Origin of the sequence: Pseudomonas sp. 20P_3.2_Bac5 (assembly GCF_025466035.1) — a bacterium.
GTDB lineage: Bacteria > Pseudomonadota > Gammaproteobacteria > Pseudomonadales > Pseudomonadaceae > Aquipseudomonas.
On the sequence record NZ_JANLOA010000131.1, the window covers coordinates 1 to 55,980 of the forward strand.

The following is a 55,980-nucleotide window of genomic DNA, read 5'->3' on the forward strand; positions in this document are numbered from 1 at the left end:
AGGGCCAGGCCCCGGTTTTCTGTCAGCGTTCGGCTCAAGCCTTCGGCGTGACCCGATCGGCGGTCATCGCGGCTTGCGCGTCACCGTTTTCGATCATCAGTTGCTTCAGACCCTGCGGGAAACCAGGGAATGGCGCGTCGAAGCGGAACTTGGAATGGCTCATCAAGCCACCCGCCTTCTCTACCGCCGCCTGACTCCAGCTCACCTGATAAGCGCTACCAGCGATCGACTCCAGGTCAATGTTGACCAGGAACAGCGCATGCATCGGAGTAATGCCGGCGTAGTCGGCCGCATCGAGGTCAGCGCCCGCGGCAACCAACCCGTCGATGAACTGCGGGTTCTTCTTCATGCAGTAGTGCAACGCGGTCTTGCCCTGGTAGTCCTTGGCGTTGACGTCCTGATTAGCGGCAAGGCTCAGCAGGCGCTCATCGGCACTCGTGTTTTCGCGGAAGCCCATGAACTTGGCCGAACGGCACAGCAGGTGCAGCGGGGTGTTGCCGTACAGATCGACCTGCTTGCCCGCCGGCTCGGCGGCCAGGCGCAGGACGTGGTCGGCGGAGCAGCTCAGTTCATTGGTCATGCAGCGCATCAGGCGGTTCTGGCCGTTGAACGACTGCTTGGAGGCATCGGCGCCCAGCTTGATCATCAGCTCGTAGGCGTTTTCCGCGACACGGTGAATCGGCCGGTTGCCGTACTGATCAAGGGGTGCGTTGATATCGACCTTGCTGTTGGTCAGCAGGTATTCCAGGCCCTGCAGGTCCGCCACCTCGTTGGCGTAACCCTGTTGCCGGCCTTCAAGCATCTTCGCCAGTTGGTAGTTCTCGCCGTCGTTCAAGCTGCGCTCGTAGACGTTGGCCTTGCCGTAGGTGAAGGTGGTCAGGGTCTTTTCGCTGTCGTTGACGATGTCCTGACGCTCTTTGACCGTGCCTTCCGGGAACGGCGCGCGGAAGTAACTAAGCTGCTCGCCATCGCGCTTGCCATTAACGTAGTTGTTCACCTTGGCAAGACGCGAAGTACCGTCTTCGAGTTGGTAATACTCTTCGCTGCGACCGCTGAGTTCGCCGGCCTTGTAGGCCTTGCGCACGCCGATGACACCGGAAGGGAAATACACCTCGCTGATGCCCTCGAGCTTGCCGCTGCCGTCGGTGGCGTAACGCTCGACGCCGCGCAGCACTTGCTTGCCCTCGACGATTTGCCAGGCCTTCTGCTCGCCAACGGTCTTGCGGTGGTTCGGCGTACCCGGATCATCGATCTTCGCGGTCTCGCGCAGGCTGAAGCCGGTGGCGCAGTCGAAGGTGGTGTCGGTGCGCACACCGCTTTTCACCACAATGGTCATGGACGGCTTCTTCTCGTCGCCCTTGCTGGTGCAGTACACGGTCGACGAACCGGTGAATTCGCCGGCGCGCAGTTCCAGGTCCTGGGTCAGGTTGCCCTGCTCGTCGTGAGCCACCCACTTGCCATCGGCGCGACCGTCCTTGACGCTGAATTCCAGAGTCTTCACGCCGTTTTCGGTACGGGTCACCGAACCGTTGGCCGGCTTGCCGCCATCACGCTCGGCGTAGCGGGAGCCCGGGTTGAAACGGTCACCGTCGGACGACTTGAGGTCCTTGGCGTCATAGCCACCGCAACCGGTGAGGATCAGGCCAATGGCGGCGGGCAACAGAAGTTTGCGCATGCGTTTCTCTCCGTGAATGAGCACAGTCATTTGACGCGAACCAAGGTGACGTTGAGCAGGTTGCCCTCGCCAACCACTTGCAGGCGGTTGCCGCCGTCGAGCACGCGGGCGTGGATGATTGCCTGGCCGTCCTTGTCACGGGCGGTGACCATGCCGTCGGCCTGTTCCCACTCGTCGACCACGTACTTGTCGCCTTCGATGACGATGCTGTCGGACTTGAGTACGGCCTGGCCGCCGTTGATCTGCATACCCATGACGCTGCTCTGGACCTGGAAGGTGCCTTCGATGGCGTCATTGCCGCAACCAGTCAACAGCGTGGCGGCGCACAGCAGGGAGAGAAATTTGAGTTTCACGAGGAAGCTTCCTTGTCGCGGGGTATGGGCCCGACTCAAGGTAGCGTGCCATCCACGAATGGCTGACGTTCGTCCCTGAACCCGGCGTTGGAGAGATAACGCGCCACCCACAATGATGGCTACTCAATATCTTGACGCCATTGACTTGCCACTATCGGGAAAGTTCCGATAAACGGTCAGGAAAGATGAAAAAGTTTTCATTCTGGTGGGAAAATCCGGCCCGCACGTCACCACGTCAGGGCGAGGGGCAGCCCCGAAGACGCGCGAAAAAACCGTCAGGCTTCTTCGGGGTAACTGAACTCGAAGACCCGCACCACTTCGGAGGCATGCCAGGACGCCGCAGCCATACCGTCAGACGGTCCGGAAAAGCGCCCCAGACGCTCGACGCATTCAAAGAAGCCGGTGCGCGGCAAACGGCTGGCACCTTGGCTGATCACCAGCGAGCTGCGCAGCGGCTGCTCGGCACGGGCATCCAGGAGCGCCAGGTGTTCCAGGGCGGCGGTCAGCGTCTGCATCGCCGGGCTGGGCAGTTGCAGACGTTCGAGCAGGGCGCGGTAGGTCAGCAGATGGCGCTGGCGGCGCGCGACATCCAGCTCGCCGAGCAGCCCGTCCCAGTGCTGCCGGCTGATCCGCACGGCGCTCATGACGGATCGCTCCAGCCCGGCAACCCCAGCTCCCAGGCCAGGCTGCGGCGAATCGCCGAGTCGGGCAGGCGCTCACCGCTTTCGATCATGGCCAGGTAGTGCGGGCTGATGCCAACGCTCCGGGCCAGTTGCTCCGCCGCCAGGCCCTTGGCCTGACGCAATACGGCCAGCTCGCTCAACAAAGGCAGGCTGGCCGGTTCGGAGGGTGCTTCAATGGCGGTCTGCGCGGCCGGAGATACGGCCTCCGGCTGACCCGCCGCCTTGAGTAACGCCTGATAGTGGTCCCAGGGAACAACCGCGTACTCGGGTTGACCGTCTCGGCTAATAACCTGAATAGCCATCACAACCCCCTTGTCGGACTTCTCGCATGTAATCTGTAGGCATAATCGTTATGCCAATAATATTACCAGCCAACGGGGGAATTGCAGCAGCCCGGTTTTACTCAGTGCCGGTTCTGCTCCAGGCGCAGGGCTTCCGGGGTGTCTGGCAGGCGTTCGACCACCCGCAGTTTTTCCGGAGTTTGACGCTCGCGCCAGGCACGGAAAGCGTCCAGTTCATCACTCACGGTCTTGAGCACCCAGCCCAGCACGGCAATGTCGTCGAGCAGGCCGACGCCGAGCAGCCAGTCAGGAATGGCGTCCAGCGGGCTGACGAAATACAGCAGGCCCGCCACGATGGTCACCAGCGCCTTTGGACTGATGGCCCGGTATTCTCCGCGCCACCAGGCCACGCAGAGCGCCTGGAGCAGCCGTACATCGTCCTTGAGCTGGCCCAGCCGCGGGCCTTTGCGGGCGACGGCGAACAGCAGCGCCGGCAAACGGCCGCGACTGAGCAGGCGTTCGGCCAGGGGCAGGAAGCGAGCGAAATTCCACGGTGCTTTCATGTGACCTCCAACGGCAATGCCGGAAGGTTATCCACATTAATTGTGGATAACCTTGTGAACAGAGCCTCTTTTTAGGCCCGCGAATCCCGGTGGGCAAGGCCCGGGGTTAAATCGGGCGTTTTTTACACACTTGTTTCAATGCGCAATCGTTTTGCGAAGGGCTTCACAGTCCGGCCGCAACCGCCCTTCCCGTCCCGCACAAACGACAACGCCCCGTCATGACGGGGCGTTGGACAACAGCAGCGGCCGAATTACTTGGCAGGTGCTTCCGCTGGTGCTTGCGCAGGAGCTTCTGGTGCTTCCGGAGCATCCAGCTTGGCCTGATCCTTGATGCCCAGCAGTTCCAGGTCGAAGACCAGAACCGAGTTGGCCGGGATCATCGGGCTCGGGCTCTGTGCGCCGTAGGCCAGGTCAGCCGGGATGAACAGCTTGACCTTCTCGCCAACGTGCATCAGTTGCAGGCCTTCAACCCAGCCCGGGATCACGCCGCTGACCGGCAGATCGATCGGGCTGCCGCGCTCGACGGAGCTGTCGAACACCTTGCCATCGATCAGTTTGCCTTCGTAGTGAACAGTCACCACGTCGGTCGGCTTGGGCTGGACGCCGTCGGCCTTCTCGACGATTTCGTACTGCAGGCCCGAAGCGGTGGTAACGACACCGGTCTTCTTGCCGTTCTCTTCGAGGAATTTCTTGCCAGCCGCGGCGGACTCTTCGCTCATCTTGGTCAGGCGCTCTTCAGCGCGCTTCTGCAAGGCGGCGAAGGCTTCGATCAGCTCTTCGTCCTTGAGACGCTGCTCTTTCTTGCCTACGGCGTCTTCGATGCCCTGGGCAACAGCCTTGGAATCGAGGTCGTCCATGCCTTCCTGAGCCAGGCTCTTGCCCATGTTCAGGCCGATACCGTAGGAGGCTTTCTGTGCCGGGGTTTTCAGCTCGACGCTGGTCTGCGAATCGCAACCCGCCAGGACCAGGCTAACCAGGGCAACCGCAGCCGCCAACCGATGCTGTTTCATGCTATTTCCTTGTTCATGCGCCAAAGGGGCAATCGGGTAAAGCCGCGAGAATATCAGGCGGCCACGACCAATGGCTACCGGCAATAGGAACGAGAAAAGTCCTAGAAGTTCAGCAAGATGAACAGGTCTTCATGCAAGCATCCGGCACAGGGCCAGTATGGAAGGTCCGCCCCGGGCAAATGTGCCTTTGCCGGGCTTTACGGATAGTCGCCGTCGCGGTATTGCGCTGCAACTTCACGCAACACTTCGCACAGCCATTGGGCCGGCAACGGCAGCGGCAAGGCCGCGTTGCTGCAGATCCCCACCGAGCCGCCCGGCTCGCTGACGCCCAGGTCCAGCTCGCACAACTCGCCACGGTCCAGATCGACCCGCACGGCGTCGCGCGGCGCCACCCAGATCGCATCGCTGCCCTGCACATAACGCCGGCTCAGGGCCGGTGACAGGGTTTCCAAACGCTGGCGCGGCTGCTCGATGGCGCATTGCACGAACAGGCTGTCGGCATGCTTGCGAATGGTGGTGCCGGCCAGCGGCAGCACCAAGGGATAGTCGCCGAGCTGGCTGCGCTCGATCGGCAGGCGCGCCAGCAATGGATGGCCGGGGCGCACCACCAGCGACATCGATTCGCTGTACAGGTGCTCGAACAACAGGCCCTGGATTTGCGGGCTGTCGGTCATGCGACCGATCACCAGGTCCAACTCACCGACATGCAATTGCGCCAGCAGGTGCGCGCTCGGCCCCGTGGCGACACTGACCACCAGCGCGGCATGCCGCTGGTGCAGGCGGCAGAGGGCTTCCGGCATCAGCAGGCTTTCCACGGTGGAAAGCACGCCGACCCGCACCTGCGGCGGCGCGTGTTCTTCGCCGCGCAAGGTGCTGACCCCTTCACGCAGCGCCTGCACGCAAGGCCCGGCGTAGCGCATGAAACGGACCCCGGCCGGGGTCAATTCGACGCCCTGGCGACCGCGTTCGAACAGGCGGGTCTGGAGCAGGTCTTCCAGTTCCTTGAGGGTCTTGGAAATCGCCGGCTGGGTGATCGCCACGGCGTCAGCGGCCTTGGCGAAACTGCCCTGGCGGGCAATTTCGAGAAAGCACAGGAGGTGGCGGAATTTGATTCGGGTGTCGAGGTTCATGGGTGGGGAGTTTATCGGCTTCCGAGCCTCAAGTTGCAAGCTTCAAGCCGTAAGAAACAGCGGCTGGCGTCGCCGCTGCTTTCCCCTTGCACCTTGTAGCTTGCGGCTTGCAACTGCGATCAAGCGCCAATCTCCACCCGCCCCTCATTCACCCGCACCGCCCAGACGCGCAACGCCTGCCCGTCATCCTCCAGGCAGCGCCCGTCGCGTAGAGAGAAATGCTGCTTGTACAACGGCGACGCCACCACCAGTTCGCCCTTCAGGCTGCCGATCAGGCCACGCCCGATCACATTGGCGCCAGAGCGCGGGTCATGGTTGTCCAGCGCATGCACTTCGGTCTCGGCACCTGGCACATAGAACAACGCCACCTGCGCGCCCTCATGCCATACCACCACCCCCGACTGGGCCACCAGGTCGGTTTCGGCGCACACCGGGGTCCATTGGGTTGGCGTTTGCACAGCTACGTTCGACAGGCTCATCAGAGCACCTCCTCGGTGGTCGGGATCAAATGGAGTTCAGCCGCAGCAATCGGCCGGCGCTGGCCGCGCTCGCGGACGAAATGCACGCCCGGATCGGCGCGGTGGTCGTTGACGAAGGTGCGGAAGCGCTTGAGCTTTTCCGGGTCTTTCAGGGCGTTGGCCCACTCGCATTCGTAGCGGTCGACCACATGCTGCATCTGCGCTTCCAGCTCGGCGGCAAGGCCCAGGCTGTCGTCGAGGACTACTTGCTTGAGGTAGTCCAGCCCACCCTCCAGGCTTTCGCGCCAGACCGAGGTGCGCTGCAACTTGTCGGCGGTGCGGATGTAGAACATCAGCACGCGGTCGATGAGGCGCACCAGGCTGTCGTCGTCGAGGTCGGTGGCGAACAGTTCGGCATGCCGCGGGCGCATGCCGCCGTTGCCGCAGACGTACAGGTTCCAGCCCTTCTCGGTGGCGATCACGCCGATGTCCTTGCTCTGCGCCTCGGCGCACTCGCGGGTGCAGCCGGACACCGCGAACTTGAGCTTGTGCGGCGAACGCAGGCCCTTGTAACGATCCTCCAGCAGCAGCGCCATTTTCACGCTGTCCTGTACGCCGTAACGGCACCAGGTGCTGCCGACGCAGGACTTCACCGTGCGGGTCGATTTGCCGTAGGCGTGGCCGGTCTCGAAACCGGCAGCGATCAGCTCTTCCCAGATCAGCGGCAACTCATGCAACTGGGCGCCGAACAGGTCGATGCGCTGGCCGCCGGTGATCTTGGTGTAGAGGTCGTATTTCTTCGCCACTTCGCCGATCACGATCAGCTTGTCCGGGGTGATTTCGCCGCCGGGAATCCGCGGCACCACCGAGTAGGTGCCGTTCTTCTGCATGTTGGCCATGAAGGTGTCGTTGGTGTCCTGCAACGGCACCAGCGCCGGGTCCATGATCGGCTGATTCCAGCACGACGCGAGGATCGAGCCTACGGTGGGCTTGCAGATATCGCAGCCGACGTGACCCTTGCCGTGACGTTCCAGCAGTTCGGCGAAGGTGCGAATTCCCTCGACCCGCACCATGCCGTACAGCTCCTGGCGGGTGTAGGAAAAGTGTTCGCAGAGGCTCTTGTCCACGGTGACGCCGCGGGCAGTCAGTTCATGTTCGAACACCTGCTTGAGCAGCGCCGCGCAGCCGCCGCAACCGGTGGCAGCCTTGGTGCAGCCCTTGACCGCGGCGAGGTCGCCGCAGCCGCTGTCGATGGCGGCGCAGACCGCGCCTTTGCTGACGTTGTGGCAGGAGCAGATGGTCGCCGTATCCGGCAGCGCGTCGGCGCCGAGGGCCGGGGCGCCGGCCGATTGCGGCAGGATCAGCGACGACGGATCGGCCGGCACCGCGATGCCGTTCTGCACGTATTGCAGCAGGGTGTCGTAATAGCTGTTGTCGCCCACCAGCACCGCACCGATCACCCGCTTGCCGCTGGGGTCCAGCACCAGCCGGCGGTAAGCGCTGCCGGCCTCGTCGATAAAGCGATAGCTGCGCGCACCGGGCGTGGCGCCGTGGGCGTCGCCGATGGAGCCGACGTCCACGCCGAGCAGCTTGAGCTTGGTGGACATGTCGGCGCCCTCGAAGGCGCTGAACGACTGCCCCGCCAGTGCCGCCGCGAGGTTGCGGGCCATGTTGTAGCCGGGCGCCACCAGACCAAAGACGCTGCCGTTCCAGGACGCGCATTCGCCAATGGCGTAGATGCGCGGGTCGCTGGAGCGGCATTCGCCGTCGATGACCACGCCGCCGCGCGGCGCGATCTCCAGGCCGCAACCACGGGCCAGAGCGTCCTGCGGCCGGATGCCGGCGGAGAACACGATCAGGTCGGTCTCAAGGCTCTCGCCGCCGTCGAAGTTCATGCGGTAGCGGTAGTCCTGGCCCTCGACGATCGCCTGGGTCGCCCGCGAGGTGTGCACGCCGACGCCCAGCGCCTCGATCTGCGCACGCAGGGCCGCGCCGCCTTCGCTGTCCAATTGCACCGGCATCAGCCGCGGCGCGAATTCCACCACATGGGCTTCCAGGCCGAGGGACTTGAGCGCGTTGGCCGCCTCCAGCCCGAGCAGGCCCCCGCCCACCACCACGCCGCGCCGGGCGTTGGTGGCGGCGTCGCGGATGGCGTCAAGGTCATCGAGGGTCCGGTAGACCAGGCGCGCTGCGCCTTCCGAACCCTGGATCGGCGGCACGAAGGGATAGGAGCCGGTGGCCAGGATCAGCCGGTCGTAGGGGTAACGGCCCTCGGCCGTCACCACCTCGCGGCGCTCACGGTCCAGTTCCAGCACCGTCTCGCCCAGGTGCAGTGCAATGCCATGCTCGGCGTACAACCCCGCCTCGCCCAGCGCCAGCGCCTCGGCGTCGCTGCCACTGAAATACTCCGACAGGTGCACCCGGTCGTAGGCGCGCTGACGCTCTTCGCCAAACACCCGCACCTCGAAACGGGCCAGGGCGCCGCGCTCGATCAGTTGTTCGACGCAATGGTGGCCCACCATGCCGTTGCCGACGATGACCAGCTTTTCTCGTTGTTCGATGGACGCGATGGCGTTCATGTCCGGATCCTCACGGTGCGGGGCGTACCCCGAAAAAAACACAAAAAAAGGCGCCTGGAGCCGAAGCTCCAGGCGCCTTTGCCTGGTCTTGAATCGTTATGTAGTCCGTAGCGGTGATCGACGTTGACCACCCGGGACGTTGTGGAGTTGTAAAAGCAGGGAGTGTGCCAAGTAGGGAAATCAGGGAAATTGCAGAGAAACCGTGGGGAAATCGAACCACGCTGGTGCAATTCATTCCAGAGGTGAACCCTAATGGGGCTGCTTCGCGAGCAAGCTCGCTCCTACCGAGTTGGCCCGGTTGGCCTCAATAGACATCCCGCAGATAACGCTTGTCCCGCCCCATCTGCGCGACATAGAGCGCAGCATCCTCGGCACTCATCCCACCCTGCACGGCGATCACCTCTTTCAGCGCGGCATCCACATCCTTGGCCATTCGCGCCCCATCGCCACACACATAGAAGCAGGCGCCCTCTTCCAGCCATTGCCACAACAGCGCGCCCTGTTCACGCATGCGCTGTTGCACGTAGATCTTTTCCGCTTGATCCCGCGAAAACGCCGTATCCAGTCGAGTCAGAACACCGCTCTCACACCACGCCATCAGCTCATCGCGGTAGTAAAAATCACAGGCCTCCCGCTGCTCACCGAAGAACAGCCAGTTACGCCCCTTGGCCTGCCGCGCCTCCCGCTCCTGCAGAAACGCGCGAAACGGCGCAATCCCGGTGCCGGGGCCGACCATGATCACCGGCACGCCATCATCCGCCGGCAACCGAAAACTCGCCGACGGCTGCGGGAAAATCTGCACCCTCACGTTATCGGCGCGATCCGCGAGGTAGCTGGAGCAAACGCCTTTGCGCTGACCAAAGCGCACGGCGGACATGGTCAGGTGCACCTGCGTCGGGTGCAGCTTCGGGCTGGAACTGATGGAGTACAGCCGCGGCTGCAACGGTTTGAGCAGCGCCAGACACTCTGTCTGGGAAAGGTTCAAGGGAAATTCTGCGAGCAGATCGACCAACTGCCGTCCCCAGAGCCAGTCATTCAACGCGGCCTTGTCACCGGGCAGCCCGGACACTTTGGCCAACACCTGCGGCGTGATGCGGGTGATATCCAGGTGCTCGCCCAGCGCGACAGCCAGCGGCATCGGTTCCTTGAGATTGACCACCGCATCACCGTCCAGCCCGCTGCAACGCAGGAACTCCTCCACCAGTTGCGGACAGTTGCGCGGCCAGACACCCAGCGCATCGCCCGCCTGGTAACTCAGCCCGCTGTCGCCAAGGTCAAAGACGATCTGCCGGGTTTCCTTGCTCGCCCCCGGCCCATTGAGCACGCGGTTTTCCAGCAGTTGCGCGGGCAGCGGATGGCTTTTGCCGAACGCCGGCTTTGCCACCTCGGCGACCGGCACCGGCGCTTCGGCGAGTTTTGCCGTCAGCGCCTGCAGCCAACTGGCGAAGGGCTCATCGAAATCCGGCTCGCAATCGACCCGTTCCAGCAGGCGCTCGCCACCCAGTTCAGTCAGACGCTGATCAAGTTTTCGCCCGAAACCGCAGAACTGGTCGTAGCTGGAATCGCCCAGGGCCAGCACTGCATAAGGTCGCTTCGCCCAGGCGGCGTCATCCTGCAGCGCCTGCCAGAAGGTGGTGGCGCTGTCGGGCGCTTCGCCATCGCCGAAGGTGCTGGTGATCAACAATAAGCTGGCGGCTTCGCCGACCTGCGCCGGCTTCGCCGCTTCCATGCAGTCCAGGTGCACGCTCAGCCCCGCCTCCCGCAGGTGGCTGGCGCAACGTTCGGCGAGGGTCTGGCTGTTGCCGGTCTGGGAGGCCCAGAGCACCAGGTGCGAGGGCTTTTGCTCAATCGCCGCGAGCTCGCTGCGCCCGCTGCTGGCCGGCGCCTCACCGCGGGAATACATCCCGGCCAGCAGCCCATCGACAAACAGGCGCCGCGCCGGGGCGAGGGGTGCATTGGCGGGCAGTACCGGCACTCCACCGGGCGTCGCCGCGCCGAGTCCGAGCAGGAAGCCATGCAAATACTGTTGTTCGCTTTCGGCCAGGGCCAACGCGGGGGGCGCACCCAGGCCCAGGACCTGGCGCAAGGTGTCGGTCGGCATTAGCCCGGCCTCCTTGGTAATGACGGGATTCAGTTGAAGTGCATCGATGCGCTCGCCGCTGACCCGGGTCAGCGCCACCGCACAGTGCTTGAACGCCGGTTGCAGGGAAATCGGGTCCACGGCATCGCAGGTCACAGCGTTGATCGCCAGTTGCTCGCCGTACAGGTCATTCCAGTGAAACGGCGCAAAGCAGTTGCCCGCCAGGACCCGCGCGCTGAGCCGCGCTGGCAGCACGGCCTGGCCGCGACGGGAACTGACCTGCACCTGGTCCTTGTCGGCGATGCCCAGCGCGGCGGCGTCTTCGGGGTTGATTTCGAGGAACGGCCCAGGCTCGAGCTTGTTCAGGCTGGCGACCTTGCCGGTCTTGGTCAGGGTGTGCCACTGGTGCTGGACACGGCCGGTATTGAGCACCAGCGGGTAGGACTCATCCGGTAATTCGGAAGGCGGCAGCCAGGGCCGGGCGAAGAATCGGGCCTTGCCGCTGGCGGTAGCAAAAACGATGGCCGGGCGTTGACCATCGACACCGTCGCGTGGCGTCTGGCTCAGGCCGTCATTGAGGTAGCGCAGCGGACTGCGGCTGTCGGCCCGCCCCGGCTCGCACGGCCATTGCCGCGGGCCGTCTCGCAGTTGCTGATAATCGAGGCCGCGCAGGTCGTAGCCGGTCGCCGGGTTCCAGGCATGGCCGATTTCCTCGAATACCGCTTCGGCGCTGGCATAGCTGAAACCCTCGGCGTAACCCATGGCACAGGCTACCCGGGCAATGATCTGCCAGTCCGGCAGACTATCGCCGGGGGCATCCACCGCTTTGGCGGTAAGGGTCAGGTTGCGTTCGGAATTGATCATCACGCCTTCGGATTCGGCCCACAGCGCGGCGGGAAGAAGGATGTCGGCGTAGCGATTGGTTTCGGTGTCGAGAAAAGCGTCCTGGCTGATCACCAGTTCCGCCGCGCGCAGGCCGTCGATCACCCGCTGGCGATTGGCGACGCTGGCCACCGGGTTGCTGCAGATGATCCAGCAGGCTTTCACCTCGCCCGCCGCCATCTGCTCGAACAGGCCGATGGTGCCCTCGCCGCCTTCAGCGCGCAGACTGCCCGGCGCAATGTTCCAGAGGCCTTCGACGAACTGACGATCGGCCTCGACCAGCGCCGAACGCTGCCCGGGAAGGCCGGGGCCCATGTAGCCCATTTCCCTTCCGCCCATGGCATTGGGCTGACCGGTCAGCGAGAACGGTCCGCTGCCAGGACGGCAAATCGTTCCGGTTGCCAGGTGCAGATTGCACAGCGCATTGGTGTGCCAAGTGCCGTGGATGCTCTGGTTAAGGCCCATGGTCCAGCAGCTCATCCAGTCCTTCGCCGCACCGATCCAGGCGGCGGCCTGGCGGATATCGGCTTCAGCCAAACCGGTGATTTCAGCAACCCGCGCCGGCGTGTAATCGCCGAGGAAAGCCGGCATCTCGTCCCAGCCCTCGGTGTAGCGGGCGATGAAGTCGTTATCGGTATGGCCGTTTTCGTGCAGCAGGTGCAGCAGGCCGTTGATCAGGGCGAGGTCGGTGCCGGGACGAATCTGCAAAAACAGGTTGGCCTTGTCGGCAGTGGCGCTGCGCCGCGGATCGACGACGATCAGCCGCGCGCCAGCCTTGAGCCGGTCGAGCAGGCGCAAGAAAAGGATCGGATGACAGTCGGCCATATTGGCGCCGATGACGAAGAACACCTCGGCGTGTTCAAAGTCCTGATAGCTGCCCGGCGGGCCGTCCGCGCCTAGCGACAACTTGTAGCCGCTGCCAGCGCTGGCCATGCACAGGCGCGAGTTGGATTCGATATGCCGGCTGCGGATAAAGCCCTTCACCAGCTTGTTAGCCAGGTACTGGGCCTCCAGCGACATCTGCCCGGACACATACAACGCCACGGCGTCCGGCCCGTCGCGGTCGATGATTGCGCGCAGGCGGCGGGCGGTCTGCTCGATGGCCTGATCGATGCCCAGACGCACCGGGTCGCGCTGACGCTGATCGCGCAGAAAAGCCCATTCCATGCGCCCGGACTCGCGCAGCGGCTGATGGCAGCTCAGCCCTTTGGTGCAGAGCCGGCCGAAATTGCTCGGATGCTGCTTGTCCCCGCTGACCTTGGTCACCCGGTTGTCGGTCACACTCATGACGATGCCGCAACCGACACCGCAATACGGACAGACACTGCGCACCGTCGTGCTGGTCATGGCCCTGACTCCCCTGCCTTGCGCAAAAACAAAAAGGCGCCCTGCCGCTCCGCCCTGAAAACAGGGGAAGCAGCACGGCGCCTTTGTCGTGAACGGGGCAATCGACGTTGATTGCCTGATAGGCAGTTGAAAGCAAAGGACGCGCCAGAGTGCCCGAGGCCCTGATTCATGGGGCTCGGCGGTCTGTCGTGAGGAAATGGCTGCACCGTGATGGTGAGCTGTGCACCAAGGCGCGGCATGGTGTGCGGGAGAAATCGCAGGCACAAAAAAAGCGACCCTAAGGTCGCTTTCTTTGTAACTTCCGGGTGTTCAGTGGGCCCTGGAAGTTGAATATGGCGCAGCGGACGGGACTCGAACCCGCGACCCCCGGCGTGACAGGCCGGTATTCTAACCGACTGAACTACCGCTGCGCTTAACACTGAGTGGTGGGTGATGACGGGATCGAACCGCCGACCCTCTGCTTGTAAGGCAGATGCTCTCCCGGCTGAGCTAATCACCCTTCGTCTCGGTGTGGCGCGCATTCTACGGAGCACCCCAAGGTCTGTAAAGCACTTTTTGAAAAAAATTTTTCAGGCGTTCCAACGACTTAGCGGGGTTGGCCTCAGCGGGTCCGTCGGAGAATAATGCCCCCCTTATATAGAGAGGAGTGATCCGCCCCATGTGGTTCAAAAACCTGCTGAGCTACCGCCTGACCCAGGACATCCCGCTCGATGCCGAAGCACTGGAAACTGCACTGGCCACCAAGCCCGCTCGCCCATGCGCCAGCCAGGAGTTGACCACCTACGGTTTTGTCGCCCCCTTCGGCAAAGGCGAAGACGCGCCGCTGGTGCATGTCAGTGGTGACTTCCTGCTGATCGCCGCGCGCAAGGAAGAGCGCATCCTGCCCGGCAGCGTCGTGCGCGATGCGGTCAAGGAGAAGGTCGAAGAGATCGAGGCCGAGCAAATGCGCAAGGTCTACAAGAAGGAACGCGACCAGATCAAGGACGAGATCATCCAGGCCTTCCTGCCGCGTGCCTTTATCCGCCGCGCCATGGTCTTCGCCGCCATCGCGCCGAAGCTGGGCCTGGTGCTGGTCAACTCGGCGAGCGCCAAGCGCGCCGAAGACCTGCTGTCGACCCTGCGTGAAGTGATGGGCTCGCTGCCGGTGCGTCCGGTGACCGTGAAGATCGCCCCGACCGCCACCATGACCGACTGGGTGAAAAGCCAGAAAGCCGCTCCGGACTTCTATGTCCTGGACGAATGCGAGCTGCGCGACACCCATGAAGACGGCGGCATCGTCCGTTGCAAACGCCAGGACCTGACCAGCGACGAGATCCAGATGCACCTGGGCACCGGCAAGCAGGTCACTCAGTTGGCCCTGGCCTGGCAGGACAAACTGTCGTTCGTGCTCGACGACAAGATGGTCATCAAGCGCCTGAAGTTCGAAGAACTGCTGCAGGATCAGGCCGAGGAAGACGGTGGCGAGGAGGCCCTGGGCCAGCTCGATGCCAGCTTCACCCTGATGATGCTGACCTTCACCGAGTTCCTGCCGGCGCTGTTCGAAGCGCTGGGCGGTGAAGATATTCCGCAAGGCATCTGATGAAGCGCGGGGCCGCAGTTGCGGCCCCGCCTACATCCTGTTTGCCCTTCGCACCAAGACTGTGCACTATACTGCGCACTGCGAGGACGGCCTCGCGACGCACCGCGTGACCATCCGGGGACGGCCCCATCACCTGATGGAGTAACGAGCATGTCCTGGATCATTCTGTTTTTCGCCGGCCTTTTCGAAGTCGGCTGGGCTGTCGGCCTGAAATACACCGACGGCTTCACCCGCCCCCTGCCCACCGCCCTCACCGTCGCCGCCATGGCGGTAAGCCTTGGCTTGCTCGGTCTTGCCATGAAGGAATTGCCGCTGGGCACTGCCTATGCAATCTGGACCGGTGTCGGCGCCGTGGGCACGGTCATCGCCGGGATCATCCTGTTCGGTGAGTCGATGGCGCTGGTGCGGCTACTCAGCGTTGCGCTGATCGTCGCCGGCCTGATTGGATTGAAGGTCAGCGCAAGCTGACCTTCTTCGGTCACGCCGCTCAGCGAAACTCGCCGCGCAACGCCCCTACCCGTTCGCGCAACAACGCCGGCTCCGCCTGTTCTCCCGCAACAGCGGGGCCGGCCACCAGGGTCACCCGCGACCAGAATCGCCGGAAGAAGCCCTTGCCCGGATCGCGGCTGAAGAAACTCCCCCACAATCCCTGCAACGCCAGTGGAATCACCGGTACCGGCGTGCGCTGCAGAATCAGCTTCATCCCGCCCTTGAACTCATCGATCTCACCGTCGCCGGTCAGCTTGCCTTCCGGGAAGATGCACACCAGCTCACCGTCCTCCAGGTACGCGGCAATCCGCTCGAAGGCTCGCTCGTAGGTGGCGAGGTCTTCACTGCGCCCGGCGATCGGGATGGCGCCGGCGGTGCGGAAGATGAAGTTCAGCACCGGCAGGTTGTAGATCTTGTAGTACATGACAAAGCGCATCGGCCTACGCACCGCACCGGCGATCAGCAACGCATCGACGAACGACACGTGGTTGCACACCAGCAGCGCCGCGCCTTCGTCCGGGATCTGCTCCAGGTCGCGGTGCTTGACCCGGTACATGGAATGGCTCAGCAGCCAGATCATGAAGCGCATGCTGAATTCGGGAACGATGCTGAAGATGTAGGCGTTCACCGCAATATTGAGCAGGGACACCACCAGGAACAGCTCGGGAATCTCCAGCCCGGCCACACCCAACAGAGCCATGGTGACAATGGCTGAGACCACCATGAACAGCGCATTGAGGATGTTGTTCGCGGCGATGACCCGGGCCCGTTGGTCTTCCGGGGTGCGCGCCTGGATCAGCGCATACAGCGGCACGATATAGAAGCCGCCGAACACGCCGAGGCCGACAATCGACAGCAGGACCCACCAGGCCTTGGCCATGCCCAGCAGCGCCAGCCAGTCATACGGCGCGATGCCGGCCGGGATATCGCCGGAATGCCACCACCAGAGCAGGCCAAACAGGGTCAGGCCAAAGGAACCGAACGGCACCAGGCCGATTTCCACCTTGCGCCCGCTCAAGCGCTCGCAGAGCAGCGAGCCGAGGGCGATGCCCACCGAGAACAGGGTCAGGATCAGGGTGACCACGGTTTCATCGCCGTGCATCCACACCTGGGCATACGCCGGAATCTGCGTCAGGTAGATCGCCCCGACGAACCAGAACCACGAGTTGCCGACGATCGAACGCGACACCGCCGGGGTCTGCCGCAAGCCCATGCGCAGGGTCGCGCCGGTCTGGGCGACGATATTCCATTGCAGCTTGAGTTCCGGCGACGCCGCGGCAGCCCGGGGAATGGCGCGACTGGCGAGATAACCGAGCACCGCGGTGCCGACGATGCCACTGGCCACCACCGGGGCGTAAGTGCTGTTGGACATCATCACCCCGGCGGCGATGGTGCCGGCGAGGATCGCCAGGAACGTGCCCATCTCCACCAGGCCGTTGCCGCCGACCAGTTCTTCTTCACGCAGGGCCTGGGGCAGGATCGAGTACTTCACCGGGCCGAACAACGCCGAGTGCGTGCCCATGGCGAACAGCGCCAGGAGCATCAGCCACAACTGGTTATAAAGGAAGCCGACCGCGCCGATGCTCATGATCACCACCTCGGCCAGCTTGATCGCGCGGATCAGGGCGTCCTTGGTGTATTTCTCGCCGAATTGCCCGGCCAGCGCCGAGAACAGGAAGAACGGCAGGATGAACAGCAATGCGCAGAGGTTGACCAGCATCGAGCCATCGCCGCCGATGCTGAGCTTGTAGAGGATCGCCAGGATCAACGACTGCTTGTACAGGTTGTCGTTGAATGCCCCCAGCGACTGGGTAATGAAGAAGGGCAAGAAGCGGCGTTTCTTGAGCAAGGCGAACTGCGAGGTGTGGCTCATCGTCCATGTACCTGAGTGGGCTTTGTGATTTGAGGCGCCGAGCGCGAGAAAAGCCACACTTTGCCGGATTGGCCGTCTTTCAATCCAGTGCCGCTTGCCGCGATCGGTCAGCCCTTCTTGCGACCGCAATCGGCAATACACGGCGAAACGAACAACTCGCCCCGCCACGCCCCGCGCACGGTGCGCCAGGCCACCACCGACCACATCCCGATCAACGCCAGCACCAGCACGCCGCCGAGGGTCTGGAAGAATCCGAGCTTGAGCCACACCGCCAGTTTCAGCGTCGCCAGGGCGTACACCCCCAGCGGGAAGGTAAAGCCCCACCAGCCCAGGTTGAACGGCATGCCCTGATGCAGGTGACGCAGGGTGATCAGCACCGCGGTCAGCAACCACCAGAACCCACAGCCCCAGAGCACGATCCCGGCGATCAGGCCCAGGCCGCGGGCGATTTCGCCAAAGCCGGCCAAGCCGTTGGCGGCGAAGATCGCCGGGGCATCACCGCCGAGCAGCAGCATGCCGAGCGCGCCGGTGCCGATCGGGCCGAGCGCCAGCCAGCTCGAGGCGGCCATGTGCGCCGGTGGCAGTTTGTGCAGGGCCATGCGCAGGATAAGGATGGTCAGGATGCTGAACGCCACTGGCAACGACACCGCCCACAGCACATAACTGGTGATCAGCACCTGGAACTGCCGCGCGGCGTCGTCCAGATGAACTGCCAGCAAGCCGCCGCTGGCCGCCGCCACTTCCGCCGCCACCACCGGCAGCAGCCAGACCGCCGTCATCTGGTCGATGCTGTGCTCCTGGCGCGTGAACATCAGAAACGGAATCGCCACGCCACACAGCAGCGCCAGCGCCACATCCAGCCACCACAGCGCTTCGACCCACGGCAGGATGCCGTCGCCAAAACGCGCGAGGCCAAACGCCAGGGCGCCGTTGAGCAAGGTCGCCAGCGCCATGGGAATGGTGCCGAAGAACATCGACACCGTGGAGTGGGCGAAGATGCGCCGCGCTTCATCGAAGAACAGCACCCAGCGCGCGCCATAAAGAACACAGAACAACACGAACAACCCCATGGCCAGCCACCACAGCGCTTCGGCGACGCCCGCCAGTGCCGGCATCGCCTGCGGCAAGGCCAGCGCCAGCACACCGGTGCCCATAACCACGGCGAACCAGTTCGGCGTGAACTGGCGAATCACCTCGCGGGGATGGGCCAACTGGTTGAAAGGGCGTAAGGGATGGGCAGTGGTCTGGCAAGTCATGGCGGTTATCTCCTGTCCTCTGATGAGGTAGGAATGAGCTTACAACTGACAGGAATATCCATATAACGGGTATTTTCTCTATCTGTTATCGACTTAACAGATAACAGAACCCCGCAATTGCGCCACAACCCGTCTGGATCGCCACTTCCCTGCGACACCCCGCCACTGCGACCTTGGTCGGCGCTGACGAAGCGTTGGCGGCATGCCAGACTGATTGATCGAGGCTCGCCGTCTGCCATGCCGGCCAGCTCATTTTTTGTTCGGAGTTGTCATGTCGTTGTCCAGCGGGCTGATCGCGGTGGTCGCCCTGGCCTATATGGCCATCATGTTCGCTATCGCCTTCTACGGTGACCGTCGCAGCACCCCGCTGCCGCCGCGCCTGCGCGCGTGGGTCTACAGCCTGTCGCTGGCGGTGTACTGCACCAGCTGGACGTTCTTCGGCGCGGTCGGCCAGGCCGCCGAACAACTCTGGGCGTTCCTGCCGATCTACCTCGGGCCGGTGCTGCTGATGATCTTCGCGCCCTGGGTGCTGCAGAAGATGGTGGCGATCAGCAAACAGGAAAACATCACCTCCATCGCCGACTTCATCGCCGCCCGCTACGGCAAATCGCAGGCGCTCGCGGTGGTGGTCGCGCTGATCTGCCTGGTCGGCGTGCTGCCCTATATTGCCCTGCAACTGAAAGGCATCGTCCTCGGCGTCAACCTGCTGATCGGCGCCAACGCCGACGCCACCGGCAGCCGGGTGCAAGACACCGCGCTGGTGGTGTCGCTGGTGCTGGCGCTGTTCTCCATCGTCTTCGGCACCCGCAGTCTCGACGTTACCGAGCACCACCGCGGCATGGTCCTGGCCATCGCCTTCGAAGCCATCGTCAAGCTGCTGGCCTTCCTCGCCGTCGGCGCCTTCGTGGTGTTCAACCTGTATGACGGTTTCGACGACCTGTTCAGCCAGGCCAAGGCCTCGCCGGCGCTGGACGCCTACTGGCAAGAGACCATCAACTGGCCGTCGATGGTGGTGCAGACCGGGGTGGCGATGATGGCGATCATCTGCCTGCCCAGGCAGTTCCAGGTCACCGTAGTGGAGAACATCGAGCCGCAGGACATGCGCATGGCCCGCTGGGTGTTTCCGATGTACCTGGTTCTGGCCGCACTGTTCGTGGTGCCGATTGCCCTGGCCGGACAAATGCTGCTGCCCGGCACGGTGATTTCCGACTCCTTCGTCATCAGCCTGCCATTGGCCGAGGCCCATCCGAGCCTGGCCCTGCTGGCGTTTATCGGCGGTGCTTCGGCCGCTACCGGCATGGTCATCGTCGAGGCCGTGGCGCTGTCGACCATGGTGTCCAACGACATGCTGCTGCCCTGGCTGCTGCGCCGCAACAACGCCGAGCGTCCGTTCGAAGCGTTCCGCCACTGGATGCTCACGGTGCGCCGGGTGACCATCGTGGTCATCCTGCTGCTGGCGTATGTCAGCTACCGCTTGCTCGGTTCGACGGCGAGCCTGGCGACCATCGGCCAGATCGCCTTCGCCGCGGTCACCCAACTGACCCCGGCCATGCTCGGCGCGCTGTACTGGAAACAGGCCAACCGGCGCGGCGTGTTCGCCGGTCTCGCCACCGGCACCTTCCTCTGGTTCTACACCCTGGTGCTACCGATCGCCGCCCATAGCCTGGGCTGGTCGCTGGAGCTATTCCCCGGCCTGGCGTGGCTGCACGGCAACCCGCTGGACCTGCCGATCACCCCGCTGACCCAAGGCGTGGTGCTGTCGCTGGCCGGTAACTTCACCGTGTTCGCCTGGGTCTCGGTGCTGTCGCGGACCCGGGTCACCGAGCACTGGCAGGCCGGGCGTTTCATCGGCCAACAAAGCAGCGCGCGGCCGAGCAACCGGTCGCTGCTGGCGGTGCAGATCGATGACCTGCTGCACCTCGCCGCGCGCTTTGTCGGCGAGGAACGTGCACGGCAGAGCTTCATCCGCTTCGCCTACCGCCAGGGCAAAGGCTTCAACCCCAACCAGAATGCCGACGGCGAGTGGATCGAACACACCGAGCGCCTGCTCGCCGGCGTGCTGGGCACGTCCTCGACCCGCGCGGTGGTCAAGGCGGCCATCGAAGGCCGCGACATGCAGCTCGAAGACGTAGTGCGCATCGCCGACGAAGCCTCGGAGGTGCTGCAGTTCAACCGCGCGCTGCTGCAAGGCGCCATCGAGAACATCAGCCAGGGCATCAGCGTGGTCGACCAGTCGTTGCGCCTGGTGGCGTGGAACCGCCGCTATCTTGAGCTGTTCAACTACCCGGACGGGCTGATCAGCGTTGGCCGGCCGATTGCCGACATCATTCGCTACAACGCCGAACGCGGCCTGTGCGGCCCCGGCGAAGCGCAGGTTCACGTTGCCCGGCGCCTGCACTGGATGCGCCAGGGCCGCGCGCATACCTCCGAGCGGCTGTTCCCCAACGGCCGGGTCATCGAGCTGATCGGCAACCCGATGCCGGGCGGCGGTTTCGTCATGAGCTTTACCGACATCACCCCGTTCCGCGAAGCCGAACAAGCGCTCAAGGACTCCAACGAAAGCCTCGAACAACGGGTCGCCGAGCGCACCCGCGAGCTGTCGCAACTGAACCTGGCGCTGACCGAAGCCAAGAGCCACGCCGAGGCGGCGAACAAGTCCAAGACCCGATTCCTCGCTGCGGTCAGCCACGACCTGATGCAGCCGCTGAACGCCGCGCGACTGTTCTCGGCGGCACTGTCGCACCAGGCCGAGGGCCTGTCCGGCGAGGCCCAGCAACTGGTCCTGCACATGGACAGCTCGCTGCGCTCGGCGGAAGAACTGATCAGCGACCTGCTGGATATCTCGCGCCTGGAAAACGGCAAGATCACCCCGGACGCCAAGCCCTTCGCCCTCAGCGAACTGTTCGACACCCTCGGCGCCGAGTTCAAGGTGCTGGCCCGCGAACAGGGCCTGGATTTCCGCCTGCGCGGCAGCCGCCTGCGGGTGAACAGCGACATGAAGCTGCTGCGGCGTATCTTGCAGAATTTCCTCACCAACGCCTTCCGCTACGGCAAGAGCCCGATCCTGCTGGGCGTGCGCCGCCACAAGGACCACCTGTGGCTGGAGGTCTGGGACCGCGGGCCGGGCATCGCTGACGACAAGCTGCAAGTGATCTTCGAAGAATTCAAACGCCTGGACAGCCACCAGACCCGCGCCGAAAAAGGCCTCGGCCTGGGCCTGGCGATCGCCGACGGTCTGTGCAAGGTGCTCGGCCATCCGCTGGAGGTGCAGTCATGGACCGGCAAGGGCAGCGTGTTCCGGGTCAAGGTGCCGCTGGCCAGTGAGCGGGCTATCGAGCCGGTGAAGACGCCGGAACAGGCCGGCCAGCCGCTGGCGGGCCTGCAAGTGCTGTGCGTGGATAACGAAGACAGCATCCTGATCGGCATGAACAGCCTGCTCAGTCGCTGGGGCTGCCAGGTCTCCACCGCGCGCAACCGGGAGGAATGCGCCGCATTGCTGGACAAGGGCCTGCGCCCGCACCTGGCGTTGGTGGACTATCACCTGGACGACGGCGAGGTGGGGACGGAATTGATGGCCTGGCTACGCACCCGCCTCGGCGAGCCGGTGCCCGGCGTGGTGATCAGCGCCGACGGGCACGGCGAGACCGTGGCCAAGGTGCATGCCGCGGGCCTCGACTACCTGAGCAAGCCGGTCAAGCCGGCAGCCTTGCGCGCCCTGCTCAATCGCCATCTGAGCCTGGTGCAGTAAGCAGATCGTTGGCCGGGTTGTCGCCGGCCTGCATGGCTCGCTCCAGCAGGTCGGTCGGCAGGCTCTTGCTGGCCCGGGCGCCGAGCAGCTTGAGCTGCTCGCTGCGGCTGATCAGGTTGCCGCGCCCCTCGCAGAGTTTGTTGCGCGCCGCCGCGTAAGCCTTGTCGACCTGTTGCAAGCGACTGCCGAGTTCGTCCAGGTCCTGGATGAACAGCACGAACTTGTCGTACAGCCAGCCGGCGCGCTCGGCGATTTCCTTGGCGTTCTGGCTCTGCCGCTCCTGTTTCCACAGGCTGTCGATAACCCGCAAAGTGGCCAGCAGCGTGGTCGGGCTGACGACCACGATCTGCCGGTCGAAGGCTTCCTGAAACAGCGTCGGCTCGGCCTGCAACGCCGCCGAAAATGCCGCTTCGATCGGCACGAACAGCAGAACGAAATCCAGGCTGCGCAAACCTTCAAGGCGGCTGTAGTCCTTGCTGGACAAGCCTTTGATGTGGCTGCGCAACGAGTGCACGTGCTGCTTCAATGCGGCTTGGGCGACATCGTCTTCGGTGGCGGCGACGAACTGCTGATAGGCGGTCAGGCTGACCTTGGAGTCCACCACGACCTGCTTGTCGTCCGGCAGGAAAATCAGCACGTCCGGCTGGAAACGCTCGCCATCGGCGCTTTTCAGGCTGACCTGGGTCTGGTACTCGCGGCCCTTCTCCAGGCCGGCATGTTCCAACACCCGCTCCAGAATCAGTTCGCCCCAGTTGCCTTGGGTTTTCTGCCCCTTGAGGGCCTGGGTCAGGTTGGTTGCCTCGTCGCTCAGGCGCAGGTTGAGTTGTTGCAGGCGCTCCAGCTCCTTGCCCAGCGAGAAACGCTCGCGCGCTTCCTGCTGGTAGCTTTCTTCCACCCGTTTTTCGAAGGCCTGGATGCGCTCCTTGAGCGGATCGAGCAACTGCCCGAGGTGCTGCTGGCTGGTCTGGGCGAAACGCTGTTCGCGCTCGTCGAAGATGCGCGTGGCCATTTCCGCGAACTGCGCACGCAATTCGTCCCGCGAGCCTTGCAGGTCATTCAGGCGTTGCTGGTGGCTGTCCTGCTGCTCGCGCAGCTCGGCGTCAAGGGCGGCGCAGCGGGCATCGAGGTGGCGCAGCTCGGCTTCGCGGGCGCTGCGTTCAAGGTTCCAGGCGTGGGCGGCATCGCGCGCGTTGTCGCGGTCGATCTGCAGCAGGTCCAGTTCGCGGGCCTGGGCGGCGAGATTGGCCTGTTTGACCGCGTTGGCCTGGCTGAGGTCGCTGATCTCGTCACGGCTGGCGTCCAATTGCGCCTGCAGGCCTTCCTGGGCCAGTAGCGCGCTATTCAGGCGCTCCTCGTGCAGAATCGCCAGGGCCTGGCGCTCCGTCTGCTGGCGCTGCCAACGCAACAGCAGCAGGCCCGACGGCACCAGGGTCAGCACCACACCCAGCATCACACTGGCCAGATCGATTGCAGCCATCGACAACATGCTCACCCCCGGAAAAAAGTCCCGCAGAGCTTAACAGCACCCGAGCGCGGTGCAGCACTCAGCCGCGCGGCAGTTGCCCCAGCAGGCGGCTGGCTTCTGCCGAGCCCTTGGCCGCGGCCTGTTCAAGCCAGTGACGGGCCTGTTCCGGCTCGTTGACTTCGGGCTGGCTGCAGAGCCGGCCGTACTCCAGTTGCGCCCGTCGGTCACCGGCCCGGGCCGCCTGGCGCAGCAGCTCATGACCGATACGCCGGTCGCGGGCATTGCCGCAATCGCGGCAGAGCATCTGGCCCAAACGGCTTTGCGCCACCACCACGCCTTCGCGGGCCGGCTGCTTGAGCAGGCGACCGGCAAAATGCTTGACCTGGGGTTTGTCACCCAGCCGCGGGCTGTCCAGCAGCCACAGGGCAACCCTCAGCGAGAAACGCCGAGGCTCGGGAACGGACGATGACGAAGGATTGGAGTCTGAGGATTTACCGCGAAACTTCATAAAAACAGGCAAGGCATTTCTTGGGGCGCGCACTCTACCCGATTTTTCCGACGATCGCCCGGCTCATTTCTGAAGTTTTTTTCGATTCCGCTGAAGTTTTTTCTTGACCTTTCTTAGGTGATTTTTTAGCCAGTACTACGCCCAAGGAAAATTGTCGGACAGCTTCCGACAAGCTAGCACGCCCGTCCTAGAGCAACCGCTCGGGACAATCCACAGAAGCTGTGGATAACTCGGTGGACAACCGCCCCTGACACCCCGCAAACCCCGGTGGAATGGGGCTCCCAGTCAAACTGTCGATTTTTTCACCAGCTCAAAAAAGTGTTTTTTTTCATTGACTTGTCCGTTCGAGCAAGTCAATGGCAGGCGTATCTCAGGCTGTTACAGCGTTGTGACACAGGTCGCTCCAAGTGTGTACAAGCGCCCCAAAGCGAGGCGGCTCACTGCACCATCACAGCGATTCGCGTCAAGAAGCGGGGCTTCACAGCGACCAGCAAAGTGGACATAATGCTCGGCTCGCCGGACGAAAGATAAAAAAGCTTGCCAATCCCAGGCGAGCCCGATACTCTTGCCGCCGTTAGTACCAAGCTGAAACTCATTCTGGCAAAAGCGGTCCTTGCAGCATCGCCCACTCTTCAGGGCCATCCTGCTGAAACAGGACCCGCCACTCGAAAGCTCCCCAGGCAAATCCATACCCGCCCTGCCGAGCCAAAAAGCAGATTGAACAGGATCCTCACCCAGAGGCGCAGAACCCTGCCCTGGTGTGTTGCCCGTCTTCTGAAGTACCTACCAGTCAGCCCAGGCGCCACTTTTTATTGCGCTCATCACTGGCTGCCCTGTTCCAGTCAGGTTCTCCGCATCGCCTCATTAAAGGCCAGCGTTACTGGAACGTTTGAAATATATACGGCTCAAACTTGCCGTATCTCATGCAGGAACTTCCAATAATGATGAATCAAAACACCCGTACTCAGGCTGCCATTCGCACCCTATCCCAGGCTTTTGCGCCACTGAACTGCATCATTCTCGCCTCGCGCAAGAACAGCTTCAGCTTCACCCTGGTCGACGAAAACGGTATCGCTCAACACAGCGAGCGCCTGTATCCCGACCAATACACCGGTGCCGAACCGCTGCAAGCGGTCATCGACCGGACCCGTCAGGCGCTCGTCGCCTGATGGACACACGCCCAAGCCCCTCATTCGAGGGGCTTTTGCTATCCGCATAGCCGTTCCGGCACCCTCGAAACACCCCTGTTTTTTAAGTACCTAACGGCATATGACCTATAACGAAAAGCCGGAAATGATTTAAAAACAGCCCTTTACAGCGCAAATATGACACTACACTTCAACTCAAGCGGCCCTGTCCGCTTCCGGCGGGCCTGACCCCCGACCACCTGCTGCCAAGCACCAGCGTCCCGCCGGCCACTTTCCAGTTCGAGGGCATTATGGGTATCGCCGCGAGCGAGTTGAGCCAATACGTGATCCGTCCGACCCTGATCTATCTGGACCGTCACTGCCCCAGCGCCGAAGCCCTGCTACTGGGCGTAGCGGCCAGCCAGTCAGCCCTCGGCGCCGCCCTCCACGATCGTCGCGGCCATGGCCTCTACCGCATCGCCGAACTGCGTCACCAATCCATCTGGGATCACTTTCTCGCCCGCGACCCGGAACTGGCCAGCCTCGTGCGTGGTCTGGCTAGTCAACATGCCTTTCTCAATGGCCCGCACCTGGAACTGACAGTCAACCTCCGTTACGCGACTGCCATTGCCTGGATGCTGATCGAAGAACAGGCGCCTCGATTACCCGATGCCGATGATCTGCTCGGCATGGCGAAAATATGGCGCCAGATATTTCAGCCACAGGGCCGGCTGCGCGACTTCACCCGGGCCTGGCAGGCGTGCATCACGCCATTGGAACGTCAGGCATGTTAGGAAAATAACGACATCAGCAAACGGAAAGAATTGCCAACTATGGTCGGATTGTCCTACAAAACCGCTCTATCTCCGGCGATACAGCCTATAGCGCATGTAGGAAAATGTTGGTAATTTGCGCCCCGGTGATCCCCTGGAGTTTCTAATAATGAAAAAAGTCACACTCATCAAAACCACCCTCAGTCTTGCCGTTGCCCTGGCCTCTTCCAACCTGTTTGCCAGCGGTTTCGCGCTCAACGAACAGAGCATCAGCGGCATGGGCACCGGTTTCGCGGGCCGTTCTTCTTCTGCCGACGACGCCAGCACCGTGTTTGGCAACCCTGCCGGCATGTCGCGCCTGAAACGTGAACAAGTCACCGTTGGCGGCGCCGCCGTCATTGCCAAGACAGATATCAAGCACGCAAGCGGCACCTTCGGTGGCAGCAATGACGGCGACATGGTTCCCGTGGTTGGCGTCCCGATGGGCTACTACGTCAAGCCGATCGACGACCACTGGAGCTTCGGCTTCGGCATGTACGTGCCGTTCGGCCTGCTGACCGACTATGAAAACGGCTTTGCCGGCCGTTACTTCGGGAGCAAGTCCGAAGTGCAAGTCGTCACCCTGCAGCCAACCATCAGCTACGCCTTCAACGACAAGGTCTCGATCGGCTTCGGTCCGACCATCAACCGTATCGAAGGCGCCCTGGAATCTGCTGCGCTGAACCGCGCAACCCTGGGCCGCAACGACGGCAAGGTGAAGATTTCCGGTGACGACACCGCTATCGGCTACAACATCGGCATCCTGGTGCAGGCCACCGACAGCACCCGCGTCGGCCTGACCTACCACTCGATGGTCGACTACAAGCTCGAAGGCGACACCAAGATCCAGGGTTCCGGCTTTGGCCCGCTGAGCGGCTCCAAGTACGACGCCTCGCTGAAGATCAAGACCCCTGAGTCGGTGGACTTCTCGGTTACCCACGAGCTGGACGACCAGTGGACGATCTACGCGGGCAGCACCTGGACCCGCTGGAGCCGCTTGGAAGCCATCACCGTCAACAACGAAGGCGTGCCGGCGGCCCTGGCGCCAACCCTCGGCCAGATCAGCGAAGAGCAGGACTGGCATGACACCTGGGCACACGCCATCGGTGCTTCCTACAAGCTGAACAAGGAATGGGTACTGCGCACCGGCTTCACCGTCGACCAGTCGCCGACCAACAACGTCAACCGCTCGCCGCGCATTCCGACTGGCGATCGCAAGATCTTCAGCCTCGGCGCCGGCTGGAGCCCGAATGACGACATGACCATCGACGTCGCCTACTCCTACCTGTGGGAAGAAGACGCGAAGATCAATCAGACCACGTCGCCGACCGACCCTGCGCACTTCAAGGGCTCGTACCGCGCCACCTACGAAAACAGTGCACACGGCGTGGGCGCGTCCCTGACCTACCGCTTCTGATTTCGCTTCTGGCTGTATGAAGAAACCGCCCTCGTGGCGGTTTTTTCATGGGTGCGATTTGACCTTCCACTCGTCGCCCAGATTCGCCTGAAGAAACGCCTGGAACGCGCGCACTTTCGGCGTCATCGCCAAACGGTCGGTGACGCACAGGTAGATGTCCATCGGCTCGGTCTGGGCGTAGGCCTGCTCACCCCCCTTGTCTTCGAACAACCGCACCAGTTCCCCGCGCTCGATATAAGGCCGGGCGACGAACTCGGCGAGCCGGGTCACGCCGCCGTCGCGGGCAGCCATCTGGGCCAGGACGTCGATATCGTCGCTGATCAGCACATCGCCGAACTCGGCATCGAAGCGCAAACCATCGCGCACGAAGCCCCAGCGCAGGAAGCGCCCATCCACCGGGTAGCGGAACACCAGGCAACGGCGCTGCTTCAGCTCTTCCGGACTTTGCGGCCAGCCCTCGCGCGCCAGGTAGCCAGGGGATGCGCAACAGACAAACGGCACTTGGGCGACGTGTCGCGCCAGCAAGCCGTCTTCAAGCTGCGGGGTGATGCGGATACTCACATCCACACCCTGGCGGGCGTGGTCGACTTTGTTGTCACTCGTAAGCAATTCAATCGAAAGGCGCGGATACAGCGCGCTGAAATTAGGAATCAACCGCCCCAGCACGTGACGGCCGAACGCCGAGGAAGTGGAAATGCACAGGCGGCCTTGAGGCTCGCTATCCACGGTGGTCACGGCCTGTTGTGCTTCTTCGAGGTCGCGTTCGATATGCCGGACTTTCTCGTAATAGAGCGTACCGCTCGCAGTCAGCACCATGCTGCGAGTGGTGCGGGCCAGCAGGCGGACCTGCAGGTGCGCTTCGAGACGGGCGATATTCTGGCTGACCGCGGCCGCACTCAAGCCGAGACTGCGGGCGCCGCCAGCGATGCTACCGGCCTCGACCACCTTGATGAAGCTCTTGATCAGGCCCAGCAGGTTCAAGGGCAATCTCCGGAATTCGTAAGGTTCTCTTTATAAAGACCTAAGACCTGCCCGTCTACTTGCGCCGCGAATGCCTTGTTAACCTGCGCCCACTCAACTGAATCCTTCGAGGAGCATTCATGACTTCATCCGCCGTCACCCGCCGTCCGAAACTCGGCGTTCGCGCCACCCCGTACGTCTTCGCGTTCTATATGTCGTCCATCATGGCCATGCTGATGTGCTTCGTGATCACCGCCGCCAACAGCGGTGTCAACGAGCATTACCTGGGCAATGTGCTGCGGGCCTATCAACTGGCCATGCCGGTCGCGTTCGTCTGCGTGCTGGTAGTCCGGCCAATCGTGATCAAGCTGGTGTCGTGGACTGTTCACCCGCCGAAATGATCCCGCGCCGCATCAGGGCCGGGAGGCGATGGCTTTTTCGATGGCTGCCTTGAAATCCGGATCATCCGGCTTGGTCAGGCTGGAGAAATTGGCCACCACCTTGCCCTGGCGGTCGACCACGTATTTGTAGAAATTCCATTTCGGCGCGCTGCTCTGCTGCGCCAGCTCGCGAAACAGCGGCGTGGCATCGGCGCCGCGCACCCGCTGCGGCTCGGTCATGGTGAAGGTCACGCCGTAGTTGGCGTAGCAGACCTTGGCGGTCTTCTCGCTGTCGGCGTCTTCCTGCTTGAAGTCATTGGACGGCACGCCGAGCATTTCCAGCCCCTGCCCGTGGTACTCCTTGTAGACCGCCTCGAGCCCTTCGAACTGCGGGGCGAAACCGCAATAGCTGGCGGTGTTGACCACCACCAGCGGCTTGCCGGCGAACTGCTCGCACAGATCGATCCGCTCCTTGGCGCGCAGTTTCGGCAATTCGCCCTGGAGCAAGGCCGGGCAGCCATCGGCCAGAGCGAAACCACTGAAGCCGAGCAGGAGTGAGGCAATCAACAGGCGGCGTACGTGCATGAAGGTTCTCCTTTTGGGGTGCGAACCGTCAGCCTACGCCTAACAGACGCCCATGCCCAACTGCATCAACGCCAGGCCGCCGCGCTGCCAGCCCCACCAGGCCAGCGCCAGCAACAGGGTTGCCAGCGACAGCCCGCCCAGCCACAGACCGTAGCGGCTCACGCCGCCCCCGCCGAGGCTTGCAAACGCGCCACCGGGCGCTCGCGCACCGGCCAGTTCAATGCCGCCGCCAGCAGGCTGAGCACAATGGAAATCTGCCAGACCAGATCGTAGTTACCGGTCTGGTCATAGACCACCCCGCCCAGCCAGCCACCCAGGAAGGCACCGAGTTGATGGAAGAGGAAGACGATCCCGCCGAGCATCGACAGGTTGCGCACGCCGAACAGGGTCGCCACGGTGCCGTTGGTCAGTGGCACGGTGGACAGCCACAGCAGGCCCATGGCGATACCGAACAGGTAGGCGCTGAACGTGGTGATCGGCGCCCAGAGGAACAGCACGATGACCACGCTGCGCAGCAGGTACAGCCCGGCCAGCAGGCGCGGCTTGGACATCCGCCCGCCAAGCCAGCCGGCGGTGTAGGTGCCGACGATATTGAACAGCCCGACCAGCGCCAGCACCGTGGTCCCGGTGGTCGCCGGCAGGTGCTGGTCCACCAGGTACGCCGGCAGGTGCACGCCGATGAACACCACCTGGAAACCGCACACGAAGAAGCCCAGCGCCAACAGCCAGAAACCCGTGTGCGAACAGGCTTCGCGCAGGGCCTCGCCGAGGGTCTGTTCATGACCCTGGGCCGGCAACGGACGGTCCTTGAGCATGCTCACCAGCGGCACGATGAACGCCACCATCAGGCCCAGCGCCAGCAACGCCAGCGACCAGCCCAACCAGTTGATCAAACCGAGGGTGCCGGGAAGCATGGCGAACTGGCCGAACGAGCCGGCAGCGCTGGCGATACCCATGGCCATGCTGCGTTTTTCAGGGGGTACGGCGCGACCAACCACACCGAGGATCACCGAGAACGAGGTGCCGGACAGGCCGATACCGATCAGCAAGCCGGCACTGAGGGACAGCGTGACAGGCGAGTCCGACATGCCCATCAGCACCAGGCCACAGGCATAAAGGATGCCGCCGATGACCACCACTTTCGCCGCGCCCAACCGATCAGCCAAAGCTCCGGCGAAAGGCTGGGCCAGGCCCCAGACCAGGTTCTGCAAGGCGATGGCAAAGGCGAAGACGCCGCGGCCCCAGCCGAATTCGGCACTCATCGGCGCCAAGAACAGGCCGAAGCCGTGTCGCACGCCCAGCGACAACGCCAGGATCAGCGCCGCGCCCAGCAACAGCCAGCCACTGGTTCGCCATACGGATGTCATTGTTCTTCTCTCCTGTGCCGGAAATTATTTGCGGGTATATACCCGCTTAAGGTCGTTAAAACTCAGGCCAACTGTTTCAGCAAGCGGACCAGCTCATCGCGCTGCGTTTCACCCAGGGTGTCCACCAGCCGTTCCTGAGCCTGCTCCCACGCGGGTTCGGCGGCCTGCAAGCGGGCCTTGCCCTGTTCGGTGAGCAACACCAGGCGATGGCGCAAGTCATCGCCCTCGGTCATGGCCACCAAACCGTCAGCCTGCAACACCTTGAGGTTGCGGCCCAGGGTGCTGCGGTCCAGGCCCATGGCGTCGGCCAAAGACGAAATACTCGGCTTGTCGAGGCGTTGCAGGTGCCGCAGCAGGGAAAACTGGGCGACATTGATGCCGAAGCCTTCGAGGGCTTCGTCGTAATGCCGGCTCACCCCACGGGCAGCGCGACGCAGATGAGTGCAGATGCAAATACCGGTCAACATGAAAGCGTGTATATACCCGCATCTCGACAAACGCAACAAAACATTTCAGCCGAGCCCCAGGGCAAGGCTCAACAAAACCACCGTTTCCAGCAACTCCAGCAAGGCGCCAGCGGTATCGCCGGTGGTGCCGCCCAGTCGTCGCATCATCGAGCGACGCAAGGCGAAAAAGGCCAGCCCCGCCGCCAGCAATGCCACTGCCGCCGCCCCGCCGCCCATGAGCAGACAACCCGCGCCACTCAGCAACAACATCCAAGTCGCGCCACGACGCGGCAGGTGTTCGGCCAACGCCTGGCCGAGCCCGCCGGGCCGCACATACGGCGTATGGAGAAACAGCGCCAGCATCGCCGCCCGCCCTATCACGGGTGCGAGCAACAGCAGTGCGCCCTGCCCCGTCTCGATCAGGGCCAGCAACGCGCAGAACTTGAGCAGCAGCACCAACACCAGCGTGACCACCGCAATCGGCCCGCTACGCGGGTCCTTCATGATGGTCAGCGTGCGCTCGCGATCGCCGAAACCACCCAGCCAGGCATCGGCGCTATCGGCCAGCCCGTCCAGGTGCAGGCCACCGCTCAAGGCGACCCAGGCACTCAGCAGCAGCGCCGCATGCAACAGCGGCGGGCTGCCGGCCAACACGGTGTTCAAGCCCCAGAGCAGCACACCGAACAACAGCCCCACCAACGGATAGAAGAGCAGCGACCGCCCGTTCTGCTGGGGCGATGGCATGCCCGGCAAGGTCACCGGCAGGCTGCTGAGGAACTGCAAGGCGATCCAGAATGGCAACATCAGCAGATCTCCCGCAACCGGCCACCCGCCTCGACATCCAGCCGATGCAGCGCACCATGGCCGACCTGCACCTGCAACAACTGCTCACGGGGCAACCCACGGGCGCGCGCCAGCAACTGGCGCATGACCCCGCCATGCGTCACCAGCAACACCCGCTGACCGGCATAAGCCAATTGCAACCGCTCCAACGCGGCCAGCACCCGCGTGGAAAACGCGTCCACCGGCTCGCCCCCCGGCGGGGTGAAACCGTAGGGGTCAGCCCAGAACTGGCCCAGCGCCTGTTCGTGGTCCTGCATCAGGTCGAGGGCGCTACGTCCTTCCCAATCACCGAAATGCAGCTCCTGAAGCCCCGGATCCAGCGCCAGCGGCAGGTCCAGACGCTCCGCCAGCACCTCGGCAAACCGCGCGCAGCGCTGCAACGGCGAACTCACCAGTTGATCCCAAGGCCCGGCCTCGGACACCGCAGCGTGCATCTGCGCCCAACCCTGCTCAGTCAAGGCGTCATCAAGGCTGCCGCGAAAGCCGCCGCCCAGTTCGGTTTCGCCGTGCCGCAGGAGGTCGAGGATCATGCCGGACGGTCCGCCACCGCGGCTTCGGCGAATGTCGCCATCTGCCCGTGCAGGTCGCAGGCCAGGCGCAGCAGCGGCACCGCCAGCGCCGCGCCACTGCCCTCGCCCAGGCGCAGGCCCAGTTCCAGCAGCGGCTCGCCGCCCAGCTCCACCAGCACGCGGCGATGGCCCGGCTCGGCACCGCGATGACCAAAGAACAGCCACTCGCGGCAGGACGGATTGATCCGCACCGCCACCAACGCCGCCACGGTGCAGATAAACCCGTCCACCAGCACCGCCACGCCTTCCTGAGCGCAGGCCAGATAAGCGCCGACCAGCGCCGCGATTTCCAGGCCGCCGACATGGAACAGCGCCTGCAACGGATCGCCATTGACCTCGGCATGACGCTTCAGCGCCGCCTCGATCACTGCCGCCTTGTGCCGCACGCCCGCCGCATCCAGGCCGGTGCCCGGCCCGCTCAGTTCGGTCGCCGGGCAACCGAGCAAGGCGCAAGCCAGGGCGCTGGCGGCGGTGGTGTTGCCGATGCCCATTTCTCCACCGATAAACAGCCGCGCACCCGCCTCGACCGCACGCAACGCGCTGTCGCGCCCCGCTTGCAACGCCTGCCGGCCCTGCTCGTCGGTCATCGCCGGCTCGCGGGCGAAGTTGGCAGTGCCGGGGGCGATGCGCAGATGGCGCACGCCAGGCAGATCCAGCGCCAGGTTCACCGTGCCGAGATCGACCACCTCCAGCCGCGCGTCCAGTTGCCGGGCAAGCACGCTGATGGCCGCGCCACCGCTGACGAAATTCAGCAGCATCTGCCCGGTCACTTCCTGCGGATAAGCGGAAATACCTTCGGCCACCACCCCGTGATCGCCAGCGAAAATGCTGATCCAGACCTGTTCCAGCGCCGGCTTCAGCCGCCCCTGCAACGCGGCCAGGCTCACCGCCACCTGCTCCAGCCGGCCGAGGGAGCCGGCCGGTTTGGTCAGTTGTTGCTGACGCGCCAGCGCGGCATCGCGCACCGATTCGTCGGCGGCGCGACAAGGGTTCAGCCACCAGGTTTGACTCATGATTCGGCTCCTTTGAGGAAAAGCGGCAGGCCCGCGACAGTCAGCACCACGCGCTGGCAACGTTCGGCGATGGCTTGATGCAACCAGCCGGCCTCATCGACGTAACGCCGGGTCAGTTCGCCCATGGGCACCACGCCAAGGCCGGTTTCATTGCTGACCAGGATAATCTCGCCCGGCAGCGTCGGCAGGCAGGCCAGCAGCGCGTCGCGCTCGGCGGCCAGGCGCTGCGGGTCTTCGAGCATCAGCAGGTTGGTCAGCCACAGGGTCAGGCAGTCCACCAGCAGGCAACGGTCGCTGGCGGCTTCGGCATGGAGGACCCTGGCCAGGGCCACGGGTTCTTCGATCAGGGCCCATTCGGCGGGGCGGCGCTCGCGGTGCAGTTGCACCCGGGCGTTCATTTCACCGTCGAGCGGTTCGCTGGTAGCGATGTAGGTCACCGCCAGGCCGCTGGCCGCGGCACGCTGTTCGGCCAGGCGGCTCTTGCCCGAGCGGGCGCCACCGAGAATCAGGTTGAGCATGTCAGTCGAGCCCACAGAGTTGACGGAGCCGGGCGCAATCCAGGTGGGCATCCACCAAGTCGGCCAGGCGTTCGATATCGCGTTCGCGCAGGGCGTGATAGTCGACCCGCTGGACCTCCCTCAGCCCGGCCCAGCGCAGCAACGCGGCGCAAGAGTCCGGCGCTTCGAACAGGCCGTGCAGGTAAGTGGCGAGGATCTGCCCGTCGGCGCTGATGGCACCGTCGCGACGGCCATCGGCCAGGTTCACCGCCGGGCGGTCCAGGGCCGCGCCGCGGGTCACGCCGGCATGAATCTCGTAACCGCTGATCGCCGCCTGCTCCAACTCAAGGACGCCGCTGACATTGCGCAGTTGCTTGTGGGTTTCCAGCACCGTGGCGTAGTCCAGCAGGCCCAGGCCCGGACTGCTGCCAGCGGCACCTTCCAGACCCAGCGGATCATGCACCTCGCGCCCGAGCATCTGCAGGCCGCCGCAAATCCCCAGAACCTTGCCGCCGTAGCGCAGGTGCCGGGTGATGGCCTGTTCCCAGCCGCGCTCGCGAAGTTGCGCGAGGTCGCCGCGCACGCTTTTTGAGCCGGGCAGGATAATCAGATCGGCGGGCGGAATCGGCTGGCCGGGGCCGATGAATTGCAGGTCCACCTGCGGGTGCAGGCGCAGCGGATCGAAATCGGTGTGGTTACTGATGCGCGGCAGCACCGGGACGATCACTTTGAGTACCTGCGCGGCTTTTTCGCCCTGGCGCCGGTCGAGGCCGTCCTCGGCTTCCAGGTGCAGGTCGGTGACGTAGGGCAGCACGCCGAGCACCGGTTTGCCGGTGCGCGCCTCCAGCCAGTCCAGGCCCGGCTGCAACAGCGCGATGTCGCCACGGAAGCGGTTGATGACGAAGCCCTGGACCCGCGCCTGCTCGCTCGGCGAAAGCAACTCCAGCGTGCCGACCAGATGGGCGAAGACGCCGCCGCGGTTGATATCGGCGATCAGGATCACCGGGCAGTCCACCGCCTCGGCGAAACCCATGTTGGCGATATCACCCGCGCGCAGGTTGATCTCGGCCGGCGAGCCGGCGCCTTCCACCATCACCACCGGCCAACCGGCGCTGAGCCGCTGGTGCGAGGCCAGCACCGCCTGCATGGCGATGGCCTTGTAGTCGTGATAGGCCACCGCGTTCATGCTGGTGACCGCGCGGCCATGGATGATGACCTGCGCGCCCGTGTCGCTGTTGGGCTTGAGCAGCACCGGGTTCATGTCGGTGTGCGGTTCCAGGCCCGCGGCCTGGGCCTGGACCGCCTGAGCGCGGCCGATCTCGCCGCCGTCGGCGGTCACCGCGCTGTTCAGCGCCATGTTCTGCGGCTTGAACGGCACCACGCCGACGCCCTGGCGTTTCAGCCAGCGGCACAGTGCGGTCACCAGCGTGCTCTTGCCGGCATCGGAGGTGGTGCCTTGCACCATCAGGGTGGTCATGGCGTTTCCTTGCGGTAGTCGTCGAGCGCCACGGCCAGCCGCTGCCAGTCGGCATCCTCGGCGGGCAGGCCGAAGCGCAGGCTCGGCGGATGATCGAACAGGCGCAGGAGAATGCCGCGCCGGGCCATGAAGTCGTGAATCGCGGCGGCCTGGTCATGGCGCAGGTACTGGAACAGGTCGCAGCCGCCGGCGGGCGTGAGTCCGGCGCTGTCCAGCAGCGCGGCGAGACGGGCGCTGGCGGCGGCGCAGCGTTCGGTCTGCTGGCGCTGGCTGGCCAGATCAGTGAAACAGGCCTGGGCCAGCGCCCGGGTCGGGCCGCTGACAGACCACGGCCCCAGCTCTTCGGCCAGCGCCCGCAGCAGCAACGGTTCGGCCAGCACACAGCCGAGGCGCACGCCGGCCAGGCCGAAGAACTTGCCGAACGAACGCAGGACAATCAGCCCCTCGCGCTCGCTGTACGCGGCGATGCTCTGCGCCGGCGTGTTGTCCATGAAGGCTTCGTCCACCAGCAGCCAGCCGCCGTGGCGCGACAAGCGCTGATGCCAGTCGAGCAAGGTGTCCGCCGGCAGCAGGCGGCCCGTGGGATTGTTGGGGTTGACCACCACCAGCACGTCGAGGTGGTCGAGTTGCCCGGCGAGCTGTTCCTCGCTCAGTTCCAGCACGTGATGGCCAGCGCGGCGCCAGCCTTCGGCATGCTCGGCATAGCACGGCGAGAGCACGCCGGCGCTGCCGCGCGGACGCAAGCGCGGCAGCGCCTGGATCGCCGCCTGCGAGCCGGCCACCGGCAGCAGGTGCGAAGCGCCGTAATACTCGGCCGCAGCCTGCTCCAGGCCATCATCGGTTTCAGGCAGTCGCGCCCAGGCCCGCAGCGGAATTTCGGGAATCGGAAAAGACCAGGGCGCGATGCCGCTGGACAGGTCCAGCCAGTTCTCGCGGGCGATGCCGTAGTGCGCGATCGCCCGCAGCAGGCGGCCACCGTGTTCAAGCATAGAATTCGGCTCCCAGGCACAGCAGCAACAACCACAACCAGACGCCCTGGCACACCAGCCGCCAGCCGCGTTCAATGGACCCCGCGTCGGCCGCCGGGCCTTCGCCCAGGCGCGCGCGCTCGTGCAATTCACCGTGGTAGATCGCCGGCCCGCCCAGCTCGACGCCCAGGGCACCCGCCCCCGCCGCCATCACCGGGCCAGCGTTGGGGCTGTCCCAGTGCGGCGCCTGCTGGCGCCAGCACTTGAGCGCCAGGCGGGTCTTGCCCAGCAGCGCGTAGGTCAGCGCCACCAACCGCGCCGGCAGGTAATTGAGCAGATCATCGATGCGCGCCGCGGCCCAGCCGAAGCGCTCGAACCGCTCGTTGCGGTAACCCCACATGGCATCCAGCGTGTTGCTCAGGCGATAGAGCACCACCCCCGGCGCACCCGCGACGACGAACCAGAACAGCGCGGCGAACACCGCGTCGCTGCCATTCTCCAGCACCGATTCAGTGGCGGCGCGGGCCACGGCGGTGTCGTCCAGTTCACTGGTCTGCCGGCTGACCAGATAGCCCACGCGTTTGCGCGCTTCGTCGAGGTCGCCGCCGCGCAGGGCATCGGCCACCGGCTGCACATGCTCGCCGAGGCTGCGCAAGCCGAGGGCGCAGTACAGCGCGAGGATTTCCACCAGCCAGCCGATATACGGCAGCCAGGACAAGGCCGTCGCTAACAGGGTCAACGGCACCACCGCGAGGAACCAGGCGGTAACGCCATGGCTACGCCAGCCGCGGCCGCCGGCGTTGAAACGCTGCTCCAGGCGCCCGGCCATGTTCCCGAACGCCACCAGCGGATGCCAGCGCCGCGGTTCGCCCAGCAGCGCGTCCAGCGCCACCCCGGCCACGGTCAGCAAGGCCACACTCATTCGGTTTCTCCCCATTGGTTTTCAAACAGCATGTCCGCCAGCGGTCGTGGCGTGGTCCAGCCTTCCAGCGCCAGCATTGGCGCCGGATAAAATTCGTGCACCGGGCCCAGGCAAAGAATCGCCAGCGGCTTGGCCCCCGCCGGCATGCCCAGCAGATCGGCCAGTGCCTGCGGATCGAACAGCGACACCCAGCCCATGCCCAAACCCTCGGCGCGGGCCGCCAGCCATAGGTTCTGAATGGCGCACGACAGCGAGGCGAGGTCCATTTCCGGCAAGGTGCGACGACCGAAGATATGCGCCTCGCGTTTGTCCATCAGCGCGGCGACCAGCACTTCGGCGCAGTCGTTGATGCCTTCGACCTTGAGTTTCATGAACTCATCGGAGCGCTGCCCCAGCGCTTCGGCGGTGCGTATCCGCTCGTCCTCCACCAGCGCCTGGATGCGCTGACGCAGGTCGCGGCGGGTAATGCGGATAAACCGCCAGGGCTGCATCAGGCCGACGCTGGGCGCCTGGTGCGCCGCCTCCAGCAAACGGACGAGCAACTCGGGCGCTACCTCGCCGCCGCTGAAATGACGCATGTCGCGGCGCTCACCAATGGCGCGGTAGATCGCCACGCGCTCGGCCTCACTGTAGGCGTGTGCGCTCATGGTGCCAGCAGCGCCGCCGTCGCATCAGGGTTGGACGGGAAGTAGAAATGCACGTACGACGCGGTCAACCGGCCAAGGCGGTACACCGCTTCGGCGCCGCGCCCGCCGTTGGGGCTCTGGCCGCGAGCAATGGGTTCCAGTGCGGTGCTGGTCAGGGAATGGTGGTAGGTGTGCCCGCGCAGGGTGCCTTCCGGCAGCTCCACTGCTTGCAGGGCCAGCGCGGCAAGGCGCTTCTGCATCACCGCTTCGCCGGACAGCAGCCCGGCCAGCTCGGCACGCTCGCCCGCGACATCGGTCAGCGCATCGAGCAGGAAGAGCATGCCGCCGCACTCGGCCAGCAACGGCTTGCCCGCCTGATGGTGGGCGCGGATGGCCGCCAGCATCGGTGCGTTCGCGGCGAGGGTGTGGTGGTGCAGTTCCGGGTAGCCGCCGGGCAGGTACAGGCTGTCGGCCGGCGGGATTTCGCGGTCGTGGACCGGCGAGAAGAAACTCAGCTCAGCGCCCATCGCCCGCAGCAGTTCGAGGTTGGCGCCGTAGGTGAAGGCGAACGCTTCGTCGCGGGCCACGGCAATACGCACGCCCTCAAGACCCCGCTCGATGCTGCGCGGCGCCGGCCCGCTGAACGCCACCGGCGGCGGCAAGGCCGACTGGCAACTGTCGCCCAGCGCCTTGGCGGCGGCATCGAGGCGCAGGTCGAGGTCGGTCAGCTCGCTGGCCTGGACCAGCCCGAGGTGGCGACTCGGCAGTTCGATCCCGGTCTCCCGCGACAGCCCGCCATACCAGCGCAGCCCTTCGGTCAGGCTGCCTTCCAGCAGTTGCGCGTGACGCAGCGAGCCGACCCGGTTGGCCAGCACCCCGGCGAACGGCAGGTCCGGCTGGTAACGCGCCAGGCCGAGGGCCAGAGCACCGAAGGTCTGCGCCATGGCCGTGCCGTCGATCACCGCCAGCACCGGCACGCCGAAATGCCGCGCCAGGTCGGCGCTGGACGGCGTGCCGTCGAACAGCCCCATGACGCCTTCGATCAGGATCAGGTCGGCCTCGGCCGCCGCTTCCCAGAGCAGGCGCCGGCTTTCCTCGGCGCCGACCATCCACAGGTCGAGCTGGTATACCGGCGCGCCGCTGGCACGTTCGAGAATCATCGGGTCGAGGAAATCCGGGCCGCACTTGAACACCCGGACCTTGCGCCCCTGGTTGCGGTGCAGACGGGCCAGGGCCGCGGTGACGGTGGTCTTGCCCTGGCCGGAAGCCGGCGCGGCGATCAGTACCGCCGGGCAATGCCGGGTGTCGCTCATAGTTCGACGCCCTTCTGGGCACGGATGCCGGCCTGGAAAGCGTGTTTGATCATGCCCATCTCGGTGACGGTGTCGGCCAGTTCGATCATTTCGTCCTTGGCGCCGCGGCCGGTCACGATCACGTGCTGCATCGGCGGGCGGGCCTGCAAGTCGGACAGCACCTGTTCGAGGTCGAGGTAGCCGTGCTTGAGGGCGATGTTCAGCTCATCGAGCACCACGAAGCCGATGCTCGGGTCCTGCAGCAGTTGCCGGGACACCGCCCAGGCCGCTTCGGCGGCGGCGATGTCGCGCTGGCGGTCCTGGGTTTCCCAGGTGAAGCCCTCGCCCATCACGTGATAGCGCACCTCTTCAGGGAAGCGGCGGAAAAACAGCTCTTCGCCGGTGGCGTTGCGCCCCTTGATGAACTGCACCACGCCGCACTGCATGCCGTGGCCGAGGGCCCGGGCGAGCATGCCGAAGGCCGAGCTGCTTTTGCCCTTGCCATTGCCGCTGAGTACCAGCAACAGGCCACATTCATTTGGGGAATTGGCGATGCGCTCGTCGATCACCGCCTTTTTGCGCAGCATGCGCGCCAGGTGGCGTTCGTCACGTTCGGTGGATTCGGTCATCGGGATCTCCGCGGGCCACTGTCGGCGCGGCTTGTCCGCTGGCGCGACAAGGCTGGGGGCATCGACAGATGAAGGGGGTAGTGGCACACGGAACGCGCAGGAGCCGGGCGACGAGGCCCGGAAAACCGCGCATCACCCTCCGTGATGCCGTTGACTGTTTGCAGGCCGGTCTCCGGGCTCATGAGCGGATATTCAGATCCTGGCCGGGCGCCTTCCCGGGTGACGACACCCAGTGGCCATGCGCAGCCTTGACTCATTTACCGTTGCGGGGGCAGCGCCGGAATCGCACGTCTGGCGTGCTCACCGGCTTCCCTGTTTCACCCTGTCGGCCGGCGGGCCACAGAGCACCTGAAACAAGCCGCAAAGGTTAGAGGGTTGGACCCGGAGCGTCAATGAAAGGCGCCCGGTACGAGGCGACCGATGGCGTTTCTGTCGTCTTGTGCAACACTCAGTCGAGTGATATCAAAGTGCCACGGTTTTCCGCTGTACTCGTACAACAATTACGAAAGGAGAGCAGCATGCAAGGCCTGATCATCAACAATCCTCGCCTGGAATTCCTGCGCCCGGCGCTGGAGCGTTGGAGCGAATGCATCGAACGCTTCAACCAGACCCTCGGCGACAACGAAGGGCCTTACTGGCAAGGGCTCCAGGGCAACCTCGGGATCCTCTCGGCGGCCATCTGGCAAGCCGAGCTGGTCACCCTTCAGGATTTCCAGAGCAAGAAGCAACGCGACGAGGGCGAGCGGGATGCTCGCTGCGCCTTGCTGATCGCCAGCCGCGAAGAGTCGGCCTACCTGCATGCCGGCCAGCGCTGGCCGAAGGTCGGCCGGCTGGACCTGAGCGCGGCCTTGCAGGACGTCGGCGCCAGCGCGCGCGCGATCGCTTACCCGAGCCAATTGAAGATCGCCGCGCTGTTCGCCAGCCCGTGCAAGCTCGGCCAGCATGTCAGCCCCGAGGAACTGCAGGACCTGGTGGACGACCTGCAAAAGCACAACGCCTGCGCCATTGCCTGGTGTTTCCCGTATGGCTATCGGAAATTGCATGACGAGTTTGGTCAGTACTATCCGGGCGTGGCCTTGTTGCTGAAGCAAGCCTGAAGATTGTCGGGGCCGCCCGCGGCCCCGACAATTGAACCTCCCTTCTCCGATCCACCTCTGACTCCTTATAAGCACCCGTTCCCCGAGGAGTCGCACATGTCTTCACTACGCATTGCAGTTCTACTGGCGATCACTACCGGCCTGACCGCCTGCGGTGACACCGCCCGGCTCCAGGTCACCGACGGCAGCGGCCCGGCGCCGCAACTGCCGGAACCGAACAAGACCCTGATCCCCACCGTGAACATCGCCCCCGCGGTCGGCTGGCCGAAAGGCGCCAAGCCCGCCGCGGCGCCCGGCACCCAGGTGGCGGCCTTCGCCAGCGGCCTGGACCATCCGCGCTGGCTGTACGTGCTGCCCAACGGCGACGTACTGGTGGCGGAAACCAACGCGCCGCCGAAGCCCGAAGACGGCAAGGGCCTCAAGGGCTGGGTGATGAACAAGGTCATGGCCCGCGCTGGCGCCGCCGTACCCAGCGCCAACCGCATCAGCCTGCTGCGCGATACCGACGGCGATGGCGTCGCGGAAACCCGCACGGTCTTTCTGATGAACCTCAACTCCCCGTTCGGCATGACCCTGGTGGGCAACGATCTCTACGTGGCCGACACCGATCGCCTGCTGCGCTTCAAGTACGAGGCCGGCGCCACGGTGATCAACACGCCCGGCGAAGTCGTCGCCGAACTGCCCGGCGGCCCGTTGAACCACCACTGGACCAAGAACGTGATTGCCAGCCGCGACGGCAAGAAGCTCTACGTCACCGTCGGCTCCAACAGCAACGTCGCCGAGAACGGCCTGGACAAGGAAGAAGGCCGCGCGGCGATCTGGGAAATCGACCCGGCCACCGGCAACCACCGAATCTTCGCCTCGGGCCTGCGCAACCCAAACGGCCTGGCCTGGGAACCGCGCAGCGGGCAACTCTGGACGGCGGTGAACGAGCGTGACGAAATCGGCAGCGATCTGGTGCCGGACTACATCACCTCGGTGCGCGACGGCGGTTTCTATGGCTGGCCTTTCAGCTATTACGGCCAGCATGTGGACGTGCGGGTGCAGCCACAGGACCCGAGCCTAGTGGCCAAGGCCATCGCCCCCGACTACGCGGTCGGCCCACACACCGCGTCTCTGGGCCTGACCTTCGCCGAACCCGGCGTCCTCCCGCCGCCGTTCGACCAGGGCGCGTTCATCGGCCAGCACGGCTCCTGGAACCGCAAGCCGCACAGTGGCTACAAAGTGGTGTTCGTGCCGTTCAGTACTGCGGGCAAACCAGCGGGCAAACCGATCGACCTGCTCACCGGCTTCCTTAATGATGACGGCAAGGCCATGGGCCGGCCGGTGGGGGTGATCAACGACCAGCGTGGCGGGCTGCTGGTGGCCGATGACGTGGGCAATGTGATCTGGCGGGTCAGCAAGGCGCCTTGAGAACGTTCAGCGCTTGCGACACAGCGTCAGGCCGTCACCCAGCGGCAGCAGCGACAAATCCACCCGCACATCGTCACGCAGCGCCAGGTTCAAGGCCTGGATGGCGCGGGTGTCGTCGCTGTCCGGCTGCGCCTGCAACACCCGGCCGCTCCACAAGGTGTTGTCGAACAGCACGGCGCCACCCTGGCGCAGCAGCCGCAGGGCCTCTTCGAGGTAGCGTGGGTAATTGGCCTTGTCGGCATCGATGAAGATCAGGTCGAACGCGCCGTCCGCCAGTGTCGCCAAGGTGTCCAGCGCCGGACCTGGGCGCAGGTCGATGCGGCGTTCCACGCCCGCTTCCCGCCAGTAGCGGCGAGCGATGTCGTGGTAGTCGCCCGGAAGGTCGCAGCACAGCAGTTCACCGTCCGCCGGCAAGGCGTCGGCCATGCACAGCGCGCTGTAGCCGGTGAAGGTGCCCACCTCGATCAATCGGCGCGCACCGCTCAAGCGCACCAGCAGCGCCAGCAACTGCCCCTGCTCGGGGGCCACCTGCCAATTGGCATTCGGTCGCGCGGCGGTTTCAGCGCGAAGGCGCGCCAGCAACGGCCTCTCGCGCAGGGAGACGCGCCGGAGGTAATCGTAGAGCGCATCGTCGAGGTAAAGCGTCTGACCGGTCATCGCTCACCTCGGCGCTATCAGGGGTTATGCGCCAGGTGTGCGGCTTGCAACACGCGCTTGGCGTTGAGGTAGGACTTTTGCCAGTAGTTGTTCGACAGATAGTCCAGCCGTACCGTCCCGCCCGTGGACGGCGCATGGACGAAACGCCCCTCGCCGACATAGATGCCCGCATGGTTGACCTGGCTGCCACCGTTGGTGGCGAAGAACACCAGATCACCGGACTGCAAGGCGTCGCGGGACACGTTCGGGGCGCCCATGACGATCATCTCGCGGGTCGAGCGCGGCAAGGCGATGCCAGCGGCGTCACGGTAGACGTAGCCAATCAGGCCGCTGCAATCGAAACCGGCATCCGGCGTGTTGCCACCCCAGCGATAGGGCGTGCCCACCAGGCCAAGCGCGCGAAACAGCACGTCTTCGGCGACGGGAGAGAAATACACCTGAGGAGAAGTGAACGCCGGCTGGACCACCTGGGGCGGGGTCGGGGCGTGGCTGGAACAGGCACTGATCAGTGCCGCCAGGGACAATACCGCTAAGCGCGCCATTATCGACATCGTCAGAACATCCTGTCTGAAGCTGCCCGGCTGGATGCCGGCAAAGTGGTGAGAATCAAGATTAGACGCTTTCTGTAAACACGCACGGCGACGAGCTTTTCAGCATCGTCGCCGTGTCCATGACGCTAGCGAAGGAATCAGTTGCGCGAGAGCGTGGTCGGTGCCATTGCCAGCGCGCGCTTGGCTTCGATGAACGTCTTGCTCCAGTAGCGATCGCCGAGGCTGTCGATACGCACGCCACCGCTGCGACGGCTGCTGGAGTGGATGAACTGGTTGTCGCCGAGGTAGATACCGGCGTGGCTGACGCGACCGCGGCCGTTGGTGCTGAAGAACAGCAGGTCACCCGGCTTGAGGTTGTTGCGCGAGACCAGCGGGGCATCGACGTTGATCATTTCGCGGGTGGAGCGCGGCAGGTTCATGCCAGCTTCTTCGCGGAACAGATAACCGATGAAGCCACTGCAATCGAAGCCCGACTGCTCGGAGGTGCCACCGAAACGGTAGCGGGTTCCGATCAGCGACATGCCACGCTCGAGGATGCTGTCGGCCAGCACGGGCAGTTGGTAAGGCTTGGAGGTGGAGAACTGTTCCAGGTCCTGCTCGGTGGCCAGTTCTTCTTCGAACACCGAAACGTCGGTGGAAGACTGGGTGGCGACCTTTGCAGCGATTGGAGCGTGATCCTGCTGTTGCGAAACCGGGCTGTGGGCAGCGCAGCCGAAAAGCAGCGTCACGAGTGCGAGGGGCACGAGGGGTGCGAAGCGATTTAGCATGGGCACGACCGTGTCTGGAATTCAAAGAAGCCGAGACTATGCCTTCTATCGATTCGATTTGCAAATTCAATCGAAAAAAATGTGACTTTTATGTTCCGAGGCTCTGGGACGGCGTTTACCAGCCCAGCGTCTCCTTCAAAAACGGGATGGTCAGCTTGCGTTGTGCCTGCAGCGACGCCTGATCGAGGCGTTCCAGCAGGTCGAACAGCGCGCTCATGCTGCGGGTACCGCGGGTGAGGATGAAGTGCCCGACCTCGTCGGTCATGTGCAGGCCGCGACGCGAAGCCCGCAATTGCAGGGCGCGCAGCTTGTCTTCGTCGGACAGCGCACGCATCTGGAAAATCAGCGCCATGGTCAGGCGCGACTTGAGGTCGGCGAGTTTGATCGGCAGTTCGCGCGGCGAGCTGGAGGCCGCGATCAACAGGCGCCGGCCACTGTCACGCAGGCGGTTGAACAGGTGGAACATCGCCTCTTCCCACTCCGGCTTGCCGGCGATGGTCTGCAGGTCGTCGATGCAGACCAGTTCGTACTGTTCGAGGTGATCCAGGAGTTCGACGCCACGGTCGAGCAATTGCGCCAGAGGCAAGTAGACCGCCGGCTCGCCCATCTGCTCGAAACGCAAACAGGCCGCCTGCAACAGGTGGGTACGTCCGACACCCTGCTTGCCCCACAGGTAGATCAGGCTCTCGGTCCAGCCGGCGTCGGCTTCGCAGAGTCGCTCGACGTAGCCCAGTGCGGCGGCGTTGGCACCCGGATAGTAGTTGATGAAGGTGGCGTCATCGCGCAGACGCACACCCAGGGGCAACTGGATCGGTTTCATGCTGGCTGGGCGGTTGCGAGGAACCGCAAAGGGCCCTTGGTAAAAGTCTGCAAAGTCTATACCCGTGACGTCGGTCGCACAATGAGCGAAGACCACAAGGAAAATCAAAGGCTTGCGCCGGACACTCAGGCACGGCGCAAGCCTTTAGCCATTACTTAAAGGTCGGGGTCTATTTTCTCGCCATACATGTCCGACCTTTTATAGAAGTCGTGCGCATGACGCAGCAGCACCATGATCACCGCCGCCGCCGGCAACGCCAGCAACACACCGGTGAAACCGAACAACTCGCCGCCGGCGAGGATCGCGAAGATCACCGCCACCGGGTGCAGGCCGATGCGGTCGCCCACCAGCAGCGGCGTGAGCACCATGCCTTCGAGCATCTGGCCGATCATGAATACTGCGGCGATCCCCAGCAGCGGATAGATGTCGCCGCCGAACTGGAACAGCCCCGCGACCATCGCCGCGCCGATACCGATGATGAAACCCATGTACGGCACAATGGCCGCCAGCCCCGCCAACAGGCCGATCAGCAAGCCCAGCTCGAGGCCCACCAGCATCAGCCCCGCCGCGTAGATGACACCCAGCGCCAGCATCACCAGCAACTGGCCGCGGACGAAGGCGCCAAGCACCTCATGGCACTCCCCCGCCAGCCCCACCACCTGCTCCTCGCGCTGACGCGGCAGCAGGCTGCGCAGCTTGGCCATCATCAGGTCCCAGTCGCGCAGCAGGTAGAAGCCCACCACCGGGATCAGCACCAGGTTGGCCAGCCAGCCGAGCAACGCCAGGCCCGACGCCGTCGCCTGAGCCAGCACCGCGCCGACGATATCGGTGGTCTGGCCCATATGCGCGCCGATCGCCGCCTTGACCTTGTCGAACTTCCAGAAGCCATCGGCCAGCCCCAGCTTGGCCTGCACCCACGGCAGCGCCGCATGCTCCAGCCAGTCGAGCATCTGCGGCGTCAGCTCATAGAGGCGCACAAGCTGCTTGGCCAGCATCGGTATCAGCACCAGCAGCATCGCCAGCAGAATCAGGCTGAACAGGGTGAAGACCACCACCACGCCGGCCGTGCGCGACAGCCCCGCGCGTTCCAGGCGATCGACCAGCGGGTCGGCCAGGTAGGCCAGGAGAATCCCGATAAGAAACGGCGACAGAATTCCGTGCAACAAATACAGCAGCACACCGAGCAGAAACACCATGCCGAACCACATCCAGCGGCGTGTATCCATCATCACCACAACTCCTTACCAGCGAAAACGCAGACCGTTGAACGGTGCGGGGGCCGGGGCAGGCGCGGCGCCGGAGGCATCCGCAGGCGCCGCCGGGTTGGTGACCGGTGCGACCGGAGCGGCTTCGGCTGGAACCTCCTGCAAGCGCGCCAGCCCCAGTTGGGCGCGCAACTGATCGGCGGTGGCGGTGGCCTCCCACGTCATGACATCGCCCTGGACTTCGGTGATACGACCGCCGAACGGCTCCAGCACGCGGCCCAGTTCGGCATAACGCTCCAGATTGACACCCTGCACCTGGATCGCCTGCTCGCTGCTGGCGCCAGGACGGGCGACGAAACGCGGCGCCAGTCGTTGGCTCACCGCCAGCATCACGGCATCGGCCAAGGCGGCCTGATCGGCGCCCTCGACCTTGCCCTGCTCGCGCTGCTCGCCCAGCCACAGGCGCCATGTGCCGCTCCATTTACCCTCAGCCTCAGTGGCATGCACGGCCAACAGGGCGTCGGCGCCATAACGCCCGGATGCCGCCTTGAGCGGCGCCGGGTCGGTGCCTTCGAGATTCTTCGCGGTGGCCACGAGCTGTTCGTCGAGGTCACCCAGCGGCAGGCGCAGTGGCAACCCGCGGTGCTGGGCTGCGCGGCGCAGGGGCTCGGCAGCGCCCTGGCCGTCACCGATCAGGTTCGAACCCTCGGTGCCGTCATTCAGCCACCAGCCGAGGATCGCCGGGCGATTGTTGCCCCACAGCGCCAGACCCGCCTTGCGCAGCGCGCGTTCAGTGCTGCCCGGATCGAACTCCACCAGCAACGTCTCCGGCGGCCCGGCCTCGGTGCCGAACTGGCTGATGATCTGTTGCGGGTCCTTGCGCAATTCGGCAAGGCCCGGGTTCTGCGGCGCCTTCGGGTCGCCGGTCAGGCGCAGCACCAGGGTGTCCAGCGCGGCCTGGGTCGCCTGGGCCCGCGCTTCGGCGCCCTGCCCACTGACCGGCTCACGGACCTGATACAGCCCACTGAGGGTCTCGGCCTGGGCGGCGAGGCCGAACAACGCAACACAGCAACCGAACAGATAAGAACGCAAACGCATGAAGGATTCCTGTCCAGATAAAGGAAGAAGTGAAAGGTGACGCGTGAAGCCAAGACCCACGCCACGGCGCAAAATTCACTCATGGGTCGGTGTTTCCCTTCCTATACCTTATACAGGCCGTGACAAGGCAACCACCCGTGCACGGAGAATCGATGTTTTTCACCGGATTCAGGCCCAGCCCGTCGGCCTGAGGATGGCCGCTGCCGGGCAACCCTGATAAAATCGCGCGCCTTCGCAGACCGCCGACGGTCAGGCAGGCGGATCTTTTTCCCGCTCCCTGGCAGGTCACGGTCGATTCCCCCGAATCCCTCCCCCCTAAAGGCCTGGATCATGAGCAAGCAACCCTCCCTGAGCTACAAGGACGCCGGTGTAGACATCGACGCCGGCGAAGCATTGGTCGAACGCATCAAAGGCGTCGCCAAGCGCACCGCGCGCCCCGAAGTCATGGGCGGCCTGGGCGGTTTTGGCGCCCTCTGTGAAATCCCGGCCGGCTACAAACAGCCGGTTCTGGTCTCGGGCACCGACGGTGTCGGCACCAAGCTGCGCCTGGCACTGAACCTGAACAAGCACGACAGCATCGGCCAGGACCTGGTCGCCATGTGCGTCAACGACCTGGTGGTCTGCGGCGCCGAGCCGCTGTTCTTCCTCGACTACTACGCCACCGGCAAGCTGAACGTCGACGTTGCCGCCACCGTGGTCACCGGCATCGGCGCCGGCTGCGAACTGGCTGGCTGCTCGCTGGTCGGCGGTGAAACCGCTGAAATGCCCGGCATGTACGAAGGTGAAGACTACGACCTGGCCGGCTTCTGCGTCGGTGTGGTCGAGAAAGCCGAAATCATCGACGGCTCCAAGGTCGCCACTGGCGACGCGCTGATCGCCCTGCCGTCCTCCGGCCCGCACTCCAACGGCTACTCGCTGATCCGCAAGATCATCGAAGTCTCCGGCGCCGACATCGAGCAGGTCCAACTCGACGGCACCCCGCTGACCGAGCTGCTGATGGCCCCGACCCGCATTTACGTCAAGCCGCTGCTGAAGCTGATCAAAGACACCGGCGCGGTGAAGGCCATGGCCCACATCACCGGCGGCGGCCTGCTCGACAACATCCCGCGTGTACTGCCAAAAGGCGCGCAGGCCGTGGTCGATGTCGCGAGCTGGGAACGCCCGGCGGTCTTCGACTGGCTGCAAGCGCAAGGCAACGTCGACGAGCACGAAATGCACCGCGTTCTGAACTGCGGCGTCGGCATGGTCATCTGCGTTGCCCAGGACAAGGTCGAAACCGCCCTGAACGTCCTGCGCGAAGCCGGTGAGCAGCCATGGGTGATCGGCCAGATCGGCGTCGCCGCCGAAGGCGCCGCCCAGGTCGAGCTGAAGAACCTCAAGGCGCACTGATGCCAAGCAAGACCTGCGATGTCGTGGTGTTGCTGTCGGGTTCCGGCAGCAACCTGCAAGCCCTGATCGACAGCGCCCGTGCCGGGGATTCCCCGGTACGGATCCGCGCCGTGATTTCCAACCGCGCCGATGCCTACGGCCTGCAACGCGCCCGCGATGCCGGTATCGACACCGCCGTGCTCGACCACAAGGGCTACGACGGCCGCGAAGCCTTCGACCAGGCCCTGATCGAATGCATCGACGCTTTCTCGCCGCAACTGGTGGTCCTGGCCGGGTTCATGCGCATCCTCAGCGGCGGTTTCGTCCGTCACTACGAGGGGCGCCTGCTCAACATCCACCCGTCCCTGCTGCCCAAGTACAAGGGCCTGCACACCCACCAGCGGGCGCTGGAAGCCGGTGATAGCGAGCACGGCTGCAGCGTGCACTTCGTCACCGAGGAACTCGATGGCGGGCCGCTGGTCGTACAGGCAGTCATTCCGGTGGCGCCGGATGACACGCCAGAGACACTGGCGCACAGGGTTCACAGCCAGGAACATCAGATTTACCCGCTGGCGGTGCGCTGGTTCGCCGAAGGCCGTTTGCGCCTGGGCGAACACGGTGCTCTACTGGACGGCCAGCCCCTGGCGGCCAGCGGCCACTTGATACGACCCTAGGAGATTTTATGCGTCGCGCCCTGCTCTTCGCCCTCGCCGTGCTCGCGCTGCCGCTTCAGGCAGCCGACCTGAAACCGTTCTCGGCCAGCTACACCGCCGACTGGAAGCAACTGCCCATGAGCGGCACCGCTGAACGCAGCCTGGAAAAGAATGCCAACGGCACCTGGAGCCTGAACTTCAAGGCTTCGATGATGATCGCCAGCCTGACCGAGCAAAGCACCCTGACTCTGGACAAGGACACCCTGCTGCCGCAGAGCTACCACTTCGAACGTGGCGGCCTGGGCAAGGCGAAGAAAGTCGATCTGGACTTCGACTGGTCGACCAAGATGATCACCGGCAGCGACCGTGGTGACGCCGTCAAGCTGCCGCTCAACCGCGGCGTGCTGGACAAGTCTTCCTACCAGTTGGCCCTGCAACATGACGTGGCCGCCGGCAAGAAGAGCGTGAGCTACCAGGTTGTGGATGGCGACGAGATCGACACCTACGACTTCCGCGTGCTCGGCACCGAGAAAGTCACCACCCGCACCGGCCTGGTCGATGCGGTGAAGGTCGAGCGCGTGCGCGACCCGAGCCAGAGCAAGCGCATCACCGAGCTATGGTTCGCCAAGGACTGGGACTACCTGCTGGTGCAACTGCGCCAGGTCGAGACCGACGGCAAGGAATACGTGATCGTGCTGCAGGACGGTACGGTCAACGGCAAGGCGGTCAAGGGCAACTGACCGACCTGCTTGCCGGCAACACCCGAAACCCCGCCTTGTGCGTAATGCCAGTCAGTTAAACCTGTTGAGGCCCTTCGCGAGCAAGCTCGCTCCTACACGGTAGGAGCGAGCTTGCTCGCGAAGGGCTGCAAAGCAGCTCCAATAGGGTTAACTGATTGGTATTAGCCTTGTGCGGGTTTTCTTTTGCCGGCGAAAAGGCTCTGCGCTCCGGCAAGCCCCACAGCGTCCGCGTATATCGGTTCCCCAACCAACCATGAAAGATCTTTCATGGCCCTTTTAATTTACTTAGCCAGCTAACAAACCCTATAAAAGAGTCCTGCGACAGAGTGCCGCAGTTAACCGGATTTGGAGTTTGCACATGACTGTCAAAGTAACTGAGCGCGACGAATCGAAACTGTCCCATGAAGGCGTGGCCGCAGGCGTGCGCATCTGGGATGTGCACCAGCAGGACCAACTGGTCGGCATGTTCCACAACGAAAGCGATGCCCACCACTACCGCATGGAACTGGAAATCTGGGAAACCCGGCAGACGAAGTCCTGACCCGCTCCCCAGAAAGTACAAACCCCGCCGAGGCGGGGTTTGTCGTTGTTACCACATCAGGTCGTCGGGGATGACGTAGGCGGCATACGGATCGTCGGCATCCGGTTCTTCCACCTGGGTGTTGAGCAACAGGATGCGCTGGGGGTCGCGCTCCTGGATTTTCACCGCCGCTTCCCGCGGGATGATCTCGTAACCCCCGCCGTGAGCGACGATGGCCAGCGAGCCGCTGCTCAGCTTGCTGCGCACCAGGGCGTTGACCGCGATGCGCTTGACCTTCTTGTCGTCGACGAAGTTGTAGTAGTCCTCGGTGTTCAACTTCGGCAGGCGCGACACGTCGATCAATTGCTTGACCTGTGCGGCACGGGCCTTCTGTTCGGCCTTCTCCTGCTGCTGGCGGTTGAGTTCCTGGTCACGCGCGGCCTTCTCGGCCATCGCATCCTTGGCCAGGCGCTGCTGGCTGTCGTCGACCTCGACCTGGCCTTTTTGCTCCAGGCGTTTCTGTTTCTTCTGGTCTTTATTGACCTGCTTGACCTGCTTCTGGTTGACCAGACCGGCTTTGAGCAATTGGTCGCGAAGGGAAAGGCTCATTGATGTTCACTCACTTAATGCAAACAGCTCAGCCGCAGCTGGGCAGGTTCTTTTCCTGACGCTTGGCTTCGCCCCAGAGCGCGTCCAAGTCTTCGAGGGTGCAATCTTCAATCGGACGACCTATGTCGCGCAATGCCTGCTCGATAAAACGGAAGCGTCGTTCGAACTTGGCATTGGCGCCACGCAGGGCGTTTTCCGGATCGAGCTTCAGGTGCCGGGCCAGGTTGACGGTGGCGAACAGCAGGTCGCCGACCTCGTCGGCCATCGCCGCCGCGTCTCCGTCAGCCATGGCTTCGAGCACTTCGTCCAGTTCTTCGCGGACCTTGTCCAGCACCGGCAGCGGTCCCGGCCAGTCGAAACCGACCTGGGCCGCGCGCTTCTGCAGCTTGGCCGCGCGGGACAAGGCCGGCAGCGCCGCCGGTACATCGTCGAGCAGGGAAAGCTGTTCGGGCGCGCTTTTCTCGGCGCGCTCCTCGGCCTTGATTTCGTCCCAGCGCTGCTTGACCTGTTCTTCATCCAGCAACGGGGTGTCCAGCGGCGCATACAGCTCCCCGGTGGGGAAGACATGAGGGTGACGGCGGATCAGCTTGCGGGTGATGCTGTCGATCACCCCGGCAAATTCGAAACGCCCTTCTTCCCGCGCCAACTGGCTGTAGTAGACCACCTGGAACAGCAGGTCGCCGAGTTCGCCCTGCAGGTGCTCGAAGTCGCCGCGCTCAATGGCGTCGGCCACTTCATAGGCTTCTTCGAGGGTGTGCGGAACGATGCTCGCGTAATTCTGTTTGAGGTCCCACGGGCAACCGTATTGCGGGTCGCGCAGGCGGGCCATGAGGTGCAGCAGATCGTCCAGGGTGTACATCGTCGGCTCTCGTCTGGCAGATAAGACCTCGCCGCCCGCCCCGGTCTGCGGAGCGGGCGGCGGGTATCAAGGCGTGCGGTTGCGGCGGGTCTCGATGATGTTCGGCAACTGCGAGATGCGCCCAAGCAGGCGCCCGAGGGCGTCCAGGCCGGGGATCTCGATGGTCAGCGACATCAGCGCGGTGTTGTCTTCCTTGTTCGAGCGGGTATTCACCGCCAGCACGTTGATCCGCTCGTTGAGCAGGACCTGGGAGACGTCACGCAGCAAGCCCGGACGGTCGTAGGCACGAATGACGATATCCACCGGGTAGGTTTGCACCGGCACCGGGCCCCAGCTCACCTGGATGATCCGCTCCGGCTCGCGCCCGGACAGTTGCAGCACCGAGGCGCAGTCCTGACGGTGGATGGTCACGCCGCGGCCCTGGGTGATGTAGCCAACGATGGCGTCGCCGGGCAGCGGCTGGCAGCAACCGGCCATCTGCGTCAGCAGGTTGCCGACGCCCTGGATCTGGATGTCGCCGCGCTTGCCGGGCTTGTAGCCGGTGGCCTTGCGGGTAATCAGCTCGACTTCTTCGATGCGCTCCGGCTCGACCAGTTGCTGCGCCGCGTTGACCAGATGGGCCAGGCGCAGATCACCGGCACCAAGGGACGCGAACATGTCTTCGGCGGCCTTGAGGTTGGCCTTCTCGGCCAGCCGTTCGAAGTCCACCTGCGGCAAGCCGAGGCGGCTCAGTTCGCGTTCGAGCAGGGTCTTGCCGGCAGCGACGTTCTGGTCGCGGGCCTGCAGCTTGAACCAATGGACGATCTTCGCCCGCGCCCGCGAGGTGGTGACGTAGCCCAGGTTCGAGTTCAGCCAGTCGCGGCTCGGGTTGCCGTGCTTGCTGGTGATGATCTCGACCTGCTCACCGGTCTGCAGGCTGTAGTTGAGCGGCACGATGCGCCCGTTGATCTTGGCGCCACGGCAGTTGTGGCCGATCTCGGTGTGCACGCGGTAGGCGAAGTCCAGCGGCGTGGCGCCCTTGGGCAGGTCGATGGCGTGACCATCGGGGGTGAACACGTAGACCCGGTCAGGCTCGATATCGACCCGCAACTGCTCGGCGAGGCCGCCGATGTCGCCCAGTTCCTCGTGCCACTCCAGCACCTGACGCAGCCAGGAGATTTTCTCTTCGTAGTGGTTGGAGCCGGACTTGACGTCGGTGCCCTTGTAGCGCCAGTGCGCGCAGACGCCGAGCTCGGCTTCCTCGTGCATGGAATGGGTGCGGATCTGCACTTCCAGCACCTTGCCCTCGGGGCCGATCACCGCCGTGTGCAGCGAGCGGTAGCCGTTCTCCTTGGGGTTGGCGATGTAGTCGTCGAATTCCTTGGGAATGTGCCGCCAGAGGGTGTGGACGATCCCGAGCGCGGTGTAGCAGTCGCGCATTTCCGGGACCAGCACGCGCACCGCGCGCACGTCGTAGATCTGGCTGAACTCCAGGCCCTTGCGCTGCATTTTGCGCCAGATCGAATAGATGTGCTTGGCCCGGCCGCTGATGTCGGCCTTGACCCCGGTGGCCAGCAGCTCGTTCTGCAACTGGCTCATCACGTCGCTGATGAAGCGCTCGCGATCCAGCCGCCGCTCGTGCAGCAGCTTGGCGATCTGTTTGTATTGCTCCGGCTCGAGGTAGCGGAAGGACAGGTCTTCCAGCTCCCACTTGATATGGCCGATGCCCAGGCGGTGGGCCAGCGGTGCGTAGATGTCGAAGACTTCGCGGGCGACCCGGTTGCGTTTCTCGTCATCGGCGCCTTTCACCGCGCGAATCGCGCAGGTCCGCTCGGCCAGCTTGATCAGCGCGACGCGAACGTCGTCGACCATGGCCACAAGCATCTTGCGCAGGTTTTCCACCTGCGCCTGGGAGCCCAGCACCAGCGAATGACGCGGGTTGAGACTGTCGGTGATGGCCGCCATGCGCAGCACGCCATCGACCAGCTTGGCCACCACCGCGCCGAAACGCTGGCCGACTTCGGCCAGGGTGGTCCTGCCTTCGCGCACCGCGCGATAGATCACTGCGGCTACCAGCGAGTCCTGGTCGAGCTTGAGGTCGGCGAGGATCTCGGCGATCTCCAGGCCAGCCTGGAAGCTCGAGGTGCCGTCGGCCCAGGAATGCTTCGCCTGGTTGCCCTTCTTCTCGACGTCCAGCGCGAACTCGCAGGCAACCTTGAGGGCTTGCCGGTCCAGCGCCGCGTCGACGCTGACCACATGATCCAGCCATGCATCGAGATTGATACTGCCGTCGGTGTTGACCGGCTGGTGCACTCTCACCTGTACCATCTTTGTTTACCTTTCCCTACAGCGCATCCGTGATGCGCTTGAAAACACGGGTGCCGTTCCGCCAGATCAGGGAACGCACACCGGGCGATCAGCGACGCTGATCCACCTCGAACAACGCCATGGCCTCGACATGCGCGGTCTGCGGAAACATGTCGAGGATCCCGGCCCTTTTTAACCGGTAACCCTGCTTGACCAACTCGAGCGTATCGCGGGCCAGGGTCGCCGGATTGCACGACACATAGACCAGCCTTTTTGCCCCCAGTGCGGCGATATTTCTCACCACTTCGTAGGCACCGTCTCGGGGTGGATCCAAGAGTACCGCAGAAAACCCCTCGGCCGCCCAACCGGACGCACTCAAGGGTTGGGATAAATCCGCCTGAAAAAAGCGAACATTATTCAAATTGTTGCTACGGGCGTTGGCCGCGGCGCGGTCGACCATCACCTGCACACCTTCCACCGCCACCACTTCGGCGGCCTGTTGCGCCAGCGGCAGGGCGAAATTGCCGAGGCCGCAGAACAGGTCCAGAACCCGCTCGCCAGGTTGCACCGCGAGCCAGTCCAGGGCTTGTTCGATCATCGCCGTATTGACCCCGGCATTGACCTGAACGAAGTCGCCGGGCCGATACGCCAGCTCCAGCTTCCACGGCTCCAGAACAAAGCCCAGGGATGCATTCGACTCTACCGGAGCAGGTTCGCCCTCGCCTTGCAGCCAGAGTTGTACACCCGCCTCGCTACAGAACGCCTGCAGACGCGCCAGGTCAGTCTCGGCCAGCGCGGCGGTGTGGCGCACCAGCATGGCCAACGCGGTGCCGGCGAACAGTTCGACGTGCCCGACCACCCGTGGTTTGTCCAGACTTTGCAACAGCATCGGCAGGTGGCGCATCACCGACTGCAAGGGCTGTACCAGCACCGGGCAGTCTTCGATGGCAACGATGTCCTGACTGGCTTCGGCGCGGAAACCGACTTCCAGCTTCGCCGCGCGTTGATCCCAGCGCACCGCTACACGAGCGCGACGGCGGTAGCCGAATTCCGGCCCGTTCAGCGGCGCGGCCCATTGCTCCGGCACGACGCCAGCGACCCGCTGCAACTGTTCGGCGAGCAGGCGCTGTTTGAGATCGAGTTGATCGGCATGGGGCAGGTGTTGCAGGTTGCAGCCGCCGCAACGGGCGAAGTGCCGGCACGGCGCCTCGCGGCGCAGCGGGCTCGGGCTGAAGACCCGCTCCAGGCGCGCCTCGACCACCTTGCCATGGGCATTGAGCACACGCGCCTCGACCTCTTCGCCGGCCAGCGCACCACTGACGAACCAAGTGCGTCCTTCGAAGAAGGCGATGCCACGGCCATCCCCGGCCAGGCGCTCAATCGTCAGGCGCTGTTTCTTGCCCGCGGGAACCTGGGGCGTGCGGCTACCGCCGGCCGGCTGGAAGCGC

52 protein-coding genes, 2 tRNA genes and 1 riboswitch (1 of these 55 only partly in view) are annotated in these 55,980 nt (G+C 64.3%); of the genes, 13 read left to right on the forward strand and 41 right to left on the reverse strand.

Features of this window, described 5'->3' with window-relative positions:
• Positions 1 to 34: 34 nt before the first annotated feature.
• From NTD88_RS25960 to NTD88_RS26015, 12 genes are all read right to left on the reverse strand, one after another.
• Positions 35 to 1,675, reverse strand: coding sequence for a hypothetical protein (locus NTD88_RS25960; protein ID WP_095155446.1), 1,641 nt, complete (start codon positions 1,673 to 1,675; stop codon positions 35 to 37).
• A 26-nt stretch (positions 1,676 to 1,701) separates the two neighbouring features.
• Entirely contained in the window at positions 1,702 to 2,028 is a 327-nt protein-coding gene (locus NTD88_RS25965) for a hypothetical protein (protein WP_095155445.1), read from the reverse strand.
• Between the two features lie 275 nt (positions 2,029 to 2,303).
• Positions 2,304 to 2,672, reverse strand: a complete 369-nt coding sequence (locus NTD88_RS25970; protein ID WP_095155444.1) for a hypothetical protein — start codon at positions 2,670 to 2,672, stop codon at positions 2,304 to 2,306.
• On the reverse strand, positions 2,669 to 3,013 hold the full coding sequence (locus NTD88_RS25975; protein ID WP_095155443.1) for a multiprotein-bridging factor 1 family protein: 345 nt from the start codon (positions 3,011 to 3,013) through the stop codon (positions 2,669 to 2,671). The genes NTD88_RS25970 and NTD88_RS25975 overlap by 4 nt, the downstream gene beginning before the upstream one ends.
• 101 nt (positions 3,014 to 3,114) lie before the next feature.
• A complete protein-coding gene (locus tag NTD88_RS25980; RefSeq protein ID WP_095155442.1) occupies positions 3,115 to 3,555 on the reverse strand; it encodes a YkvA family protein in 441 nt (146 codons plus the stop codon).
• Positions 3,556 to 3,806: 251 nt separating this feature from the next.
• Entirely contained in the window at positions 3,807 to 4,565 is a 759-nt protein-coding gene (locus tag NTD88_RS25985; RefSeq protein WP_262155503.1) for an FKBP-type peptidyl-prolyl cis-trans isomerase, read from the reverse strand.
• A 197-nt stretch (positions 4,566 to 4,762) separates the two neighbouring features.
• A complete protein-coding gene (pcaQ, locus tag NTD88_RS25990; protein WP_095155440.1) occupies positions 4,763 to 5,695 on the reverse strand; it encodes a pca operon transcription factor PcaQ in 933 nt (310 codons plus the stop codon).
• A gap of 119 nt (positions 5,696 to 5,814) precedes the next feature.
• Positions 5,815 to 6,174: a nitrite reductase small subunit NirD gene (gene nirD / locus NTD88_RS25995; protein WP_262155504.1), complete on the reverse strand. Its 360-nt coding sequence runs from the start codon at positions 6,172 to 6,174 to the stop codon at positions 5,815 to 5,817.
• The gene (gene nirB, locus NTD88_RS26000; RefSeq protein ID WP_262155505.1) at positions 6,174 to 8,732 is read right to left on the reverse strand and encodes a nitrite reductase large subunit NirB; all 2,559 of its coding nucleotides are present in this window, start codon (positions 8,730 to 8,732) and stop codon (positions 6,174 to 6,176) included. The genes nirD and nirB overlap by 1 nt, the downstream gene beginning before the upstream one ends.
• 304 nt (positions 8,733 to 9,036) lie before the next feature.
• Entirely contained in the window at positions 9,037 to 13,041 is a 4,005-nt protein-coding gene (locus tag NTD88_RS26005) for a bifunctional nitrate reductase/sulfite reductase flavoprotein subunit alpha (RefSeq protein WP_262155506.1), read from the reverse strand.
• A gap of 333 nt (positions 13,042 to 13,374) precedes the next feature.
• Positions 13,375 to 13,451, reverse strand: a tRNA-Asp gene (locus tag NTD88_RS26010).
• Positions 13,452 to 13,464: 13 nt separating this feature from the next.
• Positions 13,465 to 13,540 (reverse strand) — tRNA-Val (locus NTD88_RS26015).
• A 159-nt stretch (positions 13,541 to 13,699) separates the two neighbouring features.
• Here NTD88_RS26015 and rdgC point away from each other — a divergent pair.
• Both rdgC and sugE read left to right on the forward strand, forming a co-directional pair.
• Positions 13,700 to 14,620, forward strand: a complete 921-nt coding sequence (gene rdgC, locus NTD88_RS26020) for a recombination-associated protein RdgC (RefSeq protein ID WP_262155507.1) — start codon at positions 13,700 to 13,702, stop codon at positions 14,618 to 14,620.
• 150 nt (positions 14,621 to 14,770) lie between these two features.
• Complete coding sequence (gene sugE / locus NTD88_RS26025; protein WP_095155435.1) at positions 14,771 to 15,088, forward strand: quaternary ammonium compound efflux SMR transporter SugE; 318 nt, start codon at positions 14,771 to 14,773, stop codon at positions 15,086 to 15,088.
• Positions 15,089 to 15,107: 19 nt separating this feature from the next.
• On the opposite strand, the gene NTD88_RS26030 is transcribed toward sugE, so the two are convergent.
• Entirely contained in the window at positions 15,108 to 16,982 is a 1,875-nt protein-coding gene (locus NTD88_RS26030; protein WP_262155508.1) for an MFS transporter, read from the reverse strand.
• A gap of 107 nt (positions 16,983 to 17,089) precedes the next feature.
• The gene (locus tag NTD88_RS26035; protein WP_095155433.1) at positions 17,090 to 18,238 is read right to left on the reverse strand and encodes a TDT family transporter; all 1,149 of its coding nucleotides are present in this window, start codon (positions 18,236 to 18,238) and stop codon (positions 17,090 to 17,092) included.
• 271 nt (positions 18,239 to 18,509) lie between these two features.
• Between NTD88_RS26035 and NTD88_RS26040 the strand changes: the two genes are divergently transcribed.
• Positions 18,510 to 21,986: a hybrid sensor histidine kinase/response regulator gene (locus NTD88_RS26040; protein WP_262155509.1), complete on the forward strand. Its 3,477-nt coding sequence runs from the start codon at positions 18,510 to 18,512 to the stop codon at positions 21,984 to 21,986.
• Here the strand turns inward: NTD88_RS26040 and rmuC are convergent.
• Positions 21,958 to 23,472, reverse strand: a complete 1,515-nt coding sequence (rmuC, locus tag NTD88_RS26045) for a DNA recombination protein RmuC (RefSeq protein ID WP_410017313.1) — start codon at positions 23,470 to 23,472, stop codon at positions 21,958 to 21,960. The genes NTD88_RS26040 and rmuC overlap by 29 nt on opposite strands.
• Before the next feature lie 58 nt (positions 23,473 to 23,530).
• The gene (locus NTD88_RS26050) at positions 23,531 to 23,959 is read right to left on the reverse strand and encodes a tetratricopeptide repeat protein (RefSeq protein ID WP_262155537.1); all 429 of its coding nucleotides are present in this window, start codon (positions 23,957 to 23,959) and stop codon (positions 23,531 to 23,533) included.
• A 944-nt stretch (positions 23,960 to 24,903) separates the two neighbouring features.
• Between NTD88_RS26050 and NTD88_RS26055 the strand changes: the two genes are divergently transcribed.
• From NTD88_RS26055 to NTD88_RS26065, 3 genes are all read left to right on the forward strand, one after another.
• Positions 24,904 to 25,128 (forward strand): hypothetical protein, encoded by a 225-nt coding sequence (locus NTD88_RS26055; RefSeq protein ID WP_095155718.1) that lies wholly within the window; start codon positions 24,904 to 24,906, stop codon positions 25,126 to 25,128.
• 269 nt (positions 25,129 to 25,397) lie between these two features.
• Positions 25,398 to 25,880: a hypothetical protein gene (locus tag NTD88_RS26060; RefSeq protein ID WP_095155429.1), complete on the forward strand. Its 483-nt coding sequence runs from the start codon at positions 25,398 to 25,400 to the stop codon at positions 25,878 to 25,880.
• Between the two features lie 148 nt (positions 25,881 to 26,028).
• Positions 26,029 to 27,315 (forward strand): OmpP1/FadL family transporter, encoded by a 1,287-nt coding sequence (locus NTD88_RS26065; RefSeq protein ID WP_262155510.1) that lies wholly within the window; start codon positions 26,029 to 26,031, stop codon positions 27,313 to 27,315.
• Between the two features lie 45 nt (positions 27,316 to 27,360).
• Here NTD88_RS26065 and NTD88_RS26070 read toward each other — a convergent pair whose 3' ends face one another.
• Positions 27,361 to 28,296 (reverse strand): LysR family transcriptional regulator, encoded by a 936-nt coding sequence (locus NTD88_RS26070; RefSeq protein WP_262155511.1) that lies wholly within the window; start codon positions 28,294 to 28,296, stop codon positions 27,361 to 27,363.
• A gap of 119 nt (positions 28,297 to 28,415) precedes the next feature.
• Here NTD88_RS26070 and NTD88_RS26075 point away from each other — a divergent pair, with 119 nt between their 5' ends.
• Positions 28,416 to 28,676, forward strand: coding sequence for a DUF2798 domain-containing protein (locus tag NTD88_RS26075; protein WP_262155512.1), 261 nt, complete (start codon positions 28,416 to 28,418; stop codon positions 28,674 to 28,676).
• Between the two features lie 12 nt (positions 28,677 to 28,688).
• Here the strand turns inward: NTD88_RS26075 and NTD88_RS26080 are convergent, their stop codons facing one another.
• The 14 genes from NTD88_RS26080 to cobO form a co-directional block, all read right to left on the reverse strand.
• Positions 28,689 to 29,240, reverse strand: a complete 552-nt coding sequence (locus tag NTD88_RS26080; protein ID WP_262155513.1) for a glutathione peroxidase — start codon at positions 29,238 to 29,240, stop codon at positions 28,689 to 28,691.
• A 39-nt stretch (positions 29,241 to 29,279) separates the two neighbouring features.
• Positions 29,280 to 29,402, reverse strand: a complete 123-nt coding sequence (locus tag NTD88_RS26085; RefSeq protein ID WP_262155514.1) for a hypothetical protein — start codon at positions 29,400 to 29,402, stop codon at positions 29,280 to 29,282.
• Complete coding sequence (locus NTD88_RS26090; RefSeq protein WP_262155515.1) at positions 29,399 to 30,607, reverse strand: MFS transporter; 1,209 nt, start codon at positions 30,605 to 30,607, stop codon at positions 29,399 to 29,401. The genes NTD88_RS26085 and NTD88_RS26090 overlap by 4 nt, the downstream gene beginning before the upstream one ends.
• A 62-nt stretch (positions 30,608 to 30,669) precedes the next feature.
• Positions 30,670 to 31,074 carry a MarR family winged helix-turn-helix transcriptional regulator gene (locus NTD88_RS26095; RefSeq protein WP_262155516.1) on the reverse strand — a complete coding sequence of 135 codons (405 nt, stop codon included), beginning with the start codon at positions 31,072 to 31,074 and terminating at the stop codon, positions 30,670 to 30,672.
• A 45-nt stretch (positions 31,075 to 31,119) separates the two neighbouring features.
• Positions 31,120 to 31,857, reverse strand: coding sequence for an adenosylcobinamide-GDP ribazoletransferase (locus NTD88_RS26100; RefSeq protein WP_262155518.1), 738 nt, complete (start codon positions 31,855 to 31,857; stop codon positions 31,120 to 31,122).
• The gene (gene cobC / locus NTD88_RS26105; protein WP_262155519.1) at positions 31,857 to 32,426 is read right to left on the reverse strand and encodes an alpha-ribazole phosphatase family protein; all 570 of its coding nucleotides are present in this window, start codon (positions 32,424 to 32,426) and stop codon (positions 31,857 to 31,859) included. The genes NTD88_RS26100 and cobC overlap by 1 nt, the downstream gene beginning before the upstream one ends.
• A complete protein-coding gene (cobT, locus tag NTD88_RS26110) occupies positions 32,423 to 33,478 on the reverse strand; it encodes a nicotinate-nucleotide--dimethylbenzimidazole phosphoribosyltransferase (protein ID WP_262155520.1) in 1,056 nt (351 codons plus the stop codon). The genes cobC and cobT overlap by 4 nt, the downstream gene beginning before the upstream one ends.
• A complete protein-coding gene (cobU, locus tag NTD88_RS26115) occupies positions 33,475 to 33,996 on the reverse strand; it encodes a bifunctional adenosylcobinamide kinase/adenosylcobinamide-phosphate guanylyltransferase (RefSeq protein WP_262155521.1) in 522 nt (173 codons plus the stop codon). Before cobU ends, cobT begins: the two co-directional genes overlap by 4 nt.
• 1 nt (position 33,997) lies before the next feature.
• The gene (locus tag NTD88_RS26120; protein WP_262155522.1) at positions 33,998 to 35,452 is read right to left on the reverse strand and encodes a cobyric acid synthase; all 1,455 of its coding nucleotides are present in this window, start codon (positions 35,450 to 35,452) and stop codon (positions 33,998 to 34,000) included.
• Entirely contained in the window at positions 35,449 to 36,441 is a 993-nt protein-coding gene (cobD, locus tag NTD88_RS26125) for a threonine-phosphate decarboxylase CobD (RefSeq protein WP_262155523.1), read from the reverse strand. The genes NTD88_RS26120 and cobD overlap by 4 nt, the downstream gene beginning before the upstream one ends.
• Positions 36,434 to 37,342, reverse strand: a complete 909-nt coding sequence (gene cbiB / locus NTD88_RS26130) for an adenosylcobinamide-phosphate synthase CbiB (protein ID WP_262155524.1) — start codon at positions 37,340 to 37,342, stop codon at positions 36,434 to 36,436. Before cbiB ends, cobD begins: the two co-directional genes overlap by 8 nt.
• Positions 37,339 to 37,989, reverse strand: a complete 651-nt coding sequence (gene bluB, locus NTD88_RS26135; RefSeq protein ID WP_262155525.1) for a 5,6-dimethylbenzimidazole synthase — start codon at positions 37,987 to 37,989, stop codon at positions 37,339 to 37,341. The genes cbiB and bluB overlap by 4 nt, the downstream gene beginning before the upstream one ends.
• The gene (locus NTD88_RS26140; protein WP_262155526.1) at positions 37,986 to 39,281 is read right to left on the reverse strand and encodes a cobyrinate a,c-diamide synthase; all 1,296 of its coding nucleotides are present in this window, start codon (positions 39,279 to 39,281) and stop codon (positions 37,986 to 37,988) included. Before NTD88_RS26140 ends, bluB begins: the two co-directional genes overlap by 4 nt.
• Positions 39,278 to 39,889: a cob(I)yrinic acid a,c-diamide adenosyltransferase gene (cobO, locus tag NTD88_RS26145; protein WP_175652414.1), complete on the reverse strand. Its 612-nt coding sequence runs from the start codon at positions 39,887 to 39,889 to the stop codon at positions 39,278 to 39,280. The genes NTD88_RS26140 and cobO overlap by 4 nt, the downstream gene beginning before the upstream one ends.
• Before the next feature lie 145 nt (positions 39,890 to 40,034).
• Positions 40,035 to 40,256: riboswitch (cobalamin riboswitch) on the reverse strand.
• Positions 40,257 to 40,407: 151 nt separating this feature from the next.
• On the opposite strand from cobO, the gene NTD88_RS26150 reads away from it, so the two are divergent.
• A complete protein-coding gene (locus NTD88_RS26150; RefSeq protein WP_262155528.1) occupies positions 40,408 to 40,986 on the forward strand; it encodes a hypothetical protein in 579 nt (192 codons plus the stop codon).
• 96 nt (positions 40,987 to 41,082) lie between these two features.
• Positions 41,083 to 42,399, forward strand: coding sequence for a PQQ-dependent sugar dehydrogenase (locus NTD88_RS26155; protein ID WP_262155529.1), 1,317 nt, complete (start codon positions 41,083 to 41,085; stop codon positions 42,397 to 42,399).
• Between the two features lie 6 nt (positions 42,400 to 42,405).
• Here the strand turns inward: NTD88_RS26155 and NTD88_RS26160 are convergent, their stop codons facing one another.
• The 6 genes from NTD88_RS26160 to NTD88_RS26185 form a co-directional block, all read right to left on the reverse strand.
• Complete coding sequence (locus NTD88_RS26160; RefSeq protein ID WP_262155531.1) at positions 42,406 to 43,056, reverse strand: O-methyltransferase; 651 nt, start codon at positions 43,054 to 43,056, stop codon at positions 42,406 to 42,408.
• 17 nt (positions 43,057 to 43,073) lie between these two features.
• Positions 43,074 to 43,607: a C40 family peptidase gene (locus NTD88_RS26165; RefSeq protein ID WP_262155532.1), complete on the reverse strand. Its 534-nt coding sequence runs from the start codon at positions 43,605 to 43,607 to the stop codon at positions 43,074 to 43,076.
• A 137-nt stretch (positions 43,608 to 43,744) separates the two neighbouring features.
• Complete coding sequence (locus tag NTD88_RS26170; RefSeq protein WP_262129588.1) at positions 43,745 to 44,374, reverse strand: C40 family peptidase; 630 nt, start codon at positions 44,372 to 44,374, stop codon at positions 43,745 to 43,747.
• A 115-nt stretch (positions 44,375 to 44,489) separates the two neighbouring features.
• Positions 44,490 to 45,194, reverse strand: a complete 705-nt coding sequence (gene hda, locus NTD88_RS26175) for a DnaA regulatory inactivator Hda (protein WP_095155407.1) — start codon at positions 45,192 to 45,194, stop codon at positions 44,490 to 44,492.
• A gap of 155 nt (positions 45,195 to 45,349) precedes the next feature.
• Entirely contained in the window at positions 45,350 to 46,423 is a 1,074-nt protein-coding gene (locus NTD88_RS26180) for an AI-2E family transporter (protein WP_262155533.1), read from the reverse strand.
• A 12-nt stretch (positions 46,424 to 46,435) separates the two neighbouring features.
• Positions 46,436 to 47,497 carry a DUF2066 domain-containing protein gene (locus tag NTD88_RS26185; RefSeq protein WP_095155405.1) on the reverse strand — a complete coding sequence of 354 codons (1,062 nt, stop codon included), beginning with the start codon at positions 47,495 to 47,497 and terminating at the stop codon, positions 46,436 to 46,438.
• Between the two features lie 330 nt (positions 47,498 to 47,827).
• Here NTD88_RS26185 and purM point away from each other — a divergent pair, with 330 nt between their 5' ends.
• From purM to NTD88_RS26205, 4 genes are all read left to right on the forward strand, one after another.
• Positions 47,828 to 48,886, forward strand: coding sequence for a phosphoribosylformylglycinamidine cyclo-ligase (purM, locus tag NTD88_RS26190; protein WP_110969163.1), 1,059 nt, complete (start codon positions 47,828 to 47,830; stop codon positions 48,884 to 48,886).
• The gene (gene purN / locus NTD88_RS26195; protein ID WP_262129591.1) at positions 48,886 to 49,539 is read left to right on the forward strand and encodes a phosphoribosylglycinamide formyltransferase; all 654 of its coding nucleotides are present in this window, start codon (positions 48,886 to 48,888) and stop codon (positions 49,537 to 49,539) included. The genes purM and purN overlap by 1 nt, the downstream gene beginning before the upstream one ends.
• Before the next feature lie 8 nt (positions 49,540 to 49,547).
• Complete coding sequence (locus tag NTD88_RS26200) at positions 49,548 to 50,258, forward strand: DUF3108 domain-containing protein (RefSeq protein ID WP_095155402.1); 711 nt, start codon at positions 49,548 to 49,550, stop codon at positions 50,256 to 50,258.
• A gap of 358 nt (positions 50,259 to 50,616) precedes the next feature.
• Positions 50,617 to 50,799: a hypothetical protein gene (locus NTD88_RS26205; RefSeq protein WP_095155401.1), complete on the forward strand. Its 183-nt coding sequence runs from the start codon at positions 50,617 to 50,619 to the stop codon at positions 50,797 to 50,799.
• Positions 50,800 to 50,847: 48 nt separating this feature from the next.
• Here the strand turns inward: NTD88_RS26205 and NTD88_RS26210 are convergent, their stop codons facing one another.
• The 4 genes from NTD88_RS26210 to rlmD all read right to left on the reverse strand — a co-directional run.
• On the reverse strand, positions 50,848 to 51,387 hold the full coding sequence (locus tag NTD88_RS26210) for a DUF2058 domain-containing protein (protein WP_110969159.1): 540 nt from the start codon (positions 51,385 to 51,387) through the stop codon (positions 50,848 to 50,850).
• Between the two features lie 28 nt (positions 51,388 to 51,415).
• The gene (gene mazG, locus NTD88_RS26215) at positions 51,416 to 52,246 is read right to left on the reverse strand and encodes a nucleoside triphosphate pyrophosphohydrolase (RefSeq protein ID WP_262153966.1); all 831 of its coding nucleotides are present in this window, start codon (positions 52,244 to 52,246) and stop codon (positions 51,416 to 51,418) included.
• 66 nt (positions 52,247 to 52,312) lie between these two features.
• Positions 52,313 to 54,553 (reverse strand): GTP diphosphokinase, encoded by a 2,241-nt coding sequence (relA, locus tag NTD88_RS26220; protein WP_095155399.1) that lies wholly within the window; start codon positions 54,551 to 54,553, stop codon positions 52,313 to 52,315.
• Between the two features lie 88 nt (positions 54,554 to 54,641).
• A protein-coding gene (rlmD, locus tag NTD88_RS26225; protein WP_262153965.1) for a 23S rRNA (uracil(1939)-C(5))-methyltransferase RlmD crosses the window boundary here: on the reverse strand, positions 54,642 to 55,980 show its 3' portion. Its footprint extends 29 nt past the window's final position; the window shows 1,339 of its 1,368 coding nt (coding positions 30–1,368); the start codon falls outside the window, past its right edge — the gene reads right to left on this strand; its stop codon occupies positions 54,642 to 54,644.

Excerpts from the sequence above, each read along its gene's own strand:
- NTD88_RS26210 (WP_110969159.1), bottom strand. The coding sequence starts at position 51,387 with ATGAGCCTTTCCCTTCGCGACCAATTGCTCAAAGCCGGTCTGGTCAAC.
- NTD88_RS26040 (WP_262155509.1), top strand. The coding sequence starts at position 18,510 with ATGTCGTTGTCCAGCGGGCTGATCGCGGTGGTCGCCCTGGCCTATATG.
- cobT (WP_262155520.1), bottom strand. The coding sequence starts at position 33,478 with ATGAGTCAAACCTGGTGGCTGAACCCTTGTCGCGCCGCCGACGAATCG.
- NTD88_RS26080 (WP_262155513.1), bottom strand. The coding sequence starts at position 29,240 with ATGCACGTACGCCGCCTGTTGATTGCCTCACTCCTGCTCGGCTTCAGT.
- NTD88_RS25975 (WP_095155443.1), bottom strand. The coding sequence starts at position 3,013 with ATGGCTATTCAGGTTATTAGCCGAGACGGTCAACCCGAGTACGCGGTT.
- purM (WP_110969163.1), top strand. The coding sequence starts at position 47,828 with ATGAGCAAGCAACCCTCCCTGAGCTACAAGGACGCCGGTGTAGACATC.
- NTD88_RS26170 (WP_262129588.1), bottom strand. The coding sequence starts at position 44,374 with ATGCTAAATCGCTTCGCACCCCTCGTGCCCCTCGCACTCGTGACGCTG.
- NTD88_RS26205 (WP_095155401.1), top strand. The coding sequence starts at position 50,617 with ATGACTGTCAAAGTAACTGAGCGCGACGAATCGAAACTGTCCCATGAA.
- rmuC (WP_410017313.1), bottom strand. The coding sequence starts at position 23,472 with ATGTTGTCGATGGCTGCAATCGATCTGGCCAGTGTGATGCTGGGTGTG.
- NTD88_RS26165 (WP_262155532.1), bottom strand. The coding sequence starts at position 43,607 with ATGTCGATAATGGCGCGCTTAGCGGTATTGTCCCTGGCGGCACTGATC.
- nirB (WP_262155505.1), bottom strand. The coding sequence starts at position 8,732 with ATGAACGCCATCGCGTCCATCGAACAACGAGAAAAGCTGGTCATCGTC.
- NTD88_RS25985 (WP_262155503.1), bottom strand. The coding sequence starts at position 4,565 with ATGAAACAGCATCGGTTGGCGGCTGCGGTTGCCCTGGTTAGCCTGGTC.
- pcaQ (WP_095155440.1), bottom strand. The coding sequence starts at position 5,695 with ATGAACCTCGACACCCGAATCAAATTCCGCCACCTCCTGTGCTTTCTC.
- cobO (WP_175652414.1), bottom strand. The coding sequence starts at position 39,889 with ATGACCGAATCCACCGAACGTGACGAACGCCACCTGGCGCGCATGCTG.
- NTD88_RS26005 (WP_262155506.1), bottom strand. The coding sequence starts at position 13,041 with ATGACCAGCACGACGGTGCGCAGTGTCTGTCCGTATTGCGGTGTCGGT.
- NTD88_RS26075 (WP_262155512.1), top strand. The coding sequence starts at position 28,416 with ATGACTTCATCCGCCGTCACCCGCCGTCCGAAACTCGGCGTTCGCGCC.
- NTD88_RS26035 (WP_095155433.1), bottom strand. The coding sequence starts at position 18,238 with ATGACTTGCCAGACCACTGCCCATCCCTTACGCCCTTTCAACCAGTTG.
- cbiB (WP_262155524.1), bottom strand. The coding sequence starts at position 37,342 with ATGAGTGTGGCCTTGCTGACCGTGGCCGGGGTGGCGCTGGACGCGCTG.
- sugE (WP_095155435.1), top strand. The coding sequence starts at position 14,771 with ATGTCCTGGATCATTCTGTTTTTCGCCGGCCTTTTCGAAGTCGGCTGG.
- NTD88_RS26185 (WP_095155405.1), bottom strand. The coding sequence starts at position 47,497 with ATGCGTTTGCGTTCTTATCTGTTCGGTTGCTGTGTTGCGTTGTTCGGC.
- NTD88_RS26100 (WP_262155518.1), bottom strand. The coding sequence starts at position 31,857 with ATGTTGCCATTCTGGATCGCCTTGCAGTTCCTCAGCAGCCTGCCGGTG.
- NTD88_RS26055 (WP_095155718.1), top strand. The coding sequence starts at position 24,904 with ATGAATCAAAACACCCGTACTCAGGCTGCCATTCGCACCCTATCCCAG.
- NTD88_RS26160 (WP_262155531.1), bottom strand. The coding sequence starts at position 43,056 with ATGACCGGTCAGACGCTTTACCTCGACGATGCGCTCTACGATTACCTC.
- NTD88_RS26095 (WP_262155516.1), bottom strand. The coding sequence starts at position 31,074 with ATGTTGACCGGTATTTGCATCTGCACTCATCTGCGTCGCGCTGCCCGT.
- hda (WP_095155407.1), bottom strand. The coding sequence starts at position 45,194 with ATGAAACCGATCCAGTTGCCCCTGGGTGTGCGTCTGCGCGATGACGCC.
- NTD88_RS26050 (WP_262155537.1), bottom strand. The coding sequence starts at position 23,959 with ATGAAGTTTCGCGGTAAATCCTCAGACTCCAATCCTTCGTCATCGTCC.
- cobC (WP_262155519.1), bottom strand. The coding sequence starts at position 32,426 with ATGATCCTCGACCTCCTGCGGCACGGCGAAACCGAACTGGGCGGCGGC.
- NTD88_RS26200 (WP_095155402.1), top strand. The coding sequence starts at position 49,548 with ATGCGTCGCGCCCTGCTCTTCGCCCTCGCCGTGCTCGCGCTGCCGCTT.
- nirD (WP_262155504.1), bottom strand. The coding sequence starts at position 6,174 with ATGAGCCTGTCGAACGTAGCTGTGCAAACGCCAACCCAATGGACCCCG.
- rdgC (WP_262155507.1), top strand. The coding sequence starts at position 13,700 with ATGTGGTTCAAAAACCTGCTGAGCTACCGCCTGACCCAGGACATCCCG.
- NTD88_RS25970 (WP_095155444.1), bottom strand. The coding sequence starts at position 2,672 with ATGAGCGCCGTGCGGATCAGCCGGCAGCACTGGGACGGGCTGCTCGGC.
- purN (WP_262129591.1), top strand. The coding sequence starts at position 48,886 with ATGCCAAGCAAGACCTGCGATGTCGTGGTGTTGCTGTCGGGTTCCGGC.
- cobD (WP_262155523.1), bottom strand. The coding sequence starts at position 36,441 with ATGCTTGAACACGGTGGCCGCCTGCTGCGGGCGATCGCGCACTACGGC.
- bluB (WP_262155525.1), bottom strand. The coding sequence starts at position 37,989 with ATGAGCGCACACGCCTACAGTGAGGCCGAGCGCGTGGCGATCTACCGC.
- relA (WP_095155399.1), bottom strand. The coding sequence starts at position 54,553 with ATGGTACAGGTGAGAGTGCACCAGCCGGTCAACACCGACGGCAGTATC.
- cobU (WP_262155521.1), bottom strand. The coding sequence starts at position 33,996 with ATGCTCAACCTGATTCTCGGTGGCGCCCGCTCGGGCAAGAGCCGCCTG.
- NTD88_RS25960 (WP_095155446.1), bottom strand. The coding sequence starts at position 1,675 with ATGCGCAAACTTCTGTTGCCCGCCGCCATTGGCCTGATCCTCACCGGT.
- NTD88_RS26155 (WP_262155529.1), top strand. The coding sequence starts at position 41,083 with ATGTCTTCACTACGCATTGCAGTTCTACTGGCGATCACTACCGGCCTG.
- NTD88_RS26120 (WP_262155522.1), bottom strand. The coding sequence starts at position 35,452 with ATGACCACCCTGATGGTGCAAGGCACCACCTCCGATGCCGGCAAGAGC.
- NTD88_RS26150 (WP_262155528.1), top strand. The coding sequence starts at position 40,408 with ATGCAAGGCCTGATCATCAACAATCCTCGCCTGGAATTCCTGCGCCCG.
- NTD88_RS26140 (WP_262155526.1), bottom strand. The coding sequence starts at position 39,281 with ATGAGCGACACCCGGCATTGCCCGGCGGTACTGATCGCCGCGCCGGCT.
- mazG (WP_262153966.1), bottom strand. The coding sequence starts at position 52,246 with ATGTACACCCTGGACGATCTGCTGCACCTCATGGCCCGCCTGCGCGAC.
- NTD88_RS26065 (WP_262155510.1), top strand. The coding sequence starts at position 26,029 with ATGAAAAAAGTCACACTCATCAAAACCACCCTCAGTCTTGCCGTTGCC.
- NTD88_RS26180 (WP_262155533.1), bottom strand. The coding sequence starts at position 46,423 with ATGATGGATACACGCCGCTGGATGTGGTTCGGCATGGTGTTTCTGCTC.
- NTD88_RS26090 (WP_262155515.1), bottom strand. The coding sequence starts at position 30,607 with ATGACATCCGTATGGCGAACCAGTGGCTGGCTGTTGCTGGGCGCGGCG.
- NTD88_RS25980 (WP_095155442.1), bottom strand. The coding sequence starts at position 3,555 with ATGAAAGCACCGTGGAATTTCGCTCGCTTCCTGCCCCTGGCCGAACGC.
- NTD88_RS26060 (WP_095155429.1), top strand. The coding sequence starts at position 25,398 with ATGGGTATCGCCGCGAGCGAGTTGAGCCAATACGTGATCCGTCCGACC.
- NTD88_RS26030 (WP_262155508.1), bottom strand. The coding sequence starts at position 16,982 with ATGAGCCACACCTCGCAGTTCGCCTTGCTCAAGAAACGCCGCTTCTTG.